This window comes from Pelagibacterium nitratireducens (assembly GCF_037044555.1).
GTDB lineage: Bacteria > Pseudomonadota > Alphaproteobacteria > Rhizobiales > Devosiaceae > Pelagibacterium > Pelagibacterium nitratireducens.
On sequence record NZ_CP146275.1, the window covers coordinates 2,068,063 to 2,125,504 of the forward strand.

At 61.2% G+C, this 57,442-nt stretch carries 52 protein-coding genes and 1 tRNA gene (1 of these 53 cut by a window edge); 19 read left to right on the plus strand and 34 right to left on the minus strand.

Annotated features, from left to right (window positions below; translation table 11 throughout):
* Window positions 1-320: the final stretch of a tyrosine-type recombinase/integrase gene (locus V6617_RS10300; protein WP_338606896.1), read on the plus strand. The gene continues 742 nt to the left of window position 1, outside the view; the window shows 320 of its 1,062 coding nt (coding positions 743-1,062); its start codon lies beyond the left edge, outside the window; its stop codon occupies window positions 318-320.
* A 65-nt stretch (window positions 321-385) separates the two neighbouring features.
* Here V6617_RS10300 and V6617_RS10305 read toward each other — a convergent pair.
* The 4 genes from V6617_RS10305 to V6617_RS10320 form a co-directional block, all read right to left on the minus strand.
* Window positions 386-475 (minus strand) — tRNA-Ser (locus V6617_RS10305).
* A gap of 76 nt (window positions 476-551) precedes the next feature.
* Complete coding sequence (locus V6617_RS10310) at window positions 552-1,445, minus strand: DMT family transporter (protein ID WP_338606897.1); 894 nt, start codon at window positions 1,443-1,445, stop codon at window positions 552-554.
* 69 nt (window positions 1,446-1,514) lie between these two features.
* Window positions 1,515-2,483: a quinone oxidoreductase gene (locus tag V6617_RS10315; protein ID WP_338606898.1), complete on the minus strand. Its 969-nt coding sequence runs from the start codon at window positions 2,481-2,483 to the stop codon at window positions 1,515-1,517.
* A gap of 8 nt (window positions 2,484-2,491) precedes the next feature.
* Window positions 2,492-3,562, minus strand: coding sequence for a TerC family protein (locus V6617_RS10320; RefSeq protein WP_338606899.1), 1,071 nt, complete (start codon window positions 3,560-3,562; stop codon window positions 2,492-2,494).
* Between the two features lie 182 nt (window positions 3,563-3,744).
* On the opposite strand from V6617_RS10320, the gene V6617_RS10325 reads away from it, so the two are divergent.
* Window positions 3,745-4,899 carry an FAD-dependent monooxygenase gene (locus V6617_RS10325; protein ID WP_338606900.1) on the plus strand — a complete coding sequence of 385 codons (1,155 nt, stop codon included), beginning with the start codon at window positions 3,745-3,747 and terminating at the stop codon, window positions 4,897-4,899.
* 51 nt (window positions 4,900-4,950) lie between these two features.
* Here V6617_RS10325 and V6617_RS10330 read toward each other — a convergent pair whose 3' ends face one another.
* The 3 genes from V6617_RS10330 to V6617_RS10340 form a co-directional block, all read right to left on the minus strand.
* The gene (locus V6617_RS10330) at window positions 4,951-5,637 is read right to left on the minus strand and encodes an invasion associated locus B family protein (protein ID WP_338606901.1); all 687 of its coding nucleotides are present in this window, start codon (window positions 5,635-5,637) and stop codon (window positions 4,951-4,953) included.
* Between the two features lie 139 nt (window positions 5,638-5,776).
* Entirely contained in the window at window positions 5,777-9,259 is a 3,483-nt protein-coding gene (gene mfd / locus V6617_RS10335) for a transcription-repair coupling factor (RefSeq protein WP_338606902.1), read from the minus strand.
* A 4-nt stretch (window positions 9,260-9,263) separates the two neighbouring features.
* The gene (locus tag V6617_RS10340) at window positions 9,264-9,536 is read right to left on the minus strand and encodes a succinate dehydrogenase assembly factor 2 (RefSeq protein WP_338606903.1); all 273 of its coding nucleotides are present in this window, start codon (window positions 9,534-9,536) and stop codon (window positions 9,264-9,266) included.
* Window positions 9,537-9,711: 175 nt separating this feature from the next.
* Between V6617_RS10340 and recG the strand changes: the two genes are divergently transcribed.
* Both recG and mazG read left to right on the plus strand, forming a co-directional pair.
* On the plus strand, window positions 9,712-11,769 hold the full coding sequence (gene recG / locus V6617_RS10345; protein ID WP_338610679.1) for an ATP-dependent DNA helicase RecG: 2,058 nt from the start codon (window positions 9,712-9,714) through the stop codon (window positions 11,767-11,769).
* A 73-nt stretch (window positions 11,770-11,842) separates the two neighbouring features.
* Window positions 11,843-12,658: a nucleoside triphosphate pyrophosphohydrolase gene (gene mazG / locus V6617_RS10350; RefSeq protein WP_338606904.1), complete on the plus strand. Its 816-nt coding sequence runs from the start codon at window positions 11,843-11,845 to the stop codon at window positions 12,656-12,658.
* On the opposite strand, the gene hflX is transcribed toward mazG, so the two are convergent.
* From hflX to dusB, 9 genes are all read right to left on the minus strand, one after another.
* Entirely contained in the window at window positions 12,650-14,005 is a 1,356-nt protein-coding gene (gene hflX, locus V6617_RS10355; RefSeq protein WP_338606905.1) for a GTPase HflX, read from the minus strand. The two genes, mazG and hflX, sit on opposite strands and share 9 nt — an antisense overlap.
* Entirely contained in the window at window positions 14,002-14,247 is a 246-nt protein-coding gene (gene hfq, locus V6617_RS10360; RefSeq protein ID WP_014130571.1) for an RNA chaperone Hfq, read from the minus strand. The genes hflX and hfq overlap by 4 nt, the downstream gene beginning before the upstream one ends.
* Window positions 14,248-14,404: 157 nt before the next feature.
* Window positions 14,405-15,838 carry a potassium transporter TrkG gene (locus V6617_RS10365; RefSeq protein WP_338606906.1) on the minus strand — a complete coding sequence of 478 codons (1,434 nt, stop codon included), beginning with the start codon at window positions 15,836-15,838 and terminating at the stop codon, window positions 14,405-14,407.
* A gap of 123 nt (window positions 15,839-15,961) precedes the next feature.
* A complete protein-coding gene (gene trkA / locus V6617_RS10370) occupies window positions 15,962-17,338 on the minus strand; it encodes a Trk system potassium transporter TrkA (RefSeq protein ID WP_338606907.1) in 1,377 nt (458 codons plus the stop codon).
* A 55-nt stretch (window positions 17,339-17,393) separates the two neighbouring features.
* The gene (locus V6617_RS10375) at window positions 17,394-18,770 is read right to left on the minus strand and encodes a sigma-54 dependent transcriptional regulator (RefSeq protein WP_338606908.1); all 1,377 of its coding nucleotides are present in this window, start codon (window positions 18,768-18,770) and stop codon (window positions 17,394-17,396) included.
* Window positions 18,771-21,086, minus strand: a complete 2,316-nt coding sequence (locus tag V6617_RS10380; protein WP_338606909.1) for a PAS domain-containing sensor histidine kinase — start codon at window positions 21,084-21,086, stop codon at window positions 18,771-18,773.
* Window positions 21,087-21,403: 317 nt separating this feature from the next.
* Window positions 21,404-22,852, minus strand: coding sequence for a nitrogen regulation protein NR(I) (gene ntrC, locus V6617_RS10385; protein ID WP_338606910.1), 1,449 nt, complete (start codon window positions 22,850-22,852; stop codon window positions 21,404-21,406).
* A 4-nt stretch (window positions 22,853-22,856) separates the two neighbouring features.
* Window positions 22,857-23,972 (minus strand): two-component system sensor histidine kinase NtrB, encoded by a 1,116-nt coding sequence (locus V6617_RS10390; RefSeq protein WP_338606911.1) that lies wholly within the window; start codon window positions 23,970-23,972, stop codon window positions 22,857-22,859.
* The gene (gene dusB / locus V6617_RS10395) at window positions 23,969-24,898 is read right to left on the minus strand and encodes a tRNA dihydrouridine synthase DusB (protein ID WP_338610681.1); all 930 of its coding nucleotides are present in this window, start codon (window positions 24,896-24,898) and stop codon (window positions 23,969-23,971) included. The genes V6617_RS10390 and dusB overlap by 4 nt, the downstream gene beginning before the upstream one ends.
* Before the next feature lie 255 nt (window positions 24,899-25,153).
* On the opposite strand from dusB, the gene V6617_RS10400 reads away from it, so the two are divergent.
* On the plus strand, window positions 25,154-26,338 hold the full coding sequence (locus V6617_RS10400) for a bifunctional 2-C-methyl-D-erythritol 4-phosphate cytidylyltransferase/2-C-methyl-D-erythritol 2,4-cyclodiphosphate synthase (RefSeq protein WP_338606912.1): 1,185 nt from the start codon (window positions 25,154-25,156) through the stop codon (window positions 26,336-26,338).
* Window positions 26,339-26,341: 3 nt separating this feature from the next.
* A complete protein-coding gene (locus V6617_RS10405) occupies window positions 26,342-26,833 on the plus strand; it encodes a CinA family protein (protein ID WP_338606913.1) in 492 nt (163 codons plus the stop codon).
* Here the strand turns inward: V6617_RS10405 and V6617_RS10410 are convergent.
* The 15 genes from V6617_RS10410 to tpiA form a co-directional block, all read right to left on the minus strand.
* Window positions 26,821-27,261, minus strand: a complete 441-nt coding sequence (locus V6617_RS10410) for a type II toxin-antitoxin system RatA family toxin (RefSeq protein ID WP_338606914.1) — start codon at window positions 27,259-27,261, stop codon at window positions 26,821-26,823. The genes V6617_RS10405 and V6617_RS10410 overlap by 13 nt on opposite strands.
* Entirely contained in the window at window positions 27,261-28,220 is a 960-nt protein-coding gene (lipA, locus tag V6617_RS10415; RefSeq protein ID WP_338606915.1) for a lipoyl synthase, read from the minus strand. Before lipA ends, V6617_RS10410 begins: the two co-directional genes overlap by 1 nt.
* A gap of 20 nt (window positions 28,221-28,240) precedes the next feature.
* Window positions 28,241-28,498 carry a hypothetical protein gene (locus tag V6617_RS10420; RefSeq protein WP_338606916.1) on the minus strand — a complete coding sequence of 86 codons (258 nt, stop codon included), beginning with the start codon at window positions 28,496-28,498 and terminating at the stop codon, window positions 28,241-28,243.
* Window positions 28,499-28,652: 154 nt separating this feature from the next.
* Window positions 28,653-30,092 (minus strand): dihydrolipoyl dehydrogenase, encoded by a 1,440-nt coding sequence (gene lpdA, locus V6617_RS10425; protein WP_338606917.1) that lies wholly within the window; start codon window positions 30,090-30,092, stop codon window positions 28,653-28,655.
* A 21-nt stretch (window positions 30,093-30,113) separates the two neighbouring features.
* Window positions 30,114-30,740: an SGNH/GDSL hydrolase family protein gene (locus tag V6617_RS10430; protein ID WP_338606918.1), complete on the minus strand. Its 627-nt coding sequence runs from the start codon at window positions 30,738-30,740 to the stop codon at window positions 30,114-30,116.
* Window positions 30,741-30,750: 10 nt separating this feature from the next.
* A complete protein-coding gene (locus V6617_RS10435) occupies window positions 30,751-32,121 on the minus strand; it encodes a pyruvate dehydrogenase complex dihydrolipoamide acetyltransferase (protein WP_338606919.1) in 1,371 nt (456 codons plus the stop codon).
* A gap of 14 nt (window positions 32,122-32,135) precedes the next feature.
* Complete coding sequence (locus tag V6617_RS10440; protein WP_338606920.1) at window positions 32,136-33,542, minus strand: pyruvate dehydrogenase complex E1 component subunit beta; 1,407 nt, start codon at window positions 33,540-33,542, stop codon at window positions 32,136-32,138.
* Between the two features lie 24 nt (window positions 33,543-33,566).
* Complete coding sequence (gene pdhA / locus V6617_RS10445; protein WP_338606921.1) at window positions 33,567-34,574, minus strand: pyruvate dehydrogenase (acetyl-transferring) E1 component subunit alpha; 1,008 nt, start codon at window positions 34,572-34,574, stop codon at window positions 33,567-33,569.
* 206 nt (window positions 34,575-34,780) lie between these two features.
* A complete protein-coding gene (locus V6617_RS10450; protein ID WP_338606922.1) occupies window positions 34,781-35,101 on the minus strand; it encodes an FtsB family cell division protein in 321 nt (106 codons plus the stop codon).
* Between the two features lie 134 nt (window positions 35,102-35,235).
* Window positions 35,236-36,513 carry a phosphopyruvate hydratase gene (gene eno, locus V6617_RS10455; RefSeq protein ID WP_338606923.1) on the minus strand — a complete coding sequence of 426 codons (1,278 nt, stop codon included), beginning with the start codon at window positions 36,511-36,513 and terminating at the stop codon, window positions 35,236-35,238.
* 144 nt (window positions 36,514-36,657) lie between these two features.
* Entirely contained in the window at window positions 36,658-37,023 is a 366-nt protein-coding gene (locus V6617_RS10460) for a PRC-barrel domain-containing protein (RefSeq protein ID WP_338606924.1), read from the minus strand.
* 65 nt (window positions 37,024-37,088) lie between these two features.
* Window positions 37,089-37,277, minus strand: coding sequence for a DUF4169 family protein (locus V6617_RS10465; RefSeq protein WP_338606925.1), 189 nt, complete (start codon window positions 37,275-37,277; stop codon window positions 37,089-37,091).
* A gap of 16 nt (window positions 37,278-37,293) precedes the next feature.
* The gene (locus V6617_RS10470; RefSeq protein WP_338606926.1) at window positions 37,294-38,919 is read right to left on the minus strand and encodes a CTP synthase; all 1,626 of its coding nucleotides are present in this window, start codon (window positions 38,917-38,919) and stop codon (window positions 37,294-37,296) included.
* A gap of 113 nt (window positions 38,920-39,032) precedes the next feature.
* The gene (gene secG / locus V6617_RS10475; RefSeq protein WP_338606927.1) at window positions 39,033-39,557 is read right to left on the minus strand and encodes a preprotein translocase subunit SecG; all 525 of its coding nucleotides are present in this window, start codon (window positions 39,555-39,557) and stop codon (window positions 39,033-39,035) included.
* 245 nt (window positions 39,558-39,802) lie between these two features.
* Complete coding sequence (gene tpiA, locus V6617_RS10480; protein WP_338606928.1) at window positions 39,803-40,558, minus strand: triose-phosphate isomerase; 756 nt, start codon at window positions 40,556-40,558, stop codon at window positions 39,803-39,805.
* 168 nt (window positions 40,559-40,726) lie between these two features.
* On the opposite strand from tpiA, the gene V6617_RS10485 reads away from it, so the two are divergent.
* The 7 genes from V6617_RS10485 (at window position 40,727) to glp (ending at window position 48,997) form a co-directional block, all read left to right on the plus strand.
* Entirely contained in the window at window positions 40,727-42,595 is a 1,869-nt protein-coding gene (locus V6617_RS10485) for a SurA N-terminal domain-containing protein (protein WP_338606929.1), read from the plus strand.
* A gap of 7 nt (window positions 42,596-42,602) precedes the next feature.
* Window positions 42,603-44,114 carry an anthranilate synthase component I gene (trpE, locus tag V6617_RS10490; protein WP_338606930.1) on the plus strand — a complete coding sequence of 504 codons (1,512 nt, stop codon included), beginning with the start codon at window positions 42,603-42,605 and terminating at the stop codon, window positions 44,112-44,114.
* Between the two features lie 10 nt (window positions 44,115-44,124).
* Window positions 44,125-44,721, plus strand: a complete 597-nt coding sequence (locus V6617_RS10495; protein ID WP_338606931.1) for an aminodeoxychorismate/anthranilate synthase component II — start codon at window positions 44,125-44,127, stop codon at window positions 44,719-44,721.
* A 794-nt stretch (window positions 44,722-45,515) separates the two neighbouring features.
* Entirely contained in the window at window positions 45,516-46,529 is a 1,014-nt protein-coding gene (gene trpD, locus V6617_RS10500) for an anthranilate phosphoribosyltransferase (RefSeq protein ID WP_338606932.1), read from the plus strand.
* The gene (gene trpC, locus V6617_RS10505; RefSeq protein ID WP_338606933.1) at window positions 46,526-47,323 is read left to right on the plus strand and encodes an indole-3-glycerol phosphate synthase TrpC; all 798 of its coding nucleotides are present in this window, start codon (window positions 46,526-46,528) and stop codon (window positions 47,321-47,323) included. Before trpD ends, trpC begins: the two co-directional genes overlap by 4 nt.
* A gap of 1 nt (window position 47,324) precedes the next feature.
* Window positions 47,325-47,810, plus strand: coding sequence for a cyclic pyranopterin monophosphate synthase MoaC (gene moaC / locus V6617_RS10510; protein WP_338606934.1), 486 nt, complete (start codon window positions 47,325-47,327; stop codon window positions 47,808-47,810).
* Entirely contained in the window at window positions 47,807-48,997 is a 1,191-nt protein-coding gene (glp, locus tag V6617_RS10515; protein WP_338606935.1) for a gephyrin-like molybdotransferase Glp, read from the plus strand. The genes moaC and glp overlap by 4 nt, the downstream gene beginning before the upstream one ends.
* Before the next feature lie 2 nt (window positions 48,998-48,999).
* Here glp and tcuB read toward each other — a convergent pair whose 3' ends face one another.
* From tcuB to V6617_RS10530, 3 genes are read right to left on the minus strand one after another with little or no spacing between them, the layout of a single operon-like run.
* Complete coding sequence (gene tcuB / locus V6617_RS10520; protein WP_338606936.1) at window positions 49,000-50,121, minus strand: tricarballylate utilization 4Fe-4S protein TcuB; 1,122 nt, start codon at window positions 50,119-50,121, stop codon at window positions 49,000-49,002.
* Window positions 50,111-51,523 carry an FAD-dependent tricarballylate dehydrogenase TcuA gene (gene tcuA / locus V6617_RS10525; protein ID WP_338606937.1) on the minus strand — a complete coding sequence of 471 codons (1,413 nt, stop codon included), beginning with the start codon at window positions 51,521-51,523 and terminating at the stop codon, window positions 50,111-50,113. The genes tcuB and tcuA overlap by 11 nt, the downstream gene beginning before the upstream one ends.
* A gap of 3 nt (window positions 51,524-51,526) precedes the next feature.
* Window positions 51,527-52,204: a GntR family transcriptional regulator gene (locus V6617_RS10530; RefSeq protein ID WP_338606938.1), complete on the minus strand. Its 678-nt coding sequence runs from the start codon at window positions 52,202-52,204 to the stop codon at window positions 51,527-51,529.
* A gap of 282 nt (window positions 52,205-52,486) precedes the next feature.
* Between V6617_RS10530 and V6617_RS10535 the strand changes: the two genes are divergently transcribed.
* The 6 genes from V6617_RS10535 to rraA all read left to right on the plus strand — a co-directional run bounded on the left by V6617_RS10535 (window position 52,487) and on the right by rraA (window position 57,422).
* Window positions 52,487-53,548 (plus strand): AbrB family transcriptional regulator, encoded by a 1,062-nt coding sequence (locus tag V6617_RS10535; RefSeq protein WP_338606939.1) that lies wholly within the window; start codon window positions 52,487-52,489, stop codon window positions 53,546-53,548.
* A 116-nt stretch (window positions 53,549-53,664) separates the two neighbouring features.
* Entirely contained in the window at window positions 53,665-53,811 is a 147-nt protein-coding gene (locus V6617_RS10540) for a hypothetical protein (protein ID WP_338606940.1), read from the plus strand.
* Window positions 53,812-53,863: 52 nt separating this feature from the next.
* Window positions 53,864-54,805, plus strand: a complete 942-nt coding sequence (locus tag V6617_RS10545; RefSeq protein ID WP_338606941.1) for a LysR family transcriptional regulator — start codon at window positions 53,864-53,866, stop codon at window positions 54,803-54,805.
* Between the two features lie 78 nt (window positions 54,806-54,883).
* On the plus strand, window positions 54,884-55,942 hold the full coding sequence (locus V6617_RS10550) for an Ldh family oxidoreductase (RefSeq protein ID WP_338606942.1): 1,059 nt from the start codon (window positions 54,884-54,886) through the stop codon (window positions 55,940-55,942).
* 10 nt (window positions 55,943-55,952) lie between these two features.
* Window positions 55,953-56,924: a D-2-hydroxyacid dehydrogenase family protein gene (locus tag V6617_RS10555; protein WP_338606943.1), complete on the plus strand. Its 972-nt coding sequence runs from the start codon at window positions 55,953-55,955 to the stop codon at window positions 56,922-56,924.
* Between the two features lie 15 nt (window positions 56,925-56,939).
* Window positions 56,940-57,422: a ribonuclease E activity regulator RraA gene (gene rraA, locus V6617_RS10560; RefSeq protein WP_338606944.1), complete on the plus strand. Its 483-nt coding sequence runs from the start codon at window positions 56,940-56,942 to the stop codon at window positions 57,420-57,422.
* Window positions 57,423-57,442 lie beyond the last annotated feature (20 nt).

The following is a 57,442-nucleotide window of genomic DNA, read 5'->3' on the forward strand; positions in this document are numbered from 1 at the left end:
TCGCTGGCCTGCCGAAGGAGAACATGACGTTTCTCATCACCGAGTACGGTAAGCCTCATTCGGTCAAAGGATTCGGCGCGTGGATGAAAAAGCGCGCCACCGAGGCCGGCCTTAAGGATTGTTCCGCCCACGGCCTGCGCAAGGCGGCGGCAAGACGCCTTGCCGAAGCGGGATGTTCGAACCAAGAAATCAAGGCGATCACCGGCCACAAGACCGACAAGGAAGTCGGCCGCTATACCGCTGCCGCCGACCAACTCCGCTTGTCCGACCGCGCCATTAAGGCGCTTGAAGGGTCAGACCGTGAACGCAAGAATGGCTAACCTCGAAAAAGGTTAGCCAAAAACACCAGCTAAGCGATTGATTTCATTCGTTCCAAAAGCGGAGGTGGCGGGTGGGGGGAGATTCGAACTCCCGAGACGCTCTCACGCCCGCCGGTTTTCAAGACCGGTGCAATCAACCACTCTGCCACCCACCCGTTGAGCCGCAAGCCCATGTGAGGGCTGGCCGATTGATTTGCGGTTTAGCTGTTCGGTGCGAAGCTGTCCAGAGGATCAGATGACCGTTACCGGCGGTTTGCGCCGCGGGCGGGCAATCATGTCCTTGGAGGCCAGCGCCGCACCGCCCGTGATGAGCAGGCAGGCGAGGGCGACGGGCATGGTGAGGGCGCTGATGCCGAAGACGATCAGCAGCAGGGTCGAGAGCAGCGGTGCAGCATAGCTGGCTGCGCCGAGGACCTGGATGTTGCCATGCTTGACACCGTAGTCCCAGACAAAGAACGCGCCCCCCACCGGCATCAGGCCCATGCCGAAGACGGCCAGCCATTGAACGGTATTGGCGGGCATCACCGTTTCCTCGAGCGTTATGTGGCAGACAAGCGAAAGAAGGGCAGCGGCGGCGCAGTACCAGGTGACCATGCGCGTGGGGACCTGGGCGAAGCGTCGCGAGATCAGTGAATAGCTGGCCCAGGTGAAGGCGGCGAGGACGCCGATACCGTAGCCGAACATATATTCGGGCTCGAAGGCAAAGCGGCCGCCATTCGACACGATCAGCACCGTTCCGGCCAGGCCCAGCAAGGCGCCGGCCACGTGATGCCAGCGCAGCCCTTCGCCGGGCATCAGGGCTGAGCCCAGAACAATCAGCAGTGGCCACAGGTAATTTATCAGATTGGCCTCGACCACCGGAGCGTTCCGGACGGCCGAAAAATAGAAGAAATGATAGCCGAACAGGCCCGCAACGCCGACGACCCAGGCCATGAGCGGGACTTTTGCAGCCGGCGTGCGGGGCTTGCCGCGTCGTCCGGTTGCTGCAAGGCCGACAAGCGTCGCCACGGCAAACGAGAAGGTGCACAAGAGAAATGGTGGCACCTGTCCCGACAGGCTCGAGAACAACGCCAGAAGCGACCACATAAGGATGGCCGAAAATCCAATCAGCGTTGCACGAACCACCGGTTATTTCCCTGCCTGCCGCCTTGGACGAAGGCCGTATCACAGCCTTCGTCCCCGCGACAGAGGCAATCAGGGCAGCAGGATGGTCGAGCCGACGGTTTTGCGGCCTTCGAGCGCCCGGTGGGCATCGGCAGCTTCGGAAAGCGCAAAGCGCTGGCCGATATGGGGTTTGACGGCGCCCGATTCGACAGCCGCGAAAAGCGCCTTGGCGCCGGCCAGCAGAGCCGGACGTTCGGCGAAGTAGTGGGCGCCTGTCGGGCGGGTGACAAACAGCGAACCCTTGCGGGCCAGAATGCCCAGATCGGGGACGGAAACCGGGCCGGTGGCGTTGCCGTAGCTGACCATGAGGCCCATCGGCCGCAGGCAATCGAGCGATTTCTCGAAGGTGTCCTGCCCTACCCCGTCGTAAACCACATCGACGCCCTTGCCGTTGGTCAATTCGCGGACGCGCACGGCGAAATCTTCTTGCGAATAGTTGATCACCTCGTCGCAGCCATTGGCCTTGGCCAGCGCGACCTTATCGGGATTGCCAGCGGTGCCGATGACGCGGGCACCGATCGATTTGGCCCATTGGCAGGCAATGAGCCCCATGCCACCGGCCGCGGCCTGAAACAGGATGGTTTCGCCCGAACGTACGGGCCATGTGAGAAACAGCAGGTAGTAGGCCGTGAGGCCCTTGAGCATGATGGCGGCCGCGGTTTCGTAATCAATCGATTCGGGCAGCAGAACGGCCTTTGCCGCCGGCATGATCCGCTCCTCGGTGTAGGCACCGATGGTGCCCTGATAGGCAATGCGATCGCCGGGCTTGAAGCCGGTGACCCCGGCGCCAACCGAAATCACCTCGCCGGCGCCTTCGGAGCCGGGAATCAGGGGCAGCGGATTGGGATAGAGACCGGTGCGGTGATAGGTATCGATGAAGTTGACGCCGATGGCGTGATGGCGGACCCGAATTTCGCCCGAACCGGGCTCTCCAACCTCCACATCGCGGAAATCGAGTGCTTCGGGGCCACCAAATTGGTCAACGACAATGGCTTTCATATTCCTGCCTATTCTCTTCTTCTGGCCGTGCGCAGCCTCGGAGGGCGGCGCCTGAGTACGGGTTTTTTCCGGCGCGACCTTTGCACAGCGGTATCGCGTTCGCCAAGGGGCGGTTCGTCGCTGTCGGGGATTTCGTCCGGCAACGGCCCCTCGGCGGGAGCAGGTTCGTTGATCTCATCCGGCGCGGGATCACTGAAATCTTCGGTTTCCAAAACGGTATCGGGTACGTCCTCGAAGATGGGGTCCACTGACCGCGGCGCGCTGGCGGACCCATCATCGGGAACCGGAATAGATGGCTCCAGGCTGGGTTCGGCGCGATCCTGGACGGGCATGGCGGCGGGCATCGAAATCGATGGCTGGCTGGCAGGCGTGCGATAGATGAGCTTGGAGAAGCCGAGCACGAGCAAGCCCGCGCCAATGGCGATGTAGAGATAGTCGCGGAGAACCGACATGCCGAGGCCCTCAGCCATCAGCACGGTGCCCACGACGAACAAGATACCCAGCGCCACCGCCTGGATCGCGGCGTGGCGGGCGATGAATGAGGCAATGGGACCGGAAGCGAAAAAGAGGATCACGATCGCGGCAATTATGGCGATGACCATGGCCGGAACGTAGGCCGTCATGCCGATGGCGAGGATGATCGAATCGACAGAAAAGATAACGCTGAGGGCCACGAGCTGGGCGATTGCCAGCGTGGGGCTTTCGGAAAATGCCGGGTCGGGGCCATCGTGAGGAACCAGGTGGGGTTCAACCATAAGGTGAAGTTCGGTGACGGCCCTATAGATCAGAAACAGGCCACCGGCCAACAGGACGACCCCGCCCCAGGTGGGGGACCAGCCGGCGATGCTGAAGGCCGTTCGCTGCAGGCCAAGAAGCCAGAGCAGAATCGCCAGCAATGCCAATCGGAAGAGAGTGCCTAAGACGGCTGTCAGGACCTTGGCGCGGCGACGCTGCTCATCGGCCAGGCCCGCTGCCCGGCTCAAACTCTGATTGGCGTTTTCGGCTCCCAACACCACTTCGATGCAGGTCAACAGAATGAGGCTGGCCCAGAAGGCCGGTTCGACGACGAAATCCAGCATTTTTGCCCTCAGCGGTTGGAACACGGGCATCCATCTGATGCCCGTGGCAAGAACGGCGACCGCCCCGGCGCGCGATGTGTGCACATTTGCGGGCAACAACGGCAATAAAGCGGCAGAGCCATTTGCGCGGCTTGCGAGGGCGATCCCGGCGGCTTACATCTTGATCAATCATCGAGGTGAAAATGGCCAATCACACACAGGTCGCCGTTATCGGCGGCGGGCTCGTTGGCAAGGCGACCGCGGTTGCGGCGGCCAATGCCGGGTTCTCAACCCTTCATGTGGCACCCGACGCGCCTGTGGACCGCAGGACTTCGGCGCTGATGGGGCCGTCGGTCGACTACATGATCGACGCAGGGTTGATCGATGACCCTGAAACGCTGGGCACACCTCTCACGCGCATCCGGATCATCGATGCGACCGGCAGGCCTTTACGCGCGCCGGAGACCGTATTCAGTGCGTCGGAAATCGGGCACCGGGCCTTTGGATGGAATTTTGCCAATGCCCGGCTCGGGGAGAGTTTTTCGCAGGCAGCAGCGGGGAATGAAAACCTCGACCGCCGAGCCGCGACGCTCAAATCGGCAAGTCGGGTCGATGGGGTGTGGCATCTCGAACTTGGCGATGGCGGCACATTGACTGCCGAGTTGCTGGTTGGGGCCGATGGCAAAGGCTCCAGCGTGCGCAAGGCCGCGGGGATTTCGATGCGGGAGCGCAAGTTCGACCAGGCCGCACTCGTTTGCGATCTGGAGCTTGAGCGCGGGCTCGATGGGGAATCGGTGGAATTTCACTATCCCAATGGGCCGTTCACGCTGGTTCCGGCGGGTGGAAATCGCGCCAATCTGGTGTGGATCGACAGGCTGGAAACACTTGAGGACGCGCGGCGAGAACCGGAGCACCTAATTTCCCTTCTCAACGCAAAGTCGGGGCACCTTTTCGGGACGATATCGGCGGCCAGCCCCAGTTTCGTGTTTCCGCTGTCACTTCTCTCGGTTGATGTGGCCGGGCGCGACGCTGCGGTGCTGGTGGGCGAATCGGCCCATGCGTTTCCGCCCATCGGCGCACAGGGCCTCAATCTGGGTCTGCGGGACGTGGCAAACCTTAACGCCTGCCTCAAGGCGGCCAATCCGGGATCATATGGCTGGGCCGATGCCGTGGCGCGCAGCTATGGCGGGGCCCGGCGGGGCGATCTGACGCGGACCGGGGCTTTTGTTGGCGGCTTGTTTACGTCCCTGCTCTCGCCTCATTTGCCGGCCCAGGCGTTGCGGAGCGTGGGGCTTTGGGGACTCAAGACAATCCCACTGCTGCGAAAACAGGCTATATCTTTTGGGATGGGACAATAAAAAAGGCGGACCGAATGGTCCGCCTTTTCCGTATGAAAATCCGGTTGCGCCTTATTGGGCCGGCGCTTCTTCGACGGGAGCACTTTCGGCCGGAGCGGCCTCGCCGCCTTCCATCTCCTCGCGGAGTTGGTTGGCACGGTCCTGAAGGACATTTTCAAGCACGTTCTCGGTCGAATTGGCCTGGTTGAGCTCTTCGATCGAGACGCCTTCGGGATTGTCATAGACTGCCGTGAAGCCCGCGAGCGTGATATCGATCGTGATATCTTCGTTCTGACGGTTCTTGGCGGTCAGGGTAAGGGTGCTGCCGCGCTTGAGGCTCTGGATGTAGGATTCGTTGATAACGAGCTGGGCAGAGCAGGCCTGCGGGTCGCACAACATGTAGGGGACGCGCACGGGCTTGCCGCTGTCGATCTGCCAGGTCAGGCCGAAGGGCAACAGCACGCCGATCGGGACGGAAGCGACAGCAAGAAGACGGCTTTCCTGGCTGGGATCGTCGCGCAGGAGGAACGAGCCCGTGAACACGCCGGTGTTGCTGACAACCTGGCGCATGATGCACGCTTGGCCGCCATCGTCGAGATCGCTACAGACCTTGAGCCAATTGTCTTCGGCCGAGCCCTCAGAGGTTTCGGCCTGGTCGATCATTCCCGCGTCTGCGGACTGCGCATGGACGGCGCCGGCCATTGAAACGGCCAGTCCCGTGGCAACAGCGCCGGCAAGTATCGCGTTTTTGAGTTTCATGGACATTCCTGTTGCTCTGGGCAGGTAGACCCTGCCGGAATCATAAGGTTCAGACACGTTCAAGAGCGGCGAAATCGGGCAATAGCATGACGTTGAGACACTGCCAATGCGCTTGGACCACTCGTGTTGCTTAAAGGTGTCACTGGCCAGCGGCGAGGCCGGCCAGTCGCGAAAGGATCGCAGCGCTGCCTTTGAGCCGCTGCTCGGCAGTCGGCCAGTTGCGCGCGAACATGATTTTCTGATCGGGACGCAGCCGGGCCGCCTGGCCAGGATCTGCAATATGGCGCACCAATCCGGCAGGATTTGGGAAAACGCCATTGCGCAGCGTGATAAGCGCGCCCTTGGGGCCGGCATCGACCTTTTCGACATTGGCGGCACGACACAGGGATTTGATGAGCACGACCTTGAGCAGCGCCTCGACCTCCTCGGGCAGTGGGCCGAACCGGTCGATCATTTCCGCGCCGACGCCGTCGATTTCGTTGGCATCGGTCAGATCGCCCAAGCGGCGGTAAAGCTGCATACGGACCTGAAGGTCGGGCACGTAGGCCTCCGGGATCATCACGGGCATGCCAAGAGAAATCTGCGGCGACCACTGTCCGGCCTCTTCCTCCTCGGCCGACTGCCCTGCCCTTAATGAGGCTACCGCCTCTTCGAGCATGGACTGGTAGAGCTCGAACCCCACTTCGCGGATGTGGCCGGACTGCTCTTCGCCCAGGAGATTGCCGGCGCCGCGAATATCGAGATCGTGGCTGGCAAGCTGGAAGCCGGCGCCAAGCGATTCGAGGGATTGGAGCACCTGGAGGCGGCGTTGGGCCTGATCATTGAGCTTGCGGTCTGCCGGCACCGTGAAAATGGCGTAGGCGCGGGTCTTGGAACGACCGATGCGCCCACGGATCTGATAGAGCTGGGCGAGGCCGAACTTGTCGGCGCGATGCACAATGAGCGTATTGGCTGTCGGCACATCCAAGCCCGATTCCACGATAGTGGTGGCGACAAGCACATCGAACTTGCCATCGTAAAAGGCGTTCATGGTGTCATCGAGCTGTTGTGGCGCCATTTGCCCGTTGGCGACCACGAAACTGACCTCGGGAACATGGTCGGTCAGAAATTGCGCGATGTCGGCCTGATCGGAAATGCGCGGGCAGACATAGAAGGCCTGCCCACCACGATATTTTTCGCGCAGCAGGGCTTCACGCACGACAAGCGGGTCGAAGGGCGACACGAAGGTGCGGATGGCGAGGCGATCGACGGGAGGCGTCGCAAGCAGCGACAGGTCGCGCACGCCGGTCAGGGCCAGTTGCAGGGTGCGCGGGATGGGCGTCGCCGATAGGGTGAGCACGTGGACGTTGGCGCGCATCTCCTTGAGGCGCTCCTTGTGTGCGACGCCGAAATGCTGCTCCTCATCGACGATCATCAGGCCAATGTCGCGGAACTGAATCGATTTCGACAGCAGGGCGTGGGTGCCCACGACGATATCGACGCTGCCGTCCTTGAGTCCTTCCTTGGTCGCCTTGAGTTCGGCGGCGGGCACCAGCCTGGAAGCCTGACGCACACGCACCGGCAGACCGGAGAAACGGTCCGAGAAGGTTTTGAAGTGCTGGCGGGACAGCAGGGTCGTGGGCACGACAATGGCGACCTGACGCCCGCTCATGGCCATGACGAAGGCGGCGCGCAACGCCACTTCGGTCTTGCCGAAGCCCACATCGCCGCAGACCAGCCGGTCCATGATGCGACCGGAAGTGAGGTCGTCGAACACGGCGTCGATAGTCGCGAGTTGATCCTCGGTTTCCTCGTAAGGGAACCGGGCGCAGAACTCGTCGTAAGCGCCCGTCTGGACTTCGATGGGATCGGTATGGGCCGTCTGGCGGGCGGCAGCGATCTTGATGAGCTGCTCGGCCATGTCGCGGATGCGTTTTTTAAGCTTGGACTTCTTGGCCTGCCAGGCGACGCCGCCCAGTTTGTCGAGTTCGGCGCCTTCAGCGCCATAGCGCGAGAGCAGTTCGATATTTTCGACCGGAAGGTAGAGCTTGTCGCCTTTGGCGTATTCGATCTCGACGCAATCATGGGGTGCGCCCTGCACCTCGATGGCTTTGAGGCCGATGAACCGCCCGATGCCGTGATCGACGTGGACGACAAGATCGCCAGCAGAAAGCGCACTCGCTTCGGTGAGCGCGTCGGACGCCTTTTTACGCCGGGTCTGGCGGATGATGCGTTCGCCGAGGATGTCCTGTTCGGACAGGACGGCGATATCATCTGTCAGATAGCCGGTTTCGAGTGGCAGGACGACGAGGCCGAGCTGGCCGATTTTGAGCAGATCGACCTGTTTCCAGTTCTCGAGCTTTTTGACTGCCTTAAGGCCGTGATCCTTGAGCACCTGGCCCATGCGATCGCGGGTGCCTTCGGTCCAGCATGAAATGACGGTCCTACGCCCTGCCCTCGCCTCGGTCTTGATGCGCGAAATGACCGCTTCAAACAGGTTGGTATCTGCCGCCTGGCGTTCGGCGGCAAAGCTGGGCGCCAGATGACCGGCGCAGTCGATGACGGGCAGGTTCTCATCGGCGGGCAGGAAGGGCGAAAGTTCGGAAATCTCGTGGCCACGGGCCAACTCGTATGGCCCCTGCTCCACGTTATAGAGCAGTTCGGGTTTAAGCGGCTTGTAAGGTGCGCCGGCGGTGCTGCCCTGCTCGCGGGCCTCCTTGCGGGCGCTGTAATAGTCGAGGATCTGGTCGCGGCGCTCGGCATAGGCCTCGCGCGACTGATCGTCGAAATAGACAGGGGCATCGCCGATATAGGCGGGCAGCGTTTCCATCTCATCGTAAAAGAAGGGCAACCAGTGCTCTATGCCCGCAAAACGCTGCCCGGCGCTGATGGCGCCATAGAGCGGGTCGTCGGCCGTGTTGCCACCGAAGGCTGTTGTGTAGTTGCGGCGGAAGCGGCGGATGGTGTCTTCGTTCAGCATGGCCTCGCTCATGGGAACGAGGGTGACCGATTTGACATTGCCGGTGGTGCGCTGGCTTTCGGGATCGAAAGCGCGAATGGTTTCAAGCTGCTGGCCGAAAAAGTCAAAGCGCAGTGGAGCATCGTGGCCGGCGGGGTAGAGATCAACCAGTCCGCCCCGCACCGCGTATTCGCCGGCTTCGCGCACCGTGGGCACGCGCAGATAGCCATTGTTGGTGGCCCATCCGATCAGCTTTTCACTATCGACCATGCGTCCGGCCGCTGCCGAAAATGTCATGGCGGCGACCACATCACGCGGCACGACGCGCTGAATGAGCGCATTGACGGCGGTGAGGACGATGGCGCCCTTGATCGCGGGATCGACCAGTTGGGCCAGGGCCGACATGCGGGCGGCGATGGTTACGGCGTTTGGCGAAACGCGATCATAGGGCAGACAGTCCCAGGCGGGAAAGATCAGCACGGGATGGCCGGGCAACATGGTTTGCAGGATATCGGCCATGCGCTGCAGGCGACGACCATCACGCGCAACAAAGACAATAGAAACAGGTGCTTGTGGCGTTTCTTTCAGACGGTTTTCTATTTCGCGCGACAGCACCGCCGGCTGCATGCCGTCGGGAAGGTTGGCCAGAATCCTTGAGGGTCTGTCGCGCAGCAAATCGTCCATGAAACTAGTTCTGTGAAATCTTGTGGTTGCGGATCGTGTCGATCAGGTCGCGATCGGCGGTGTCGGGAATGTCGCTCTGGCCCATGAGCCAGGCCTGAAGGTCGGTTTCCTCGTGGTCCATCAGGGCCTCGAGGCGATCGAGCATTTCGGCATCGAGCGATTCGAGATGATCGGCGACGAATCCGCCGATCAAAATATCCATTTCCTGGGTGCCGCGATGCTGGGCGCGGTAAAGCGCGCGCTTGCGGCGCATTTCGATGGCGTTTGTGTCGGTCATGGTCCAGACAGATATTGAGGCTCGGGACCGCAGTTATTAGAGACATTTGGTGGCGCTGTCAGCCTTTTGCCATGGCACACAAGCATATATCGTTCCGTTTCCGTTCATATTAGCCCAGTTTTGAGTCGTGCCCCGCCCCGATCTGCTGAACCCGCTGTTCAAATCGCTCAAATCGATGAAAGGCGTCGGGCCGCAACTGGGCGCGCTGTTCGCCAGGTTCTTTGGTGCGCCCGACGGGCAGGACGCCGTGGTTCTCGATGTGCTCATGCACATGCCGTCCGGGGTTATCGATAGGCGCGCGCAGAACGGGGTGGCCTATGCGCCTGTCGGATCGATCGCCACGCTGAAGCTTCATATCGACGAGCATATCGTGCCGCCACGCAACAGCCGGGCGCCGTTGCGAATCAAGGCGCATGACGAAACCGGAGAGATCACGCTGAGCTTTTTCGGGGCTAGAGGCGGCTGGGTGGAAAAGCAATTGCCGATCGGCGACATCCGGTACGTCTCCGGGGAAATCGGTTTTTTCGGTCGCGAAAAGCAGATGACGCATCCCGATTACATCGTGGAGCCCGACAATCTCGCGAGCCTGCCGATGGTCGAGCCGGTTTATCCGCTCACCCACGGGCTTTCGTCACGGGCTCTGCGCAAGGTGATCGCCTCGGCCCTCGATCTCGTGCCGATCATTCCCGAATGGACGGGCAGAGACCGGCGCACCATCATGAACTGGCCGGGATTTTCCGAGGCGCTGCGCCATATTCATGCGCCGCAGCGGCCGAGCGAGGGCGACATCGTTTCACCCTCGCGCATGCGGCTGGCTTATGACGAATACCTGGCCGGACAATTGGCGCTGTCTCTGATCCGGGAAACCATGGTCAAATCCTCGGGCATTGCGCGGCGCGTGACCGAAGAGATCACCGATAAGGTAGAGAGTGCCCTACCTTTCGCGCTGACCGATGGGCAACGACTGGCGATTTCGGATATTCGCGAGGATCTGGAAAAGCCGACCCGCATGTCACGGCTTTTGCAGGGCGATGTGGGGTCGGGCAAGACAGTGGTGGCTCTGATGGCCATGGCGATGGTGGCCGAGGATGGCGGGCAATCGGCCTTGATGGCGCCGACCGAACTTCTCGCGAGCCAGCATTTCCGGACACTCCAGCCGCTGGCCGAAAAGGCCGGGCTCAAGACCGTGCTGATGACCGGGAAAATGCCGGCGTCGGAAAGGCGGACGGCGTTGGCCGGGCTGGCCGATGGATCGATCACCATTGCCGTGGGTACCCATGCGCTGTTCCAGAGCGGGGTGGAGTTTGACAATCTCGGACTGACGGTTGTCGACGAACAGCACCGGTTCGGGGTGCATCAGCGGCTGGCGCTGTCCGAAAAGGGGCACAAGACGGACCTGCTGGTGATGACGGCGACGCCCATTCCGCGCACGCTGGTGCTGACTCATTTCGGGGACATGGACGTTTCGGTGCTGCGCGAAAAACCGGCGGGACGGCAGCCCATCGACACGGCGACGCTGCCGATTTCCGAATATGAGCGCGTTGTGGGCCGGCTGGCATCGCGGCTTGCGGAAGGCGCGCAGGCCTATTGGGTGTGCCCGCTGGTCGAGGAAAGCGACGTGCTCGACGTTGTAGCGGCAGAGGACCGGTTTGCGGAACTCAAGAAGAGCTTTGGCGACCGGGTGGAACTGATCCACGGACGGATGAGCGCGGCGGCCAAGCAGGAGGCGATGGCGCGGTTCTCTTCAGGCGATGCCCAGATTCTCGTCGCGACAACGGTGATCGAAGTGGGGGTCGATGTGCCCAACGCGACGATCATCATCATTGAGCATGCCGAACGGTTCGGACTGGCGCAGTTGCATCAGTTGCGCGGCCGCGTGGGGCGCGGATCGGCGCGCTCGGTGTGCCTGTTGCTCTATTCCGAGCCGCTGAGCGAAACGGCCAAACAACGCCTCGAAGCCATCCGCCAAACCGATGACGGATTCGAGATTGCCGAAAAGGACCTCGAATTGCGCGGCCAGGGCGATTTGCTGGGCACGCGGCAATCGGGCATGCCCGGCTATCGGATCGCCGTTCCGGACGTCCACAAGCATCTGCTGGAAATGGCGCATGACGATGCGCGGGCGGCGCTTGAGCGCAATCCCGGGCTCAAGGGGCCGGAGGGCGAAGCACTGCGGTCGCTGCTCTATATTTTCCGCAAGGATCTGGCCATTCCGCTGATCAAGGCGGGCTGACCGGGGTGGCGACCCGCCGAGGAGCCGGCTAGAACTGGTTCACCATCACCACTCTTTGTCCAAGGTTTTTTCCATGCAGCCCTCCCGCGACATTTCCCGCCTTATCGAGATCATGGCGCGCCTGCGCGACAGAGAAACAGGTTGCCCCTGGGATATAGAGCAGGATTTCAGATCGATCCGGCATTATACAATCGAGGAAGCCTATGAGGTGGCGGACGCGATCGAGCGCGAGGACTACGAGGATCTTCGCGATGAGTTGGGCGATCTTTTGCTACAGCCGATCTATCACGCGCAGATGGCCAAGGAAGAAGGCCTGTTCGAGATCGGCGACGTCATCTATGCGGTCACCGAAAAGCTGATCCGGCGCCATCCACACGTGTTCGGGGACGACGAGTCCGGGAATGCCGCATCGAGCGAGAAACGCTGGGAAGCGATCAAGGCTGGTGAGCGGGCGAAGAAAGCCGAACGGCGTGGCGGAGAAAAGCCACCGTCCCTGCTCGATGATGTTCCCGCTGGGCTACCGGCGCTGACGCGAGCGGGAAAACTGGCCAAGCGCGCCGCGCGGGTGGGTTTCGATTGGCCGGATACTGCATCGGTCATTGCCAAGATCGATGAGGAACTGGGCGAAGTCCAGGAGGCGCTTGCCGGGCCGAGCGAGGCGGCCAAGGCCGAGGAAATCGGCGACCTTTTGTTCGCAGTCGCCAACCTTGCCCGTCATGCGGGTATCGACCCGGAAGCCGCGCTGCGCGATGCCAATGCCAAATTCGTACGGCGGTTCGAACATGTGGAAGCCCGGTGCCGCGAGAACGAGATCGAGATTTCCGAGGCGGGCCTTGAACGGCTGGATCTTTACTGGAACGAGATCCGCAAGGCCGACAAATCAGCTTGATCCGTCGAGACCGGTAATCCGGCCGGCGAATTTTTCCGAAAACTCGGCACGGTGCCGGGGCAGAACCCGGACAGTGTAGCGCGTGCCTTCATCGTCGGGTTCGCCGCGCTCGACAACTTCAGCGTTGGCGTAAAGCCAGCCTGTTTCAGAACTCGATTCGTGCGGAATCAGGACACTGAACAGGCGCGAATCCTGGGCCAGCGTTTTTTCGACGGCAAGGAGAAGGTCGGGCAGCCCCTGGCCGGTCACGGCCGAAACCGGAATGGCGGCCGCGACTTTTCCCGCTGGCGTGATATTCGCCAGGCCGTCGATGGCTTCGGCAGGCAGGCTGTCGATCTTGTTCCAGACCTCGATGATCGGCGTGGTTTCGCCGGTGACACCGAGCGAAGCCAGAACCGAGAGCACGTCGTTTGCCTGTGCCGGATGGTCGGGGTTGGAAACGTCGCGGACGTGCAAGATGACCTGGGCCTGCGTTACTTCCTCGAGCGTACCGCGAAAGGCGGCCACAAGATCGGTCGGCAGATCGGAAATGAAGCCAACGGTATCGGACAGGATGACGTCGCGGCCATGGGGGAGCGAGGCGCGGCGCACGGTGGTGTCGAGCGTTGCGAACAACAGGTTCTCAGCCATGACCCCCGAGCCGGTGATGGCGTTGAACAGGCTCGACTTGCCGGCATTGGTGTAACCGACCAGCGCGACGACGGGGAACGGCACAGAATCGCGGGGGCCGCGCTGCAGCTGACGGGTGCGGCGCACCTTGTCGAGGCGGCGCTCGAGAACGAGAATGCGGTCCTGAATCTGGCGTCGGTCGGATTCGATCTGGGTTTCGCCCGGACCGCCAAGAAAGCCGCCGCCGCCGCGCTGACGCTCAAGGTGGGTCCAGGAGCGGACCAGACGGCCCTTCTGGTAATTGAGATGGGCGAGTTCGACCTGCAGCACACCCTCGCGGGTCGCGGCGCGCTCACCGAAGATTTCGAGAATCAGCGCCGTGCGGTCAAGGACCTTTACGCCGATCTCGCGTTCGAGATTGCGTTGCTGGATGGCCGAGAGCGGCGCATCGATGACCAGCAGTTCAATCTCTCGCTCCTTGGCCCACTCGGCAAGCTGCTGCACCTGCCCGCCACCGAGATAGGTCGACGGCTTGATTTCGCGCACGCGCAGGATTTCGGTGAACACCAGGTCGAGCGCTATGGCCGCGGCAAGCCCGATAAATTCGGCATGCCGCGCCTCGGCCGGGCGCGCATAACGGTTATGCCTGACGTCGGGGGTTACGAGACCAGTGCGTGTGGGGACTTCGCGAAGGTCCACGAAGCCCTTGCCATCGTCGTCGTCTTCTTTATCGATCAATCGGTGTTGCTCTCGGGGTCGAACAGTTGAATGGGTGCGCCCGGCATGATCGTCGAAATTGCGTGCTTATAGACCAGTTGGCTCTGGGCATCGCGACGCAGCAACAGACAGAAATTGTCGAACCAGGTGATGACGCCCTGCAATTTGACGCCGTTAACGAGAAAGATCGTCACCGGAACCTTGTTCTTGCGAACGTGATTGAGAAAGGCATCTTGAAGGTTCTGCACCTTTTCACTGGGCATTGTACGGCCTCTTGTTTGCGTCGGACATGGAGCACCGGTCAGACGCCCGACCGACTTTTTGTTTGACAACCAGCTTGGGTGCCGCCCTGCCCGTTTGACGCATTACATGTCAACTCGGTAACTATTGCATATCTCATGGAACGAGCCTAGAGCGGAATTACCAGCGATTTCCTGTAATTGCCGCCAGCACCACCAGGATTTCGATGCGGGCGATGGTGGCCAGTGCGGCGATCGTTAGCAGGGTGGCGTCGGACGCAACGCCCTGGGACAGCCCGGGAACAGCAGAGTCGACGAGATTGCCGACCTGTGAAAAGGCCCCCGCTGCAAGTGCCATGGCGGAAGGCAGGGAATGGCCCTGTGCGGCGAAGATCAGCAGCGCAATGGTGACGGCCAACACGCCGAGGAAAAAGGTGCTCCACACGGATTTGGCGATGATGCGCTGCTGGGTGTCGTATTGCACGTCGTCTCGCAGAATGGCGCTGGGATAAACGAGCCTGTCGAGTTCGTTGCCCACATGCTTGAGCATGGTGAGCAGGCGAAACGCCTTGATGCCTCCGGCCGTCGAATATGAACAGCCGCCAATGAAAACGATAATGAGAATGGCCTCAAACGGTATGGAAACCCCCAGTCGCAGATCGTGGGTGATGCCGGTCGTGGTGGCGATCGAGATCATGTCGAAGACGTAATTGAAGGCGCTTTCAAAGCCCGGCCGACCGAGCGGCGGCGCGAAAATGGCTGCAAGGATGGCCATAACCACCAACGCGCCGATGGCCGCGAGATAGCGCATGCCTTCGTGATGTTCACGCGAGCCTTCGCCGCCCCGGGCAACAAGCAGGCGGTGCCAGATTATGCTGGTTGCGCCGATAAGCATGAAAACCATCATGACAATTTCGGCGAGCCGGTTGTCGAGGACGGATGTCGTCGATCCCGGGGGCACGAATCCGTTGGTGGAAAGCATGCTCATCGCCACGACAATGGCGTCGTCCGCGGGGACCCGCACGATGATCAACAACATGGCGCAGGTAATCGTCAGGGCCAGATAGGGCGCGGCGATCGATTGCAGCGTGACGAAAATGCGCGGATCGTTTTCGGTGCGGGCGTGCTGGACCTGCCGCAGGTTTGCGTTGGGTATGCCGCCCACCCGGTATGGCCCCAACACATAGACGGCCAGCGTCAGGGTTGTCAGGCCGCCCACCCATGCCACCGTGGCCCGGTAAAAGGTCATGGACGGCGACAAATCGGCGGGCGGGCGCAGGGTTGCCCCAAGCGTAACGGCGGCCGAGCTGGCCTCGAAAATGGCCGGGACGAGCTGTTGGCCCTCGACCAGAATGAAAAGGGGCACGGCGGCGGCAATCAATGACAGCCATACGGTAATGGCCGCCATGAATACCCCTGCCCTGTTAAGCGTGCGCGCCCGCCGGCTGAGCGAAAGAATGGTGACAGCGGACAGAAACCCGTACCCGACGGCAACCAGAAAAATCGCCTCGAGGGCGCGCCAATTGCCTTCGACCAGCGCAACAAACAGCGGCAACACCAATGAGAGGGCGAAGACCCCGAACACACCGGCCGATAGAATTCCGATGGTGGGCAAACCCATCCCCTCTCAGGACATCTAGATCGTGTCAGTGATTCATTGAATCGCTGACACGATCTACCCCTCTTGTTTTGACGCAAGTCTTATCGGGAAACCGGTTCCCGATTTTCCGGACTCGCTCTAAAAAAAGTCGATGCTGACCCTGAACATCTGTTCGACCTGTCGCAGACTGGCGGCGAGTGCGAAAACGATCACGAAATCGCCCGCGCGCACGATGGTATCGCCGGTCGGCATGATCGACTGGCTGCCTCTTACGATGGCACCGATGCGTATGCCGGGAGGCAGCTTGAATTCGCGCAGCGGCTTTCCCACCAGCGTCGAGGTTTCAAGCGCTTCGGCTTCCAAAATTTCGGCTGCGCCATTGCCCAGCGTATAGACGCCCCGAATGCGGCCGCGCCTGACGTGGCGGAGGACTTTAGATACGGTAATGGCGCGTGGATTGATGAACGCGTCAACGCCGAGCCGCCGGGCGACGCGGGGATACTGGCTCTGGTTGACCAGCGCGATATTGGCGTGGCAGCCCATTTCACTGGCGATGACCGAGGACAAAATGTTGGTCTTGTCGTCATTGGTCAGCCCCAGGAACATATGGGCATCGCGAACGTCGACCTCGCGCATGATGTCTTCGGCCAGCGCATCGCCGAACACGACGATGGAGTGCTTCATGGCCTCGGCCGTCCGCTGGGCGTTTTCGCGGTTGCTCTCGATGATGCGGATCGACACCGAGGGATCGGTTTCCTCTATCCGGCGGGCAACATAGCGGCCGACATTGCCGGCGCCGGCAATGACCACGCGGCTGGGCGGAACTTCATCGCGCCCGAAGAGGCCCAGAACACGCTGGACCTGATCGCGCGCCACGGCCACCACGGCCTGATCGCCGGCGATCATCTGTTCGTGGGAGTGGACGACCCGCATTTCGCCGTCGCGCCGCACACCCATAACGGTCGCCTGAAGATTGGGAAACAGGTCGGTAAGGTGCCGCAGCGGGGTATCGATCACCGCGCAGTCCTCGGTCACGTTGACCTCGATGACCACGACCTGATCGTCCTCGAAGGTCACGATCTCGTTGGCGCCCGGATAGGCCATGCGCTGCAGGATGAGCTCGCCAACCTCCACCTCGGGCGAGATGATGACGTCGATGGGCAGGTGATCCCGGGAGAACATGTTGCTCCATTCGGGATCGAGATAGCTTTGCGAGCGGATGCGCGCGATGCGGGTGGGCACTTCGAAGATCGAATGGGCCACCTGGCAGGCGGTCATGTTGACCTCATCGACCTGGGTAACGGCGATCAGCATATCGGCATCACGCGCCCCGGCCTGGGCCAGAACGTCCGGATGGGACCCGTGCCCATGCAACCCGCGCGCATCAAGCGTGTCCCTGACGCGCTGCACCAGGGCCGGATTGTTGTCGATGACGGTGATTTCATTGCCTTCGGCCGAAAGGCGCTCGGCGATCCCGTAGCCGACCTGGCCGGCTCCGCAGATAATAACTCTCATTTCAGCGTCCCAGATGGAAGCAACGGCGCATGTGTTAGCACGCCATCACCTGTCACTAAAGCCCGAGCGATTTGATCTTGCGGTGCAATGCGCTTCGCTCCATACCCACAAATTCCGCTGTTTTCGAGATGTTGCCCCCGAACCGCTCGATCTGGGCGATCAGGTACTGGCGCTCGAAAACTTCGCGTGCATCCCGCAAGGGCAGGCTCATCAGGTGCGCCGATGAGTCGGTATCGCCGATGGTGGGCAGCACCTCGGAAATGTCAGAGGGTAGCATGGCGGCGGTGATGACGCCGTCGGCCGGCTTCTGGTCGCGCACCAGGATAAGCAGGCGCTCAATGGCGTTGCGCAATTGGCGCGCGTTTCCCGGCCAATCCTGGCCCTGAAGAACAGCGATGGCATCGTCGCCGAACAGGAAACGCGGCAGGTTGTGCATGCGCGAAAGCTGGGCCACGAACAGGCTGACCAGCGAGGGAATGTCCTCGCGGCGTTCACGCAGAGAGGTGAGCTGGAGCGGCACGACCGAAAGGCGGTGGAAAAGATCGGTGCGGAATTTCCCCTCCTCGATCAGGCCGGCAACGTTTTGCGAGCTTGACGAGACGATTCGCACGTCAACCGGCACCGGGCCGTGGCCATCGACGCGGGTGAACTTGTTTTCGACGAGTGCGCGCAGCAAGGAGGTCTGCGCCTCGAGAGGGAGCGAGGCGACTTCGGACAGATAGAGCGTTCCGCCATGGGCCCGTTCGAGAGCACCGACTTCGGTGCGCAGGCCGTTCTTGTCACGCACTTCGCGTCCGAACAGCACAACGGGAATTTCGTCCGGAGCATAGAGTGAAGCGTTGATTTCGATGAACGGGCCCATGGCACGCGGACTCTTGAAGTGAAGCAGGCGCGCGCACATGCCCTTGCCTGTCCCCGCTCCGCCCGAGATGAAAACCCGCGAACGTGTGCCCGCAGACTTGTCGATCAGGGAGCGCACCTGGGAAATGGCGCCCGATACTCCGACCAGTTCGGTCTCGTCGCCGGTCCGTTCCTTGAGATCGGCGACTTCTATCCTGAGCTTGCTGGCCTCAATGGCGCGCTGGGTGATGAGCAGCAGGCGGTCGATCTTGAAGGGCTTTTCGATGTAGTCGTAGGCGCCCCGCCGAATGGCCGAGACGGCGGTTTCGACATTGCCGTGGCCCGAGATCATCACCACCGGAAGATCGGGATGGTCGGTCTGGAGCACATCGAGCAGCTGGAGGCCATCGAGGCGTGACCCCTGCATCCAGATGTCGAGGTACACCAGATTGGGGCGCCGTTTGGCGATTTCGTTGAGTGCGCCGTCGGCATCGGACGCCTGTCGCGGCTCATAGCCTTCGTCTTCGAGAATTCCGGCGATCAGTTCGCGGATATCTTCCTCGTCATCAACAATCAGAATGTCACGAGCCATTTACTTTATTGCCATCGCGGATACGCGCGATGTCTCCTCTTGGGTCGTTTTTTCGGTGCTCTGGCCATGGCCCTGAGGTCCGACCGGCTGTTTTTCACTTTTCTGCAGCGGCAAGGTGAAGGCGAAGCAGGCACCGACGCGGCCATTGGCATCGGGTGCTGCATCGCGCAGGTCGACACGACCGCCATGCTGTTCGATGATCTTTGCGACAATAGCAAGACCAAGCCCCGTGCCCTTTTCCCGCGTCGTCATATAGGGTTCGAGGAGTTGGTGGCGGTTTTCCTCCGGCCAGCCCTTGCCGTTGTCGCTGACCTCGATAACCGCTTCGTCGCCGCTCACCGACGCCTCGACAATGACTTCGGGGTCCTCAACCGTATCAAGGCCCACGCTTTCAATGGCTTCGACGGCATTCTTGATAAGATTGGTCAGCGCCTGGGAGACCAGCCTCGTATCGAACTGGGCGTATATCGTCTCGTCGGGCAACACCGCCTTGATGTTGATTTCGGGCTGGCGAACGCTTTCAAGAAAAACGGCCTGCCGCACGGTATCGGAAAGGTCGGCCCTCACGATCGTTGCCGAGGGCATGCGGGCGAAGGAGGAAAACTCATCGACCATGCGCCCGATATCGCCGACCTGGCGCACGATGGTCGATATGCATTTGTCGAAAACATCGAAATCGTCGACCAGCTTGTTGGCGTAGCGGCGGCGCAACCGTTCGGCAGAAAGCTGGATCGGGGTCAGCGGGTTCTTGATCTCGTGGGCGATACGGCGGGCCACATCGGCCCAGGCGCTATTGCGCTGTGCCGCCACCAGTTCGGTGATGTCGTCGAGGGTGACCACAAAGCCCTTGGATTCGGTGATGGTGCCTTCACGGGTCAGCCGGACCTGATAGGTACGCCGATCGAACCCGGTGGAAAGCTGCACCTGGTCCTGCACCCTGCCCCGACGGGCCAATTGCGCCCGTTCCATGGTGGGGGCGAGTTCGGGGGCAATTTGGGAGAGTTCCTGATTCATCAGGTCCAGTTCGGTCTGGCCGAGGGCGGCGCAGGCCCGGGAATTGACGAGGGTAATGCGACCGAACGCATCGAGCCCGATAATGCCCGCGGAAACGCCCTCCACAACCGCTTCGGTGAACTGCCGGCGCTGATCGTTGGTCCGACTGGCGGCCACGAGAGCAGCACGCTGATTGCGCAGCTGGGCGGTCATCTTGTTAAAGCGCACAGCAAGGTCGTGCAGGTCGCCGCCTCGTTCGGGAACGGGCAATTGAACGTCGAGATCGCCGCTGGATACGCGGTTCGAGGCGATCATCAGATTTCGGATGGGGTCGATGAGACCGTTGGCCAGAGCAATGCCGATCCACAGTGCGGCGAGCAGGAAAACGAAAGCCACCCCAACATACATCAAGGCAAAAGTGATCTGGAATACCAGTCGGCTGGAATCGTAGAGCCGGTATTCGGTGATATTTTCGTCGGTCAGCCGCACATATTCGAGCACCTCTGGATCGACCGGACGCGCGACAAAGAGGAAAAGATCGTCGTAGCCACGAAGCTTGACGACCGCGCCGACCAGAGAGCTGGCGGCGCCCGGGGCGATGAGCGTGGGGGCGCCCTCGCCGGCTGCGGCAAGCACGGCGTCGGGAACGCGCGGCGTGGCTCCCGGTATATTGATCTGGGCCCGCATGACAGTTTCGCCCGCCTGATTGACGAGGCTTGTAAACGGTAACGAGCGGGTGTTGGCGAGCGCGGTCAGGATGCGCTGGAAGCGCGGGGCATCGTTTGTGAAACTGTCGCGGGCCGTCTCAAGCTCGCTTGCGACCCATATCGTATCGTCACGCAGGACCTGCGCATGCTCAAGCATATAGGATCTGGCAACAAGGCGGGAACTCTCCACCATGGAGCGCATGCGCTCGGAGAACCATTGGTCGAGGCCCTGATTGAGCGAGAGCGTGGCGACCACGGCGACGATAAAGGCAGGGCCGGCCGCGACGATGGCAAACATGACGACGATGCGAACTTGAAGCCGCGCACCCTCCTGCTTGCGGATGCGCGTCTGCACCAGCATGACCAGTTCGGTCAGGACCAGCGCGACGACGAGCGTAATCAGGATTGCGTTGGCAATCCATATCCAGGTCCAGACATCGGGCCCTGGCTCGATGTCGGTCGCCCCGCTCATGATGAGGAACGAGCCGGTGGCGACAATGACTGAAATCAGGACAACGACAAAGCCGACCTGTCGCAGCAGGCGGTTGTCGTTGAACAGCGGTGCAGATTTGTCCCCCGAGTGCGATATCTGCCGGTTGCCTGCGCTAACCGCCATGCACACCGCCTCTCCTGCCCCACTTGCCTGGCGGCGCAATGGCTCCGGGGCCGCTATGGAGTGCTGCGCTTGAAAGCATGCAATGGTCGCCCACGCTGACGGTTACAACCGAAGGAAACATTCCGGCCTGGCCGAGTCTGGCCCAACTCGGCCTTTGGTTCAAGATTATTGTTGCCAAAATGTGACAGTGTTTGCCCCGTGCCGGCAAAGGCGGCTTAAAAGGTCCAGTGGACCTTTTAAAGGGGCAAACGCCCGAAGAGCTATGCTCGCAGGGCCGAGCCGGTCTGTCGGCGGCGATTTGCCCTTTGGGACGGTGCTCACCCCAATTGCCGGGAGTGTTTGACGATTTCGATGCCGTGGCCCCGGATTTTCTTGCGCAGCGTATTGCGGTTGAGGCCGAGAAGTTCGGCTGCCTTGATCTGATTGCCTGCGCATAGATTGAGAACCGTCGAAATCAACGGCACCTCGACCTTGTCTATGATCCGCTGATACACGCCGGCGGGGGGCAGATTGGGCTCATATTCCCTGAAGAGTTCGGCCAGATCGCTTTCGATAACCGTCACGATGTCCGCAGGTCCGGGCTTTGACGAGAAATTGCCGCGGTCCGCGAGGTTGAGTTCGTTCTGGACAATCTCGAGCGAAATGACTTCGTCGACGTAGAGCGCGGCAAGGCGCCGGACGAGATTTTCGAGTTCGCGGACGTTTCCCGGCCAGTGATATTGCTGCATGAGCTTGAGCGCGTCGGAAGAAAGCACCTTGGGTGCCTCGTTTTCGCGCTGCGCGGCCTTCAAAAAGCTGGCGGCGAGATCGGGCACGTCGTCGATGCGTTCACGCAGCGGCGGCAGGCGGATGGGGACGACGTTGAGGCGGTAATAGAGATCCTCGCGGAACAGGCCCTGCCGGATCAACTGGCTGAGGTCCCTATGTGTCGCAGCGACGATACGCACGTCGGTCTTGATGGCCGTACGGCCACCGACCATGGTGTATTCACCCTCCTGGAGCACGCGCAGCAGGCGGGTCTGTGCGTCCATGGGCATATCGCCAATTTCATCGAGAAACAGCGTGCCGCCTTCGGCCTGCTCGAACCGGCCCGAGGAGCGCGACGTCGCCCCGGTAAAGGCTCCCTTTTCGTGGCCGAACAGTTCGGCTTCGATCAGGTCGCGTGGAATGGCGGCCATGTTGATGGCAACGAATGGCCCGTTCTTGCGCTTGCCGAAATTGTGCAGCGCCTTGGCGACCAGTTCCTTACCGGTACCGCTCTCCCCCGTAATCATCACGGTCAGATCGGTCTGCATAAGGCGGGCCAGTGCCCGATAGATATCCTGCATGGCGGCCGAGCGGCCCACCAGCGGCATGTTTTCGTTCTGGTCTTCCTGACGGCGATCGGGCGCGGGCCGTTTGGCATCGGCAAGGGCCCGGCCAACGACGGCCAGAACCTCGGTAATGTCAAAGGGCTTGGGCAGATACTCATAGGCGCCCATTTCCGAGGCCCTGATGGCCGTCATGAATGTGTTCTGGGCGCTCATGACGACGATGGGCAATTCGGGGCGGAGTTTCTTGATCTTGGGCATGACGTCGAACGCGTTGCCATCGGGCATCGAGACGTCGGTAATGAGGATGTCGCCCTCGCCGCGCGTCACCCAGTTCCACATGGTCGAAATGTTGCCGGTGGGCCGGACTTCGTAGCCGGCGCGAGAGAGCGCCTGATTGAGCACCATGCGGATCGCGGCGTCATCATCTGCGAGGAGAATTGTCTGTCCGGCCATGGTCTTAGTCCTGGTCTTCGGCTTGGCTGATGTCGGTATTCTGGGCAACGGGCAGGAGAATGCGGAAGCGCGTTCGTCCCGCCCTGCTGTCGCAATCGATGACGCCGCCATGGTCGCCCACGATTTTTGCGACGAGCGCCAGGCCAAGCCCCGAGCCCGAGAGCTTTGTCGTGACGAACGGATCGAACAGGAACGGCAGGATGTCGGATGGCACGCCGGGCCCGTTGTCTTCGATAACGATTTCGAGCGGCAGCGAGACCCGATTGCTGTTTCCCGAAACGCTGATACGGATGCCCGGTCGGAATGCTGTCAAAATCCGAATTTCCGGTTTGTTTGTTCTTTCAAGTGCTTCTGCGGCGTTCTTAATCAAATTCAAGAAAATCTGGATCAGCTGGTCGCGGTCACCGAGCACCGGCGGCAGGCTCGGGTCGTAATCCTCTGAAAACGTGATGCCCTTGGCGACGCCGTTGGCGGCGAGCAGCTTTACCCGTTCGAGAATGACGTGAATATTGATCGGTGTCCGTTCGACGGGCCGTTCGTCGCCAAACACCTCCATGCGGTCGACGAGATCGACAATCCTGTCGGTTTCGTCGCGAATGAGACGTGCCAGCGCCCGGTCGTCTCCCGTTGCCGATTGCTCGAGCAATTGGGAGGCGCCGCGGATGCCCGAGAGCGGGTTCTTGATTTCATGGGCCAGCATGGAGGCCAGGCCGGTCACCGAACGCGCTGCCCCGCGCGATACGAGTTGGCGGTCGATCTTGTCGGCCATTGTCCGCTCCTGGAAGATGAGCGTGACGTGACCGGGCATTTCGGGAATGGGGCTGGCATAGACGTCGGCGATCCTGTCTTCGATCACCCGGGCGGTGCCGACCTGAACGCGATATTCGATCATTGGTGCGAGCCGGGACGCGACGCTTTCGATCAGGCCCAGAATGGGTGAGCCGAACGCAATGAAATCGGACAGTTTCTGGCGCGTCAGGATGGATGCGGAGGCGTGGAAGAACGCCTCGGCCGCGTAATTGGCAAAAGTTATCGAGCCGTCCTGAGCACAGACGATGACCGGCTGGGGCAACGACTGGAGTATGGAGGTATGGAGATCGAGTTCCATAAGCGCGCTCATGCGGCCTGGCTCCATGTTTGTTCGAAAAGTTGAGGCAGCAGGCGCAGGACGGCGTGGGGGTCGTTTTCGGTCATGATCGGGCGGCGGGCCGCATTGGACACTTCGCCAGCAGCATCGAGGTACCAGCCAATATGCTTGCGCGCCACGCGAACGCCGAGTTCGATGCCGTATTCGGACAGCATGTCCTGGTAGTGGGCGGCGACAAGGTCGATCAGCTCGCTACCCTTGGGCGTGGCCGGGGCTTTGCGTCCATCGAGATGGGCGGCCACCTGACCGACGATCCATGGTTGGCCCTGGGCGCCACGGCCGATCATGACGGCATCGGCGCCCGATTGGTCCAGCGCGATATCGGCCTCGTCCGGTCCGAGAATATCGCCATTGACGACGACAGGAATATTGACGGCCTCCGTGACCGGCCTGACGAGGTGCCATCGGGCCGTGTCCTTGTAGAACTGCTGGCGGGTGCGGCCGTGCACCGTGATCATTTTGACCCCGGCGTTCTCGGCGCGGCGGGCGATATCGGCGGCGTTGAGGTTGTCGTCATCCCAGCCGAGGCGCATTTTGACGGTAACGGGCAGGCTGGTGGCGGCGACGACTGCCTCGACGAGCGAGAGGGCGATATCCGGCACCCGCATCAGTGCGGACCCGGCAAATCCGTTGGTGACGCGCTTTGAAGGGCAGCCGAAATTGATATCGATGACGTCGGCCCCCGCCTCCTCGGCTATCCGGGCACCGCGCACCAGCCAATCGGCCTCACATCCGGCAAGCTGCACGATATGGGGCAGGCCGTGGCTGGGCGCCAGCTTGCGGATCATCTCCTTGTGGCCGGTGACAAGGGCTGCACTGGCAATCATCTCGGATACCACCAGCCCCGCCCCGAACCGCGCGGCAAGATCGCGCATCGGGCGGTCGGTAATTCCGGCCATGGGCGCAAGGAAGGCGCGATTTGGCAGGCGGAGGTCGTCTATGCTTATTTCGCAGGCACGTTTGGCCAATTTATTGCCTTAAAACTATACAAGGGCTCAAATTTGGTGACAGATTAGTCAAAATTCGATCCCGTTCAATGGCTGATGTGAGATCAGTTTGCTAAAGACAGCGGTGCTGACCTTGTTTCGCAGGGCGTTGGGCTTTAATTGCGGACGAAGTTTGCGCAACGCGTTGCCGGGATCGAGCAGGGTTTTATGAGCGAAGACAAAACGATCGTTGCGCTGGTTGTCGCTGCGGGACGCGGAGAGCGGGCGGGCACCATCGGCCTTCCCAAACAGTACCGTTCGGTGGCCGGCAAACCGCTGCTGACCCGAACGCTCGACGCATTGCTGGCGGTGAAAACAATCGACCGTGTCATAGCAGTTATTGGTGCAGGACAGGAAGAGATGTTTGCCGATCTGGGTCTTTCTGACGCAAGGCTGGCAGCTCCGGTCATTGGCGGGGAGACACGGCAGGTTTCTGTGCTGAAGGGACTGGAATCGCTGGCCGGCCAGCCTCCCGATATCGTGCTCATCCACGACGGTGCCCGCCCGTTTGTCGATGCTGCCCTGATCGGCAACGTCATTGCGGCACTGGCCGACGCCGATGGTGCGCTACCGGTGACGTTGGTGACGGACACGATCAAGCGTTCGCTCGATGGCAAGACTGTGGGCGGTACCGAGGACCGCACCCAGCTTTTTGCCGCGCAGACGCCGCAGGGATTTCATTTCAACGCCATTTACAACGCGCACAGACGTGCCATCGAAATGAGCGACGGATTTACCGATGATGCAGCGATCGCCGAATGGGCCGGTTTGAGCGTTGCCCTTGCACAAGGCAATACACGCAACATCAAGATAACGCTGCCTGATGATTTCGAGCGGGCCGAGCGCATGCTGACTGAGGGACAGACGATGGAAACACGGGTCGGGTCGGGCTATGACGTTCATGCCTTTGCCGAGGGCGACGCCGTCGTTCTGGGCAATATCGCCATTCCGCACACCGCCCGGCTCAAGGGGCATTCGGATGCGGACGTGGTGCTGCATGCTCTTGCGGATGCCATTTACGGCGCGCTGGCCGATGGAGACATCGGCAAGCACTTCCCGCCCGGTGAAATGAAGTGGAAGGATGCCGACTCCTCGATCTTTCTCGAACACGCGTCGGAACTGGTTCGGCAGCGCGGCGGGCGACTCGTCCATATGGACGCAACGATCATCTGCGAGCATCCAAAAATCGGCCCTCATGTCGGAGCCATGCGGGCGCGGATTGCGGAAATTGCGAGAGTGAGTGTGGATCGGGTTGCGATCAAGGCAACCACTTCGGAGCGCCTCGGCTTTACCGGTCGTGAGGAAGGCATCGCAGCGCAGGCCGTTGCCACCATCGAACTGCCGCGGAGTTAGACGATGCTCGATAACGAAACGCTGGCACTGGCAAAGAAGGTCAATGACCGGCTGATCCTGGCCGGTCATATGATGGTGACGGCGGAAAGCTGCACGGGTGGGCTGATCGCCGGGGCGATCACTTCGGTCTCGGGGTCGTCCGGCATGCTCTATGGCGGGTTTGTCACGTACTCCAACGATGCCAAGACAGCAATGATCGGTGTGCCCGCGGCATTGATCGCCCAATACGGGGCGGTTTCAGAACCGGTAGCGCGCGCCATGGCCGAAGGCGCCTTACGCAAGGCCAGCGTGGACCTGGCAATTTCGGTAACCGGCATCGCCGGGCCGGGCGGCGGATCGGACGAAAAGCCGATCGGGCTGGTTCATTTCGGACTGGCCACACCCGATGGGACACATCATCGCGAAGAGCGGTTCGGCGATCTGGGCCGCGACATGGTCCGGCAGGCCACGGTGCGCGTGGCGCTGGAGATGGTGCTGGAGGTTTACGCCCCGTAGCGCTTGTGGGCCTCGGCCACAAACGCATCCATGATCTCTTCCTGCTTTGCCGCGAAAGCGGGTTCGGCCACTGAGCGGATCAGCGGATTGGCGATCTTGAAGTCGATATCGAAGACGATGGCGGTCCCCTGCCCGTCTTCGGTGAAGCGCCAGGTGCTGTCGAGATGGCTGAACAGGCCATCAACTGCTCTGGCCTTCAATGTCATCGCTTCAGGATCGACCGCGATCCGGCTGGTATAAGCCTGGCTGATCGGGCCGAAGCGGATGTGCATGCGGGCATCGAATTTTTCGTTCGGATTTGCCGCATCGCGGCGCACTTCCATGCGCTCGCAGTGGGGTATGAATTTGGGATAAGTATCGACGTCCGCCACCAGCGCAAGCATTTGCGCTGCCGAGTGCGGCACATGCCGCTCCAAATGCTTCTGCATCAAGCCAGTCCGAGTTTTTCCTGCCGCGCCTTGCGCAGGGCAGCGAAATCCTCGCCCGCATGATGCGAGGAGCGGGTGAGCGGGCTCGACGACACCAGAAGGAAGCCCTTGGTCTTGGCGACCGTTGCAAAGGATTTGAACTCCTCGGGAGTCACGAACCGCTCGACCTTGTGGTGCTTGCGGGTCGGCTGGAGGTACTGACCGATGGTGAGGAAATCGACGTCTGCAACGCGCAGATCGTCCATGAGCTGAAGCACTTCGTTGCGCTCTTCGCCCAGCCCGACCATGATGCCGGACTTGGTGAACATCTGCGGATCGAGTTCCTTGACCCGCTGCAGCAGCCGGATTGAATGGAAATAGCGCGCGCCCGGGCGGACCGTGAGGTATTTGGACGGTACGGTTTCAAGATTGTGGTTGAAAACGTCAGGCTTTGCCGCAACGACGCTTTCCAGAGCGCCCGGCTTGCGCAGGAAATCGGGCGTCAGAATCTCGATGGTGGTTCTGGGATTGCGGGCGCGGATGGCCCGGATAACGTCGGCGAAATGCTGCGCACCGCCGTCGGCGAGATCGTCGCGGTCGACCGAAGTGATGACGACATGTTCGAGGCCAAGTTTTTCGACGGCTTTTGCAACATTTTCGGGCTCATGGGGGTCGAGCGCGGTCGGCAGACCGGTGCGCACATTGCAGAAGGCGCAGGCGCGGGTGCAGATTTCGCCCATGATCATCATCGTGGCGTGCTTCTTGCTCCAGCACTCGCCGATGTTGGGGCAGCCGGCCTCTTCACATACCGTGACGAGATTGTTTTCGCGCACGATCTGTTGGGTTTCGCGGTAAACGGCCGAACCGGGGGCCTTGACCCGGATCCAGTCGGGCTTGCGCAGCATCTCGGTGTCGGGACGCTTTGCCTTTTCAGGGTGTCTTGGAGATTTGGTGCCTACGGTATCGAGAAGAGTGACCATTGTGTCCTTTTCCGAACCCGTCAGGCTGATGTGTCCAACACCCTGACAAAGGTTACGACGAATACGGCCCCAGCGGCTGCCACGCTGAGCTGGCGCATGAGCCAGTTTGCTATCGGTACGTCAATGCCAAAATAGGCAATGGCGAAACTTACCGCGAGCGATCCGGCCACGCCTGCGGCCAGATAACGCCAGATCAAGTTGGTTCCAAACAGAAATGCGCCGATCAGGCCAATAACCAGTCCGACCAGCACCCAGTACATCAAGAGCTCTTGAGCCATGACGAACCCCAATATGGACGGTTTCAGATATCTATCCGCTCCATATTTACCACGGGTGCCTTCCTTCCTGAGAGGACATTGGATGAATTGCTTACCGAATTATCAACCTTGAATTTACTTTACGAACGATCGGCCGGCAAAGCCCTGAGCCATTTCATATGTTGAGTGCCTGACCGTATGCGTCAAGTACACTCTCCTTCATCGTTTCCGACAGGGTCGGATGGGGGAAGATGGTGTGCATCAGGTCTTCCTCGGTGGTTTCGAGATTCATCGCCACCACAAAGCCCTGAATCAGTTCGGTCACTTCGGCGCCGACCATGTGTGCGCCCAAAAGCTCGCCGGTCTTTTTGTCGAAGATGGTCTTGACCAGACCATCGGGCTCGCCCAGCGCGATTGCCTTGCCGTTGCCCACGAAAGGGAAACGGCCGACGCGGATGTCGCGGCCGGCTTCCTTGGCCTTCGCTTCAGTCATGCCGACGCTGGCCACTTGCGGTTCGCAATAGGTGCAGCCGGGGATCTTTGACTTGTCGAGGCCATGAACCGTCTTGCCGGCGATGGTTTCGACGGCGAGCACGGCCTCGTGCTCGGCCTTGTGGGCCAGCATTGGGGGGCCGGCGACATCGCCGATGGCCCAGATGCCGTCAACATTGGTGCGGCCATGGCCATCCACGACAATGACGCCGCGGTCAATCTTGACGCCAGCCTTTTCCAGCCCGAGATTTTCCGAATTGGCCTGAACCCCAACGGCAGAAATCAGGACATCGGCCTTGATTTCCTTCTTGTCGCCGTTCTTGAGCTCGACATGGGCGGTAATCCCGTCCTTGGATTTGTCGACCTTGGACACCTTGGCATCGGTCAAAATCGAAATGCCGCGCTTTTCGAATCGCTTGCGGGCCAGACCGGCGATCTCGACATCCTCGACCGGCATGATCTGCGGCAGCAGTTCGATAACGGTCACTTCGGCGCCAAGCGAGCGATAGAAGGAGGCGAATTCAATGCCGATTGCGCCCGACCCCATCACGGCCACGGATTTCGGCATCTTCGCAGGCTTGAGGGCTTCGAAATAGGTCCAGATCTTATCGCCATCCGGTTCGATGCCGGGCAGCACGCGCGGGCGCGCGCCAGTCGCGACGATGATGTTCTTGGCTTTGTAGGTGCCTTCGCCCAGTGTCGTCTTGGGTTTGGGATGCTGAGGTTCGACGGCCTTCTTTTTGGTCGCCTCGACCTTGATCTCACCGGGCTTGGTGATGGTTGCCTCGCCCCAGATGATATCGACCTTGTTCTTTTTCATCAGGAACTGAACGCCATCATTCATCCGGCCGGCAATACCGCGCGAGCGCTTGACGATGGCCTCGATATCGAACCCGAACGTGTCGGCTGTCAGCCCGTAATCCTTGGCATGATCCATGTGGCCGTAGATTTCGGCCGAGCGCAGCAGAGCCTTGGTCGGGATGCAGCCCCAGTTCGAACAGATGCCCGCCATGTGCTCGCGCTCGACGATTGCGGCCTTGAGGCCCAACTGGGACGCGCGGATGGCCGCAATATAGCCGCCGGGACCGGCGCCGATCACGATGATATCGTATTGATCTGCCATGGCTTTCCTCTTGGTTCGGGGCTAGAGCCCCAGCATGTCCTTGACGAGCGGCGCCAGTGCGTCGCCGATTGCGCGTGTGTTGGCCGGGTCGAGATGCACGCCATCAGCCGGATCGGCTTTGGCGACCGTTGCCGCATCGAAGAAATGGCAGCCAAGTTCGTCGGCGACACGCTTGTAATGGTGCGCCAGCTGGCGGCTTTCCGCGATCGTCTCACTGAACCTGGGGTCCAGCGGGGGGCTGGCCGGTTCGATGCAATGGGGTGGTGATATCAGGAGAAGCTGAGCTTGAGGAGCCTCTGCCCTGACGATTTCACCGAGCCGCTTGATGCCGCGCGAAGCGCCCAGGGCGCTGCCGCAGACAAAGCTTTTCATGTCGTTGGTGCCGAGCATGATGGCGACGGCATCGAGCGGGGCGTGGCTGTGGATCAGCGTCGGCAGGATACGCGCGCCATTGCGGTCTGCCGTGGTGGTGAAGTCGTCAAAGGCGGTGCTACGACCGCCCAGACCTTCGGCAATAACCCGCGCCTTGCCGCCCAGCCCGACTTCGAGCCGGGTCGGCCAACGGTCCTCATAGGCGTGGCGCCGGCCCTGTACGACAGCGTCGGAGCCATAGGTGAGGCTGTCGCCATAGGCGAGGATGGTTTTCATCAGGGGCGCCTCAAGCCAGCATCATCACGGGCGTTTCGATCAGCTTCTTGAACGCGGCCAGAACTTCTGCCCCGAGGGCTCCATCGACCGAGCGGTGATCGCATGAAAGCGTCACGGTCATGAAGCTGCCGGTCTTGATCTGACCCTTTTCCGCATAGACCCGCTCTTCGCCCGCACCGACGGCGAGGATGGTGCCGTGCGGCGGATTGATGACGGCGCCGAAATGCTTGATGCCGTACATGCCCAGATTGGAGACCGCCGATGCGCCACCCTGATATTCATGGGGAGCGAGCTTTTTCGACCGCGCCCGTGTGGCCAGATCCTTGACCTCTTCGGAAATCTGGCGAAGGCTCTTGGTGTCGCAGGATTTGACGACCGGGGTGAACAGCCCGCCAGGCACGGCGACCGCCACGGCGACATCCGAGCGGTGATGATAGAGGATCGAATCTCCGGCCCATGTGGCGTTGGCTTTTGGCACCTGCTGAAGCGCAATGGCCCAGGCCTTCATGATGAAATCATTGACCGAAAGCTTGTAGCCGGGTTTGCCGTCCTTGTCTTTGGGAGCGGCCGCGTTGATTTCCTCGCGCGCTTTCATCAGCGCGTCGATATTGCAATCGAGCGTAAGATAGAAATGCGGCACGGTCTGCTTGGATTCGGTCAGGCGGGCGGCAACGGTCTTGCGCATGCCGTCATTGGGCACGATGTCGTAGGTGCCCTCCTCGTACATGGCCAGAACCTGGTTCTTGCCCAGACCGGCAGCCAGTGGCGCACCGGTGGCGGGGGCCGTGCCCGGCTTTGTCGAAACGCCGTCCTTTTTGGCCTTTTCGATATCGGCCTTGATCACGCGCCCTCTGGGGCCCGAGCCGGAAACGGCGGCAAGATCGATCCCGGCGTCCTTGGCGAGACGCCGCGCCAGTGGCGAGGCGAACACGCGCTTGCCGTCAGACTTGGGCGCGGGAAGCGGCTCGGGAGCTGGCTTGGCATCGGAGCTCGAAGACGGCGCCTTGGGCGTGTCTTTCGACTTTTCCTCTGCCTTGGGTTCCTCGGCATCAGCCTTGGGTTCGTCCTTAGGGGCTTCGGTCTTCGGCGCTTCGGTCGTGGGGGCGGGCGCGGCCTCGTCGATGTCGGAGGCGCTCTCGCCCTCTTCGAGCAGGACGGCAATCACGGCGTTGACCTTGACGTTCTCGCTGCCTTCGGAGACCAGAATCTTGCCGATGGTGCCTTCGTCGACGGCTTCCACTTCCATGGTCGCCTTGTCGGTTTCGATCTCGGCGATCACGTCGCCCGAAGAAACGCTATCGCCTTCCTTGACGTGCCACTTGGCCAGAGTGCCCTCTTCCATGGTGGGCGACAGGGCGGGCATCGTGATGTTGATAGGCATCGCAAGAGCCTCCCTTAGCTGCGGTAGGTGACGGCGTTGACCGCGGCGATGACCTCGTCGACGCTGGGCAGGGCCAGCTTTTCGAGGTTGGCGGCGTAGGGCATGGGCACGTCCTTGCCGGTCACCCGGGTGACCGGTGCGTCGAGGTAATCGAAGGCGCGTTCCATGAGGCGGGCCGAGATTTCCGAGCCGATACCGCCCTGCGGCCAACCTTCCTCGACGGTAACGATGCGACCGGTCTTTTTCACCGATTCAATCACCGTATCGATATCGAGCGGACGCAGGGTGCGCAGGTCGATCAGTTCGACATCGACGCCGGCGGCAACCAGCTTTTCGGTGGCCTGGGTGGCGTAGCGCATGCCCATGGAGAAGGACACGATGGTCACGTCCGTGCCTTCACGCGCGATGCGCGCCTTGCCGATCGGCAGAACGAAATCGTCCATCTTGGGCACTTCGCCGGTGGTGCCATAAAGAAGTTCGTTTTCGAGGAAGACGACCGGATTGGGCGACCGGATCGCGGCCTTGAGCAGCCCTTTGGCGTCGGCCGCGGTATAGGGCGCAATAACGGTCAGGCCGGGAACGTGGCTGTACCAGGCCGAATAATCCTGGCTGTGCTGGGCACCGACGCGCGAAGCAACACCGTTGGGGCCACGGAACACCATGGGCGCGGTCACCTGCCCCCCCGACATGTAGAGCTGCTTGGCGGCGGAATTGATGATCTGGTCGATGGCCTGCATGCCAAAGTTCCACGTCATGAACTCGACGATGGGCTTGAGGCCCGCAAACGCCGCGCCCACGCCCAGACCGGCAAAGCCATGCTCGGTGATCGGGGTATCGATAACCCGCTCGGCGCCGAATTCTTGCAGCAGGCCCTGGGTGACCTTATAGGCGCCCTGATATTCGGCCACTTCCTCGCCCATGACAAAGACGTCCTTGTCGGCGCGCATTTCCTCGGCCATGGCGTCGCGCAGAGCTTCACGAACCGTTATGGTCACCATCTCGACATCGTCGGGGATATCGGGATCGTCCTGCGGTTTGAACTGCGGCGCGGCGGGCGCGTCCTTGGCCTTTGTCGTGGGCTCGGATTTTTCGGCCGCTTCGGTACCGGGGCCGGGCTTTTCGGATTCCTTTGGCTCGTCGGAGCCAATTTCGGGCGTCGCGACATCGTCGGCGCTCTCACCCTCGCCCAACAACGCGGCGATCGGGGTGTTGACCTTGACGCCTTCGGTGCCCTCGGCGACGAAAATCTTGCCGATCACGCCTTCATCGACGGCCTCGACTTCCATGGTGGCCTTGTCGGTCTCGATCTCGGCCAGGACATCGCCGGGGCCGACCTTGTCACCTTCCTTGACGATCCACTTGGCAAGAGTGCCCTCTTCCATGGTGGGCGAGAGCGCGGGCATAAGAATATCGGTTGGCATATCGTGAGGTCTCCCTGCCGGCGCTTATACGGTGATGTCGGTATAGAGCTCGGACGTGTCGGGCTCGGGATCGTTGGTGGCAAAGTCCGCGGCTTCCGTGACGATGGCGCGAATATCCTTTTCGATATCCTTGAGTTCGTCCTCGCTGGCAAATTTCTGCTCGAGAATGCGCTTTCTGACCTGCTCGATCGGATCGCGCTCGGAGCGCATGGTGGTCACTTCGTCTTTGGAGCGGTACTTGGCCGGATCGGACATGGAATGGCCGCGATAGCGATAGGTCAGCATTTCGAGAATATAGGGCCCCTTGCCCGACCGGGCGTGTTCGATGGCCCGCTCGGCGGCTTCCCTGACCATGCGCACATCCATGCCGTCGACCTGTTCGCCCTCGATGCCGAAGGACACACCGCGCTGGGACAGATCGGTGGTCGAGGCGGACCGCTCGACGGAGGTGCCCATGGCGTATTTGTTGTTCTCGATCACATAGACGACCGGCAGCTTCCAGAGCTTGGCCATGTTGAAGCTCTCATAGACCTGGCCCTGATTGGCCGCACCGTCACCGAAATAGGTGATCGAAACCGATCCATCGCCGCGATATTTCGAAGCGAAGGCCAGCCCGGTACCAAGCGAAACCTGCGCCCCGACGATGCCGTTGCCGCCATAAAAACGATGTTCGTTGGAGAACATGTGCATCGAGCCGCCCTTGCCCTTGGACAGCCCGCCCTTGCGGCCGGTCAACTCGGCCATGACGCCTTTGGGGTCGAGCCCCATGACCAGCATGTGCCCGTGGTCACGATAGCCGGTAATCTGGGCGTCTTCGCCCTTCTTGGACGCCATGGTGATGCCGGTGACGACAGCTTCCTGGCCGATGTAAAGGTGACAGAACCCGCCAATCAGACCCATGCCGTACATCTGGCCGGCTTTTTCTTCAAAGCGCCGGACAAGCAGCATTTCGCGGAAAGCGTGGAGTTCCTCTTCCTTTGTGAATTCGGGGGCATTGGATTTGGCCTTGGCGGCCGTCGCTTTACGCGCCATGCGATATCTCCGGAAAGAACGTCATCGCTGCCGCCACCCTTTTGGAGGCTGGACGGGATGCTGAATGCATTGATGCACAATAGACCGAAGGACGCCAGACGCCAAGCGCCGCTGCGAAGCCGAAACAATACGCATATCATTGATTTCATAGCACAAAAGACGATAAACATAATTGCGGTTAATTTTAATTCTTAACCGCAATCCGATTAACTCGGATCGTCCGGAACGATTATGATGTCGTCGGGATGCACCAGGCCGAGAAGCGCGCGAGCCCGCTCCGTCAGGATGTCTGGATCGAGCCGCCGCGGGTCAAACAGGGCTATCCGATGCTCATAGGAATCGATCTCGGTTTCGAGAGCCGCCCTGCGGGCCTCCAGCACCTTGATTTCTTCCAACATTTCGCGCTGGCTGTCGATACCGAACGTTCCGGTGACGACATGGTAGCCCAGATAGCCCTGAAACGCGAGCAGGCCGGCGGTGATGCCGAGCTTGACCAGGATCGATGGGCGTTTGACGCGGGTGGGCATGAGATCGGACGATACGCAGGAACTGGAAGGCTCCTTATCGCACAGCTATGCTTAAGGACTGGTTTCCGGCGCTGCCAATGGCGCGTGATCGCATCGAAAAAGGGGCGCCCGAGGCGCCCCCTGCCCTGTTACTGCTACTGCCCCTTGAGGATAGAACGGCCGGCGTAACGCGCCGAGGTCCCAAGGAACTCTTCTATGCGGATCAGCTGGTTGTACTTGGCTAGCCGGTCCGAGCGGGCCAACGAGCCGGTCTTGATCTGCCCGCAATTGAGCGCGACGGCGAGATCGGCGATTGTCGAGTCCTCGGTCTCACCGGAACGGTGCGACATGACCGAGGTGTAGGACGCCTTGTGCGCCATCTCGACGGCCTGCAGGGTTTCCGAGAGCGAGCCGATCTGGTTGACCTTGACGAGGATCGAGTTGGCGACGCCCATCTTGATGCCCGAATTGAGGCGCTCGGTATTGGTGACGAACAGATCGTCGCCGACCAACTGAACCTTCGAGCCGATGGCTTCGGTCAGGGCCTTCCAGCCCTCCCAATCGTCTTCGGCCATGCCGTCTTCGATCGAGATGATCGGGAAGCGGGTGGTGAGGTCTTCAAGGTAACGGACCATGTCGTCCGAACCGAGGGTCTTGCCCTCGCCCTTGAGATTGTAGCTGCCATCCTTGAAGAATTCCGTCGAAGCGCAATCGAGCGCCAGATAGACGTCCTCGCCCGGTGCGTAGCCGGCCTTTTCAATCGACTTCATGATGAAGCCAAGGGCGTCCTCGGTGGAATTGAGATTGGGTGCAAAGCCACCTTCGTCACCCACATTCGTATTATGCCCCTCGGCAGCCAGCCCCTTTTTCAGGGTATGGAAGATTTCCGAACCGATCCGCACCGCGTCAGCGATCGAGTCCGCACCGACCGGCATGATCATGAATTCCTGGATGTCGATCGGGTTGTCGGCATGTTCGCCGCCATTGATGATGTTCATCATCGGCACTGGCAAAAGACGAGCATTCGGGCCGCCGACATAACGCCAAAGCGGAAGCGCGCTGGATTCGGCAGCGGCGCGGGCCACGGCCAGCGATACGCCGAGAATGGCGTTGGCGCCGAGCCTGGCCTTGTTCGGTGTGCCGTCAAGGTCGATCATCGCCTGATCGAGGGCGATCTGGTCGAGGGCGTCGAGGCCCTCGATCTCGCTGGCGATCAGGGTGTTGACGTTATCGACGGCGTTCAGCACGCCCTTGCCCAGATAGGCTTCGCCGCCATCGCGCAGCTCGACAGCTTCATGCGCGCCGGTGGAAGCGCCCGAGGGCACCGCGGCACGGCCAAAGCTGCCGTCATCGAGAACCACGTCGACTTCGACGGTCGGATTGCCGCGGCTGTCAAATATCTGACGGCCAATGACGTCAACAATTGCAGACATAGAAGCGCCCTTCGTTTCATGGGGAATGCCGGTTGCAGCCCTTCTAATAAAGGCGGCCCGGCTTAGGAAGGGCTTGGCGCAAAAATAATACGGCCCGATGACAGAGCATCGGGCCGCATGGGCCATTGCTTATATTACCTGTGGCTAATGCCAGTATGGATCGACCTTGTAATAGGAATAGGCTTCCTGGCGGGCATGAAGCCCGTCATCCTTGGTCAACTCGGTGATGGTGTCGGCTGGACCTGCTTCAAGCTCGTCGCGGGTGAAGGGCACGACATAGCCCTCCTGGTCCTGATCGTAATCGAGCGTTGCCCAGGGAAGAGCGTGAAACTTCTCGCCCATTCCAAGGAAACCGCCGAAACCGACAACGGCAAACATTATGGAATTGTCGGTCTTGTCGAGAACGATGTCTTCGACCGTGCCAATCTTCTTTCCATCGAGATTATAGACATCGGTGCCAACAGCGCGCGTGGCGCGGATGGCGGTTGTGTGTCCGGATGCAGTAGGCATGAGCAACCTCCGTTTTGGGGTCTTTTGTTATGAGCGTGCACAACGCCCCTGAACGGATCGGGTTCCTACTGGTCGTCTTGGGATTGACGTTTGTGAAGATCGAGATGTTTCGCGTCGCGGCCAGCCTGTTTCTCGGCCGCCTGGCGTTCGGCCTTGCCGCGGCCGAATTTGGCGCGATTGGCATCCGCTGCGCGCTCTTTTTCAGCGCGCAGCTTGTTCTTGCGGGCCTGACGGAGATTGACGATCTCGGCCATTACCCGGCTCCCTGCCCTAAACCAGACGGCTCTGTTCGACCGCGGCTGCAATGAACGAGCGGAACAAGGGGTGCGGCTCGAACGGGCGGGATTTGAGTTCGGGATGGTACTGGACCCCGATGAACCAAGGGTGATCCGTGCGCTCAACGATTTCGGGCAGCATCCCGTCCGGCGAAAGACCCGAAAACAAAAGCCCATTGGCCTCCAGCACCTTGCGGTAGGTCATGTTGACTTCGTAGCGGTGCCGATGGCGCTCGGAAATCCGGTTGGTGCCGTAGATGTCTGCCACCCGGCTGCCGCGCACGAGCTGGGCGGGATAGGCGCCAAGGCGCATGGTGCCACCCAGATCCTTGTCCGAACCGGCACGCTTTTCATTGTCCTTGACCCATTCGGTCATCAGCCCCACGACAGCTTCCCTGGTCGGACCGAATTCGGTCGAAGAGGCTTTGGGGATGTGGGCTGTGTTGCGGGCGGCTTCGATGCAGGCCATCTGCATGCCGAAACAGATTCCGAAATAGGGAACGTCGCGGATACGGGCGAACCGCGCCGCATTGATCTTGCCTTCCGAGCCGCGCTCGCCAAAACCGCCGGGCACGAGAATGCCGTGGATACCTTCAAGGTAAGGCGCTGGATCGTCGCGCTCGAACACCTCGGAATCGATCCATTCGAGGTTGACCTTGACGTTGTTGGCGATGCCGCCATGGGCCAGGGCCTCGGACAGCGACTTATAGGCATCCTTGAGCCCGGTATATTTGCCCACGATGGCGATATTGACCGTGCCTTCGGGCTCGTGGACGCGGCGCGAAATCTCGCGCCAGCCATCGAGTTCGGGCGCCGGTGCGTCCTTTATGCCGAAGGCGGCCAGCACTTCGTCGTCCAGTCCTTCCTCGTGGTAGGCAATCGGCACGTCGTAGATCGAGGCGACATCGAGCGCCTGAATGACTGCCGAGGGCCGCACGTTGCAGAACAGGGAAAGCTTGCGCTTTTCGCCTTCGGGAATCGGCCGGTCGCAGCGGATCAGCAGAATGTCGGGCTGAATGCCGATCGAGCGCAGTTCCTTGACCGAGTGCTGGGTCGGTTTGGTCTTGAGTTCGCCGGCGCTGGGGATGAATGGCATCAGGGTCAGATGCACGAACACCGCATCGCCGCGCGGCAGTTCATTGCCGAGCTGGCGAATGGCTTCGAGAAACGGCATCGCTTCGATATCGCCAACCGTGCCGCCGATCTCGCACAAAACGAAATCGAAATCGTCATTGTCGGAGGTGACAAAGGATTTAATCTCGTCGGTGACGTGGGGGATCACCTGTACGGTGGCACCGAGATAATCACCGCGGCGTTCCTTGGCCAGGATGTCGGAATAGATCCGGCCGGTGGTCACATTGTCTTTCTGGTTGGCAGAGCGGCCTGTAAAGCGCTCGTAATGGCCCAGATCGAGGTCGGTTTCCGCGCCGTCGTCGGTCACGAAAACTTCGCCGTGCTGATAGGGCGACATCGTGCCCGGATCGACATTGAGATAAGGATCGAGCTTGCGCAGCCGAACCTTGTATCCACGCGCCTGCAGCACGGCGCCAAGCGCCGCCGAAGCAAGACCTTTTCCGAGCGAGGAGACCACGCCACCGGTGATGAAAACGTACCGAGCCATGGAGTTTTACCTTACATAAGCCGCGTTCGATTCGAAGCGCGAAAATGATCGCGCCCACACAAAAAAGAAGGGGATGTTTCCATCCCCGTTCTTCGTACCATATTCCGGCGTCGCTAGTTTGGCGCCGTTTCCTGCGCCGGCGCCTCCTGGGCGGCGGGCTCCTCGGGCATTGTCGACATCATCGACGCGCCGGGATCGACCACTTCGGGTTGCTCGGCAGCAGGTTCTTCAGCCGCCGGGGCCGCTTCTTCGGGTGCCGCCGGCACGACCAGATCGTCATTGGTCGCGGCGGGCTGCGCGGGAACGGCAAGATCGTCGTTTTCGGTGCCCATGGCGTCCAGAGCATCCAGCACCGTCGCCGGCGTGCCGTCTGGATTCTGCGCGGCCTGATCGAGGATCGAGGTCGAGCTGCGATCGGTCTGGCTGATGATGGTGAGGCCAATGGCCGTGACCATGAACAGCGTACCCAGTATGGCAGTGGTCCGGGTAAGAAGATTTGCCGAACCGCGCGAGGACATGAAATTGCCGCCGCCTCCGCCGCCCATCCCAAGGCCACCGCCTTCGGAGCGCTGGAGCAGGATCACCACGATCATGGCGATCACGATCAACAGATAGGCGACAATAAGTACTGTGGCCATTTAACGGTTCGTCCTTCAAATGCTCTCGCGCTCAAGCCGGGACATATGGGAAGCGAATCCCGGCAACGCAATATCTCTTAGATGCACGTGGTTCGTGTTCGCCCGGGAAGGCTTAACGGCTCAAGCCCTGCCCCGACCGTCCGGCCGGCAAGCAAGGTTCTGCACAGGCATCGCGTTGGCGGGCGTTCTACACGCAAAGATCGGCATTGGCCAGCCCTCCGGAGCGACAGTTTCCCGTTCACATTTCAGGCCGCGACAATGATGGAAAAGAAGTCGTCGGCGAGAAGGCTCGCGCCGCCGACCAGTGCGCCGTTGACGTTGGGTGTGCGCAGGATTTCTTCGGCGTTGGAAGGCTTTACCGAGCCGCCATAGAGCAGCAGGGCCGCTTCGCCCGCCTTGCCGAACCGTGCGACCAGGAGCTGGCGCATATGGGCATGCATCTGGGCGATATCGTCAATCGTGGGTGTCCGCCCGGTGCCGATGGCCCAGACGGGCTCATAGGCCACGATGATCGGCGTTTCGCCGAAGGTTTCGGGCAGCGAAAACTTGACCTGCTCGCCAACCACCTGATTCGCGGTTCCTGCCAGGCGCTCGGCCTCTGTCTCACCGACACAAATGATCGGGACAAGTCCGGCGGCAAGTGCGGCCGCAGCCTTTGCCCTGACGGTTTCGCTGGTTTCGCCATGGTCGGCGCGGCGCTCGGAATGGCCCACGATAACGTGAGAGGCGCCGGCGTCGAGCAGCATGGAGGCGCTGACGTCGCCGGTATGGGCGCCACTCGGGTTTGCATGACAGTCCTGACCACCGATGCGGAGCGCACTGCCTTGGGCTCTCTGGGATGCACGTTCCAAAAGGGTGGCTGGCGGACAAACGAGAACGTCACTGTCGATATTTCCGGCTTCACCGAGAAGGGTCTTGAGCCGGGCGATCTGCTCGAGCGCTGCGCTTGTTCCGTTCATCTTCCAGTTCCCGGCAATCAGTGGCCGCAATCGCTCCTGCATCCGCTACCCCAACAACACCTTGCACGCACACGGAGAATGGCTTAACCGGGCGTCCTGCGTGCGGCTTGCAGGGCCCGATACACCCTGTCTATTATGCGCGCGCTTGGAATGCCATAGGGTGAACCTACGACAATAGGCTAGAGTCCGCCCTCAACCGATCGGTACTAAATGCTCGATAATCTTCGCAATTTCGGCCGCAGCTGGGTCGCCAAAGTCTTCCTGGGTGTTCTGATCATCGCGGTCGCCGGTTTCGGCATTCCGAGTGTCTTTCTCGACCTCAACGCCAATACGGTGGCCCGGGTCGGGGACCAGAACATTTCGGTACGCGATTTCGACCGGGTCTATCGCAGCCAGGTCAACCAGTTCGCCGCGCAGACCGGTATGGCTCCGAGCGCTCAGCAGGCGGTCAGTTTCGGCATTCCCAATTCCGCCATCGCGCGGCTGGCCAATGACGCATCGATCGAAATCCTGGCCAGCGATCTGGGGCTTGGCGCCTCGGATGCCAAGCTGGCGGAACTTGTGCGGCAGGATCCCAACTTTGCCGGCGCGCTGGGCCTGTTTGACGCGAGCGAATTTGTCTCCATGCTGCGCCAGTCCGGCTACACCGAAACCGAATATCTCAACCTCCAGCGGCGCGCGGCGGCGCGTGAGCAGATCGGAACGATTTTCGCCGGCGCCGACGTTCCCCAGGTCGCGCTCGATATTGCGCGATCCTATGACGGCGACCAGCGCACCATCGAATATGTCGAACTCAATCCCGTGCTTTTTTCGGTGACCGAAGAGCCTAGCGATGAGCAATTGCAGCAATTCTTTACGGAAAACCAGGCCCGGTTCCGCACCGTTGAAACCCGGTCGGTAAGCCTTTTGCCCCTGACAGTCGATGCATTGGCGCAAGGCATCGAAGTCACCGAGGAGGAAATTGCCGCCGAGTACGACCGGATTTCCGGGCAATTCATTGCGCCCGAACGCCGGACAATCAGCCAGTTGGTTCTGCCTGATGCCGAAGCCGCGCAGCCGTTTATCGACGGAGCCGAAAGCGGCGCGAGCTTTGCGAGCGTGGTGTCGGAAGCGGGTTTGCAGACGGAGGTCGCCTCGCTCGGCACGCTGGCGGAAAGCCAGATCACCGATGCCAATCTGGCGCAGGCCGCGTTCGGGCTCGAGCAGAACGGATATGTCGTCCTCGAAGGCAGCAATGGTTATCGCGTCATCTGGGTGAGTGCGATCGAGGACGGCGGACAGCAGCCGCTTGACGTCGTGCGCGATCAGGTCGAGCAGTCGGTTGCGGCGCGCAAGGCGCAGGATATGCTCTTTGACGTTTACGACGAAATCGAAGAAGCCCGGGCAGCTTTCCAACCGATCTCCGAGGTTGCCGAACAGTATGGGCTCGAGATCCACGATCTGGACCTGACAGCGGACGGGGCGCAATTGGCCGATATCGCCACGCTTCCGCAAGGTTCGACCCAGACGATCACGAATGCGGTGTTTGCCGCCTCGCCCGATGCGCGCGTGACCCCGGCCATCAGCCTCGGTTCGAACCGCACCGTTTTCTTCGAGCTTTCCGAGGTTCAGCCAGCGCGCGACCAGACGCTCGACGAGGTGCGGGATGAGGCGATCGCCGCCTGGCAGGATCTGCAGACCGATATGGAAATGACGCGCACTGCAGATGATATCGTGGCCGCAATCGATGGCGGCAGCGACATCTTCACGGTCGCCGCCGAACAGGGCCAGATTCCGCAGAGTTCCGCACCTTTTTCGCGCAACAGCGCCGGTGCTGCGGTCGACCCCGACGTGGCTCAGGCGGCGTTCCAGGGCGGTGAGGGGTATGCCGATTACGTCTCGACACAGGACGGCGATGTCGTTGTATTCCAGGTGACCGATGTGACGCCGGCCGCGGAGGATGCTCCGTCCCAGGTTGCCGAGGCCCTGGAAGTGGATTTCCCCGATCTGATCTTTGCCAATTTTGTCGAAGGACTGCGATCCGACGTTGGGATCAGGATCAATGAGGAAGCCCTCAATCGCGTGATCGGGCTCGAATAGGTTGGCCATGCCTGACGGCTATGACTCTGTTTCCTTTGCGGAAATCTATGATGCGGGCAAGGGACAGGTTCTCTACAAGCGCATCGTGGCCGACCTTGAAACGCCGATCGGTACCTATCTGAAATTGGCCGAAGGGCGGCGCTACAGCTTCCTTCTCGAATCGGTCGAAGGGGGTGCTGTGCGCGGGCGTTACTCGATCATCGGGCTCGATCCCGACCTGTTGTGGCGGGTTCGCGATGGCGTGGCTGAGATCAACCGCTCTGCACAAACGGCCCCCGATGGCTATCGTGCGCTCGGTGAACGTCCCCTCGACGCCCTAAGGGCACTGATCGCCGAGAGCCAGATCGATATGCCCAACGCGTTGCCCGCCAACTCGGCAGGCGTGTTCGGGTATTTAGGTTACGACATGGTGCGGTTCATGGAAGAGCTGCCCGACACCAATCCCGATTCGATCGGGGTGCCGGACGCGATCATGATGCGGCCCTCGTTGCTTGCCGTGTTCGACACGCTCAGGGATGAATTGTTTCTGACCGCACCGGTCTATCCCCGCGAGGGCGTCACGGCCCGCCAGGCGTTCGAAGCGGCCAATGAGCGGATCGAGGATGCGATCGTGCGGCTGGAAAAGCCCCTGCCCCGCGTGAGCGAAATTCCCGATCTGGCAAAGATCGAGATCAGCTCGAACACCTCGCGCGATGATTACTTTGCGATGGTTCGCACGGCGCAGGATTATATCGCGGCGGGCGATATCTTCCAGGTGGTGCTCAGCCAACGGTTTTCCGCCGATTTCACTTTGCCGCCCACGGCGCTTTATCGCGCGCTGCGGCGTACCAACCCCTCGCCCTATATGTATTTCCTCGATTTCGGCGACTTCGCCGTGGCGGGATCGAGCCCTGAAATCCTCGTCCGCGTCGATGAGGGCGAAGTCACGATCCGCCCGATTGCCGGAACGCGCAAACGCGGGGCGACACCCGAACAGGACAAGGAGATGGCCGAGGAGTTGCTGGCCGACCCCAAGGAGCTATCGGAACATCTGATGCTGCTCGATCTGGGCCGCAACGATGTGGGGCGCGTGTCGCAGATCGGGACGGTGAAGGTCACCGACAAATATTTCCTCGAATACTATTCCCACGTCATGCACATCGTTTCCAATGTGGTGGGCAAGCTCGATCCCAAATACGACAATATCGATGCGCTGGCCGCCGGGTTTCCCGCTGGCACCGTTTCGGGTGCGCCAAAAGTGCGCGCCATGGAAATCATCGACGAACTCGAAGTGGCCCGGCGTGGCGTTTACGCCGGGTGCGTGGGCTATTTCGGGGCTGACGGGCGCATGGATACGTGCATCGTCTTGCGCACAGCAATCCTCAAAGACAACAAGCTCTATGTGCAGGCCGGCGCCGGGATCGTCGCCGATTCCAAGCCCGAACTTGAGCAACTCGAGTGCGAGAACAAGGCAAAGGCTCTTTTCAGCGCCGCCGAGGAAGCGTTACGCTATGCCGGCCAGGCCAAAGTGGGTCAGTAGCGGGTAAAAAATGCGCGTCTTGATGATCGATAATTACGACAGCTTCACCTACAATCTCGTCCATTACATCGGCGAGCTGGGGGCCGAGGTCGATGTGGCGCGCAACGACAAGATCACGCTCGATGAGGTCGCCGAAAAGGCGCCCGACGCTATCGTCATTTCGCCCGGTCCATGCACGCCCAACGAAGCAGGAATCTGCCTGCCGCTGATCTCGCGTTTCGCAGGCGAAATCCCCCTGTTCGGGGTTTGTCTGGGGCTGCAATCGATGGGTCAGGCCTTTGGTGGCGACGTGGTGCGTGCGCCGCATCCGATGCACGGCAAGGTTTCCACCATCACCCATGACGGGCGTGGCGTGTTTCGCGGGCTTAACAAGCAGTTCGAGGCCACCCGCTATCACTCGCTGGTGGTGCGTGACGATACCCTGCCCGCCGAACTGACCGTGACGGCCCGATCCGATGACGGGCAGATCATGGGGCTCCAGCATCGCGACTTGCCGCTGCATGGAGTCCAGTTCCATCCCGAAAGCATTTCCTCGGAAAACGGGCACGCCATCCTGCAGAACTTCTTGAACATCGCCCGCGATTTCAACGCCGACCAGGCCGCTTGAACGGCTATTGTCGACTGCGAGCAGGCAAGCGCCGCCCGCAGTCTTTCGCCAGCACTTACCCCACTCATTGTCATCCTCGGGCTCGACCCGGGGAGTGAGTGCCGTCCGTAGGCAAATCGCTCCGGTGGAGCGATTTGAGGCGCGAACGCCCGGAGCGCTATGCGCGAGGGCAGCAACGCCCGAGGATGACGTGGGTGAAGGTGGAAACGCTGCGCAAAAAACTTTATCCCCGCCCCCTCACCCCCGTGCCATTGTTCCCGCACGGCCGCACCAGAGACGAGGATGCATACGAGCTTCCGGTGAGGGCGGGATTGGAGAAGGGGGAGCATGGGTCCGAGCCTTAGGACCGCATCGGCCTCCGGGCACTTCGATCCCATCCGACAGGCCGGTCCGGGTTCCATGCGGGTCGCTGCAGGGAAGGCCCAAAGCGGACGGATGGCCGGGCGAGGATGGGAGTCCACGTCGTACTCCCGAAAGGGAGAGGGGCACCGACGGGAGGTTGGCAGGGAAAGTGGGCACCGGATTCCCGGTTCGCCAACCGACCCACTAAAAATGCCAATATCCCGGACGACAAACCCCAGCCCGAGACGCCGCCATAAGCCCAAAACCCCGGATGCGTGGGGCGATGATCGCTTCATATAAAAACTAAATCATGCGGAGCGTTCATCGCCCCATGCCGTCTCTGAGTTTTGCGATAACCGCGGTCCGATGGACCGGCGGACGCTTTGGCACGACCACTTGCTCCTGTCCGTGCGGTGCGCTACTCCGAATGCGCACCAAAGGAAGGGACGAACATGGACATCAAGGGCGCACTGAACCGGATTGCCGATGGCAAGGATTTGACCGGCACGGAAATGCGCCAGGTGATGGACATCATCATGAGCGGGGAAGCGACGGCATCCCAGATCGGCGCGTTCCTGATGGGCATGCGGGTGAAGGGCGAAACGGTGGGCGAGATCGCGGCGGCCGTTTCGATCATGCGCAACAAGATGGTGCCCGTCGAAGCGCCGGCCGATGCCATCGATATCGTGGGGACCGGCGGGGACGGCGCGGGAACGCTCAACATTTCAACCGGCGCATCCATCGTGGTGGCCGCTGCCGGGGTTCCGGTGGCAAAGCATGGCAACAGGGCCCTGTCGTCGAAGTCGGGCTCAGCCGAAGCGCTGCAAAAGCTGGGCATCAGTCTCGAGCTGACGCCCGAACAGATTTCGGCCTGCATACGCGAAGCGGGCATCGGGTTCATGTTCGCGCCCAATCACCATCCGGCCATGCGCCATGTGGGCCCTACCCGCGCAGAAATGGGCGTGCGGACCATGTTCAACCTGCTCGGTCCACAGTCCAACCCGGCCGGGGTGAAGCGCTACCTGCTGGGCGTGTTCGACAATGAGTGGGTGGAACCGGTGGCTGCCGCGCTGCTGGCCAATCAGGCGCAAGCGGCCTGGGTCGTGCATGGGGACAGCGGGCTGGACGAGCTTTCGACCACCGGGCCGTCCTTCGTCTCCCAGATCAGGAACGGCAATCTGACCTCCTTTGAGGTGACGCCCGAGGATGCGGGGCTTGCGCGCGCCAGGCTCGAAGATCTCGTCGGGGGCGATCCCGAACACAATGCCGGCGAGCTGCGCAAGCTGCTCGATGGCGCCAGGGGAGCGTATCGCGACATTGTGCTGCTCAACGCGGCCGCGGCATTCATCATCGCTGACAAGGTGCAAACGCTGCCCGAGGGTGTGGCGATGGGGGCCGAGGCGATCGATAGCGGCAAGGCCAGGGGGACGCTCGATAGACTCGTTGCCGTTTCGGGGGCGCAATGACCGATATTCTGCGCAAGATCGAGGCCTACAAGCGCGAGGAAATCGCGGCGGCCAAATCGGCCGTGCCGCTGGCCGAATTGACCGCAATGGCGCGGGAGCAGGATGCGCCGCGCGGATTTACCGCCGCGTTGCAGGCCAAGCGGGCCGCCGGGACATACGGGCTGATCGCCGAGGTCAAAAAAGCCAGTCCATCCAAAGGATTGATCCGGCCCGATTTCGATCCGCCGGTTTTGGCCAGGGCCTATCAAGACGGTGGCGCGGCGTGTCTTTCGGTTTTGACCGACACGCCATCGTTTCAGGGGCGGCCGGATTTTCTGGGCGCGGCGCGGTCGGCGACGGGACTTCCGGCGCTGCGCAAGGATTTCCTGTTCGAGCCCTATCAGGTTATCGAAGCACGCGCCTGGGGCGCGGACTGCATTCTGATCATCATGGCGTCGGTCGACGATGTTGCCGCTCGGATTTTGCTCGAGAGCGCTGCCGAATGGGGAATGGATGCGCTGGTGGAAGTTCATGACGCAGAGGAAACCGAGCGTGCGCTGGCGTTGGGCGCCGAGTTCATCGGCATCAACAACCGCAATCTGCGGACCTTTGAGGTGACGCTGGAAACCACTGTCGCTCTGGCGAAACTGGTGCCGGGCGACAAACTTCTGGTGTCGGAAAGCGGCGTCTTCACCCACGCGGATATCCAATATCTCGAGACCGAGGCTGGCGTTGGGTGTTTCCTCGTCGGGGAGAGCCTGATGCGGCAGGCCGATGTGGCGGCGGCAACCCGCACGCTTTTGACGGGAGCCTGAGATGGTGCGCGATCTGACCCATCTCGACGAGACGGGCGCGGCGCGGATCGTCGATATTTCGGGCAAGGAGGAAACCGTGCGGCGCGCGGTTGCGGGTGCCGTGTTGCACGCGACGCCCGAGATCGTCGAGGCGATTTTCGGGGGCACGCTCAAGAAGGGCGATGCGATTGCCGTGGCCCGGGTGGCCGGGATCATGGCGGCCAAGAAGACCTCCGAACTGATCCCGCTCTGCCACCCAATTCCGATAACGAAGATCGGCGTGGAGATCGAGCGCGGCGAGGCGCCCGATACCATCGCGATCGCGGCGACTGTCGAGACCGTGGGGCGGACAGGGGTTGAGATGGAGGCGCTGACCGCAGCTTCGATCACCGCGCTGACGCTTTACGACATGGCCAAGGCGTTGGACAAATCCATGACCATTTCGGGCGTGCAACTGATGGAAAAAAGCGGCGGCAAGTCTGGGGACTTCAAGCGGGTGCAAAGTTGATTTCGGTCGATGAGGCGCTGGAGCGGATTCTGAAATCCGTGCGTCCGCTTGGCAGCGAGCGGGTTGCTCTGGCCGAGGCGGCAAGACGGGTCCTGGCCGAGGATGTGTGCGCCAAGCTGTTCAACCCCGCATTCGATGTCAGCGCCATGGATGGATACGCTGTACGGGCAGAGGACGTGCAGCCCGGCGTTACGCTGAGAATGATCGGCGCTTCGCAGGCCGGGGCCGGGTTTGACGGAACGGTCGGGCCGGGCCAATGCGCGCGGATCTTTACCGGTGCGCCTGTGCCCTCCGGGGCCGATGCCGTCATCATGCAAGAAGAGACACGGGCCGAGGGCGACGCCATCACCTTTGAATGCGATGTAGCGCCGGGGCGCAGCATACGGTTTCGCGGCGAGGATTTTGGCCAAGGCGATGTGCTGGTTGCGGCAGGAGCTGCGCTCGATCCACGCAAGATCGCGTTGGCGGCGGCGGGCAATGTCGCCGACGTGGCGGTTTCAGTGCGTCCGCGTGTAGCGCTCCTGGCGACCGGGGATGAACTGGTGGCGCCGGGGGGCGTGGTTGGACCCGATCAGATCGTCGCGTCCAACTCGGTCGGGCTGGGCGCGTTCTTTACAGGGCACGGTGCGCAGGTGCGCGATCTGGGAATCGTTGCCGACGACAGGGATGTGTTGGGCGACGCGCTCGGTCGGGCGCTGGCCGAGAAGCCCGATATTTTGCTCACGACCGGCGGGGCCAGTGTCGGCGAGCACGATTTCGTGCAGGACATGCTCAAGGCGAACGGGGTCGATATCGATTTCTGGCGCATCGCCATGCGGCCAGGCAAGCCGCTGATGTTGGGCCGCACGGGCAAGACGGTGGTGTTCGGGCTGCCGGGCAATCCCGTTTCCGCACTGGTGACGGCGCGGATTTTCGTTTTGCCGGCAGTGCTGAAAATGATGGGCGGCACCCTGCCCGCTGCACTATATCTCCCGCTGGCCGAAGACTTGCCACCCAATGGACCGCGCCGGCATTTCATGCGCGGGCGGTTGGTGAGCGATGCAGAGCGCGGAACCCAGGTCGAGCCGATCCGGCAGACCGACAGCGGGCATTTATCCTCGCTGGCCTCAGCTGACGTATTGATTGTTCAGGACGAAAATTGTTCCGGCAAGGCGCGCGGCGAGATCATCGCCGCGCACTTGCTCTAGGGTCAGGAGCCCTTGGTCTGGGCGTCGCGGACGAGCGCGGCCAGACGGAAGGGGACGTGGACCATCTTGGTGTAGGGCAGCGTCAGATACAGCGCAAAGACGGCTCCCAGATGGGCTATGAGTAGCGGACGTACGCCGGGGGTGCCGGTGGCCCAATAAAGCGCCAGGCCGGTGGCGGCGGTTGCGGTGAGCAGCACCACGAAGGCCATTTCCCCGCCCCAGACCGCGGGAGCGCCGAGGTTCTTTTCGGCGCGCAGTTTGAGGGCGATGAGCCCGATGCCACCGAGTGTCATCAGGATGCCGCCCGGGACGCCGAACAGTTTGGGCAGAGAGAATAACCCATAGGGCGCTTCCATACCGAAGCCATAGTGCAGGACCGTGCCGGACGACGTGGCCGCAAAGCAGAGCACGAAGCCCCACATGACGGCCTGATGCGCCCAGCGGCGGGCCATTGTGTAGCGATCTTCATTCTCGTAATTGCAGCCCTCGGCGGCTCCGCCTGAGAGGTTCTTGAGTTTGCCGGCATCGACCAGCGCATCATGGAGATGCCTGATGGTGACGCGCTCACCGCCGACATGGCGCCAATAGCGCCAGACACCGACGGCCACGAGGGCCAGCGGCAGGAACGAAGTAACGGTGAAGAGCGTCGCCATGACGGTGTGGGAGATGACCGCATAAAAGCCCTCGCCGCTTTCGGGGCGGATGGCGTAGGCGATTATCAGGATAAACGCGATGCCAGCGGCCAGGGCACCGGCCAGCGCCATGCCGCTTTTCTGGAACAGCGCGGCCAGGCCGTTGGGCCAGATGAATTTTTCCCAGCTTTCAACGCGGACCTCGGCAAGGGCGCAGGGGAGGTTGAGGTTGAATTCGTGGGGTTCGGTGTATTGGCAGGCGTAATAGCAGCCACGGCAGTTATGGCAGAGATTGGCCAGCTGGGTTACCTCGCCGTCCGAAAAGGCGCGGTGCAGGGTCATGGCGGGAAAGACCGAGCAGTAGCCTTCGCAATAGCGGCAGGCGTTGCAGATCTCGAGCTGGCGACGGGCCTCGTTGATGGCGGCGTCCTCGCCGGTGTCGAAATCGACGGCGGTGCGGTTGGACAGGGTTCCGAGGGCATCAATTGACATGAGCGGCGGCCTCCTTGCCGGCTGTGCGTCCGAAGACGGTTCCGATGGTCATGCCGAAACCGGCGAGATAGCCCTGTCCGAGGATCGAACCGGCCATGATTTCACCGGCGGCCCAGACATTGACGTAGCGGCCATTGGCGCCGCTGACGCGGGCGGTGTCATCGACCTTGAGGCCGAGATAAGTGAAGGTGACGCCGGGGCGGAGCGAATAGCCGTAATAGGGCGGTGTATCGAGCGGGCGGGCCCAATTGGTCTTGGCGGGCTCAAGGCCCTCCGTGGCCAGGCCATCGAGTTCGGTGGGGTGGAATTTGCCCGGACGGCAGGCGGCGTTGAATTCGGCGACCGTTTTTTCGACAGCCTCGACCGGCAGCTCCATTTTCTGGGCGAGTTCGGCGATGGAACCGGCCTTGATGGCCGGGAAAACCGAGGGCATGAACAGCTTCGAGCTCTTGGCATCGATCAGGGCGTAGGCGACCTGTTCGGGCTGGGCGGCGACCAAACGGCCCCAGATGGCATAGCGTTTGGGCCAGACGTCCTCGCCTTCGTTATAAAAACGCTGGCCGTCCTTGTTGACGACGACAGAAAACGGCACGCAATCGAGTCGGGTGACAATGCCGCCATCGTATTTGGGGGCGCGGCCATCGATGGCGACGGCGTGACACTGGGTGGGATCACCAACGCTTTGGGCGCCGGCGTCGAGCATATCCTTTAGCACTTCGCCGCGATTGTAGGGTGTGCCGCGAATGAGGAAGTTCCTGGCTGCAGGGCCCCAGGCACGGGCGAGCCATTCGAGATCGGCCTGAAAGCCGCCCGAGGCGAGGACCACCGCCCTGCCCGCGATTTCGAGGTCCTTGCCGTCGACGGTGACGCGCAGTGATTCGAAAATGTCGTTTTCGATGGTGATATGGGAAACCTTGGCCTCATAGAGGATGGTGACACCCAGATCGGCGGCCGTGTTGTAATAGGCGTTGACGAGGGCTTTGCCGCCGCCAAGGAAAAAGGCGTTGGTGCGAGAAAGCGAGAGCGTGCCCGAGAGCGAGGGCTGGAAGCGCACGCCGTGCTTTTCCATCCAGGGCAGGCAGGTCTCGGAAGTGCGGATGGCCATGCGCGCCAGATGCTCGTCGGTCTTACCCTTGGTGACGAGCATTAGATCGTTGAAATATTCGTCTTCCTCATAGGCGTCGGTCAGAACGGACAGTGGGCCCTGATGCATACAGCGGAAGTTGCGGGTGTGGCGCGAATTGCCGCCGCGATAGGGTTTGGGGGCGCCTTCGAGCAGCAGAACGCGGGCGCCGGTTTCGGCTGCCTCAATCGAAGCGCAAAGCGCAGCATTGCCACCCCCGACCACGATCACGTCCCATAGTGTCTCGGTCAGCGTGGCCTGTGAGGTAGCCTCGCCCATCGTCTATTCCTCCTCGTTCTGGATCGGTCGTTCACGAAACTGGCGCAGGCGCGAGCGATGCGCGGCAAGCATGTGCTCGCGCATTGCCGCTTCGGCTCCCGCTTCGTCGCGGTTGCGCATGGCGACGAGCAGATTGGTGTGCTCATCGATGGCCTGGGCGGCACGACCTGTTTCCTCCATCGTGGAGGGGCCGAGAATGAGCATGGTCTTTTGCAGCGCGCGCATGGAATGGCCAAGATAGCGGTTGCGGGCTGCATCGAAGATCACGCGATGAAACTGGCGATTGAGCTCGTAAAGGCGCGCTCCGTCGGTCTGGGCTTCACCCATCTCGAGGTTGATCACTTCCATTTCGGAAAGCTCAACGTCCGAGGCCGTGCGGGCTGCCAGGCGAGCGGCGGTTGTTTCGAGCACGACGCGCATTTCGTAGAGTTCAGTGACTTCTGAATAATCGAGCTTGCGGATGGCAGCCCCCGAACGCGGCACGTGATTGACGAGTCCGTCCGCCTCGAGGCGCCTGATAGCCTCGCGGACGGGCGTGCGCGAAATTCCCAACCGGCTGGCGAGTTCGGTTTCCAGCAAACGGTCGCCTGGCATGAGCGTGCCCGCGCGAATTTCCGCGACCAGGCGCTGATAGGCGTCCTGCCCCTGTGGAATCTCGATACGACGTTCGGATCTTGTCATTTCCGCTCCCTTGTATCCAATTGCATACAATGGGCTTGCGGCGGAATGCAAGCCCTAGACCTTTTCCGTACCATTGAAGCGGCACGGCGTTCCAAGCCTCACCTCGTCCCGCCAATAAATCGAAAAGAGCCTCCAACTTTCTCTGACGGCATTCCACCCTGCTCGTTGCCGGCTCGCGATGGCCCAATCGCAGCTGGGCAATTGTCAGTGATGGCCTGATTGGTAGGCAGTGGATGTCCGCTCATATTGCCGAACGCTCCCCAGGCCCGGACCGACGCTATCATGCATCAGATTTACTTCTACGCCCGCACATTGATTATCGGCGCCCTTGGCGGCCTTATCGGATACCTGCTGAACTTTCCGCTTGGCTGGCTGGTGGGGGCGATGCTCTCGACGATTCCCTGCGCCATGATGGGCATTCGGGTGCCGACCCATTGGGGGCTCCGCTCGGTAATGATCGGCACCATCGGGTTGATGGCGGGGGCGGCCTTTACACCTTCCATCGTCAACCGCGCGGGTGAATGGGCGTTTTCGCTGGCAGGCGTCGCCGTGTACTGCGTGATCATTACGGCGATGGGACTGTTTATCTGCCTGAAGTTGGGCAAACTCGACCGCCCGACTGCCGCCTTTTCCGCGGCACCCGGTGGGCTTTCGGAAATTCTTGTGCTCGGGCCGGCTTACGGCGCCGACGTTCGGGCGCTCTCGCTGGTTCATGGAATGCGGCTTGCTGTGATTCTGATCATCGTTCCACTGGTCATCGTCTGGGTCGGGACCGGCAGTGGTCCCACAACAATGAACCGCACGATTGATTTCACATTGTCCATACCATTCCGGGATTACGCGATCTTGGGAGCGTGTCTGGTGATCGGAATCATCGGAGGGCGCAAGATCAGACTGCCCGGCGCGCATCTCACGGGTCCACTGATTCTATCGGGTATAGTCCATTATTTCGGGTTCACGGCGAGCAGCCCGCCGCAATTGTTCGTCATTGTGGCGCAGGTCGTAATCGGCACGTCGGTGGCGCAGTTCTTTTCCAACACCACGATCCGCCAGGTTTTGGCGGGATTGATGGTCGGCGGCGGCCTGACCGTCGTCAATCTTTGCATAGCTTCTATTTTCGCGCTCGCCTTCCAGACCTGGCTGGACATTCCATTTGCCGCCGGGCTGTTGGCGCTGGTGCCAGGCGGATTGCCGGAAATGAGCCTGATTTCAATTGCGCTGGGGCTCGATGCAGCCTTTGTCAGCCTGCACCACCTGTTCCGCGTGGTGATGGTTTTGATGTTTCTGCCCATTCTGGTTCCGCTGTGGATTCCCAAACCCGAGCGGGCGGCTCAACCCCACTAGGCGAAACACGCATTTCGCCTTGCCGTGGTGCGATAGCCCCTGTCACCAAAGGGCGATGGCGGTAGACAGTTGCGCGGCCTATCTCTTGACAGCAAGTCTCACCAGGGAGAGATGCCATGAAGATGCCAACCAAGGTCAGGGCCGCGATGTGGGCCATCGGAGAACAGATGGATCGCATCAGGCTCTACCAGAGCTTCGTGCTCCACAACGACATTCACACGCTGTCGCCCTCCGCCCGCCGTCGTCTGGGGCTGAGCGAATAGATTTTTTGCACCAGACCAAAGGCTTGGTCGAAAGTGAGGGGAAATTGCTATAGTGAGCCAAACCGAAAACCGGGACTGGTTCATGCAGCATTTCGACCCCATTACGGCTCGCCTCGTCCTCGCGCTCGCGCGGGACGGATCCATCGCCAAAACGGCCGAACGCGAGAACATCGCGCCTTCGGCCGTCAGCCGTCGTATCGCCGATCTCGAGGCCCGTATGGGAATTGTTCTGTTTGACCGGTCTGCCAGCGGGGTGTCTCTAACCTCAGCAGGCACGCGATATGCTGAAGGTTGCCGGCGGATTTTCCGCGAGATCAGCGACCTACACACGGCCATGAGCGGCTTTGCCTCGGGAGATGCCGGACAGTTGCGCATTGCTTCGTCGAGCTCAGCCCTGTCGGGGCGCTTGCCCGAACTGCTGGCGAGCTACGCAAAGAAGCACCCGGGCGTGCGGCTCGATATCCGTGAAATGGCGGGGCGGGCCACCTTGACGGCACTGGAGGATGCGCAGGTCGATCTGGCGATCTTTGCCGACAATTACGACTATTCGGCGTTCGACGCCGAGGTGTTCGAGGATGACGATGTGGGTGTTATCGCCTCGCCCGATCATCCTCTTGCAAATCAAATTCTTGCAGGTGGCCCCATAAGTTTCGATATGGCGATGAGCCATGAGGTCGTCGGGGTGCACCATATGGGCGCGCTCGATCGGCTTATCAACGAGGCGGCGCGCAAGGCTGGTCACACGTTGGGAGCCAGAGTCAGCGTGGAGAGCTTCCCATCGCTTGTACGCATGGTCGAGGCGGGATTCGGGATCGGGTTTTTGCGCAACACGTCCATTCATCTTCTGGCTGGCACCGACCTGGTGCACGCCCCGCTGGCCGAGAATTGGGCGGTGCGCAAGCTGATGATCGCCCGGCGCCCGCGTATGGCGATCGCCGCATCGGTGACCAGTTTTCTCGAGCTGGCACGCGCCGGATACCGGCACGAGAGCTGAAACAAACGGGCGGCAATCCTGCCTGCCTGTATTACAAATAGCGTGTCCGGAAGTCGGACCACATAGAGGAGGCGCAAAATGAATTCAGCGGCCCCTGCCCGCACCGTCGATGCGCAAAAGCTTCAGACGCTCGTTACGGACATTTTCAACGCTGAGGGCGTGCCAACCCCAAACGCGGCGCGTATTGCAGAATGTCTGGTGCTTGCCGACCTGCGGGGTGTCGCTTCGCACGGCGTGTCTCGGCTTTCCATCTATCTTGAGCGCATCCGACGCGGCATGGTGGAGCGCGTTCCCGAATTTGCGATGAGTGAGCCCAGCCCCGTCGCGGCGTTGCTCGATGGCGGCAATGGGTTCGGATTTCTCGCTGCGACCAAAGCCATGACCATGGCAACCGAGCGGGCCGAGCAATTCGGGATCGGCATGGTGGGGGTCAAGAACTCCAACCATTTCGGCATGGCGGCCTGCTATCTGCTGCAGGCGGTCGATGCCGGATTTGCGGCACTGGTTTTCACCAACGCCTCGCCGGCCATGCCGGTATGGGGCGGGCGCGAGCCGCTCTTGGGAACGAGCCCGTTCGCGTTCGGAGCGCCAGGCAATCCACCGATCATTCTGGACATGGCCACATCGGTGGTGGCGCGGGGCAAGATACGCCGCGCTGCGGCAGCTGGGGAACCGATCCCCGAAGGCTGGGCGCTGGACAAGGACGGCAACCCAACAACCGACGCGCAGGCGGGCTATGAAGGGCTGATCCTGCCGTTGGGCGGGCCGAAGGGTTCGGGGTTGTCGCTGATGATGGAAGTCATGGCCGGCGTGATGACCGGGGCTGCATTCGGGGGCGAAGTGCGCAACCAGTATGAGAGATTCGATGCGCCGCAGAATGTCGGGCACATGATGGTAGCGTTCAAGCCGGGGATTTTCATGGGAGAGGATTATCGCGAGCGAATGGGCGAACTGGTTTCGCGAGCCAAGGGCTCGACGCCGGTTTATTCCGATCAGCCCGTGCTGATGCCCGGTGAACCCGAAGCCTTACGGGCCGAAGAGCGGCGGCGGAACGGGATTTTGCTTGGAGGAGCCGATCTTGAGATGATCGCAAGCGAAGCGCGCTCTGTTGGCGTCGACGCGTCGGCTTACATTTAGGGGATATTCGATGACACTGAGAGTTGCCGTCCTCGACGATTATCAGAACGTGGCGCTCGGCCTGGCGGACTGGAGCAAGCTGGGACCGGATGTCGCCATTGAGGTATTCGACAGAAATCTCGGCAGCGAAGACGAAGCTGCAAAAGTGCTTTCCGGGTTCGATGTGGTCTGCCTGATGCGCGAGCGCATGGCTCTGCCAGCCTCGCTGATCGAAAGATTGCCCGATTTAAAATTGGTCAACGTGACGGGTGCTCGGGTGCGGGTGATTGATTTCGATGCAGCAGTCGCCAAGGGCATCACTGTCTGCCACACCTATGCAGGGGATTCAAAAAATGCCACGCCGGAAATGGCGTGGGGTCTCATTCTGGCAAGCGCCCGACATCTGGCTGAGGAGCATCAGCGTGTACGTGACGGCGGATGGCAGGCGAGCATCGGCACCAAGCTGGGCGGCAAGACGCTAGGGCTGGTTGGGCTGGGCAAGCTGGGCGGCCGGATGGCGCAGATCGCCAAAGCATTCGAAATGGATGTGATTGCCTGGAGCCAGAACCTGACTGAAGAGCGCGCTGCGGAGTGCGGTGCAAGGAAGGTGGATAAAGAAACGCTGTTTCGTAACGCCGATGTGGTCAGCCTGCATCTGATTCTTTCGGACCGATCCCGCCAGATCGTAGGGCGGAACGAGATCGGGCTGATGAAGAAGGACGCTATTCTCGTGAACACGTCTCGCGGCCCACTGATCGATGAGGCCGCCCTTCTCGATGCCCTGAACGCCGGAAGCATCAGGGCCGGGCTGGACGTCTATGATATCGAACCCCTGCCGGCAAACCATCCGCTGCGCAACGCTCCCAATGTGACGCTGAGCCCGCACCTGGGCTATGTAACGCAAGAGACCTATGAATTTTTCCACCGCGACATCGTGGACAACATCATTGCCTGGCGGGAGGGCGCGCCGGTGCGGGTTCTTGCAGCGCCGGAAAATCCATAAGAGGAGACTTATACAATGAACATGAAGAAGACCGCCGATCTGGTTGACGGATATGATGAAAAGCTGACTTTTTGTGATTATCCGCTGACCAAGTTCGGGCGGGCCGACGGTTTCGAGGGTGAGATCGTGACGCTCAAGACTTTTGAAGACAATGCGCTGCTGCGTGAAATTCTCGAACAGCCGGGCAAAGGACGGGTGCTGGTAGTCGATGGTGGCGGGTCGACCCGGGTGGCGATCGTGGGAGACCAGATCGCAGCGCTAGGATTGAACAATGGCTGGGCCGGGCTGGTACTCAACGGATCGATCCGCGACAGCGTCGATATCGACGCCATGGATTACGCCGTGTTCGCCGTTGGAACTTCGCCGAAAAAATCGACAAAGACGCGGGCCGGGTTTAGGGACGTGCCGGTGACGTTCGGGGACATGACTTTTACGCCCGGGCATTATCTTTATGCCGATGCGGATGGAATACTGGTTTCTGAAAAGCCAGTGGAATGAGGTGAAAATGGCTGCCGAGG

Bases quoted from the DNA above. Each gene is read 5' to 3' on its own strand.
- V6617_RS10315 (WP_338606898.1), bottom strand. From the start codon at position 2,483: ATGAAAGCCATTGTCGTTGACCAATTTGGTGGCCCCGAAGCACTCGAT.
- V6617_RS10320 (WP_338606899.1), bottom strand. From the start codon at position 3,562: ATGCTGGATTTCGTCGTCGAACCGGCCTTCTGGGCCAGCCTCATTCTG.
- V6617_RS10325 (WP_338606900.1), top strand. From the start codon at position 3,745: ATGGCCAATCACACACAGGTCGCCGTTATCGGCGGCGGGCTCGTTGGC.
- V6617_RS10330 (WP_338606901.1), bottom strand. From the start codon at position 5,637: ATGAAACTCAAAAACGCGATACTTGCCGGCGCTGTTGCCACGGGACTG.
- mfd (WP_338606902.1), bottom strand. From the start codon at position 9,259: ATGGACGATTTGCTGCGCGACAGACCCTCAAGGATTCTGGCCAACCTT.
- V6617_RS10340 (WP_338606903.1), bottom strand. From the start codon at position 9,536: ATGACCGACACAAACGCCATCGAAATGCGCCGCAAGCGCGCGCTTTAC.
- recG (WP_338610679.1), top strand. From the start codon at position 9,712: ATGAAAGGCGTCGGGCCGCAACTGGGCGCGCTGTTCGCCAGGTTCTTT.
- mazG (WP_338606904.1), top strand. From the start codon at position 11,843: ATGCAGCCCTCCCGCGACATTTCCCGCCTTATCGAGATCATGGCGCGC.
- hfq (WP_014130571.1), bottom strand. From the start codon at position 14,247: ATGCCCAGTGAAAAGGTGCAGAACCTTCAAGATGCCTTTCTCAATCAC.
- trkA (WP_338606907.1), bottom strand. From the start codon at position 17,338: ATGAGAGTTATTATCTGCGGAGCCGGCCAGGTCGGCTACGGGATCGCC.
- V6617_RS10375 (WP_338606908.1), bottom strand. From the start codon at position 18,770: ATGGCTCGTGACATTCTGATTGTTGATGACGAGGAAGATATCCGCGAA.
- V6617_RS10380 (WP_338606909.1), bottom strand. From the start codon at position 21,086: ATGGCGGTTAGCGCAGGCAACCGGCAGATATCGCACTCGGGGGACAAA.
- ntrC (WP_338606910.1), bottom strand. From the start codon at position 22,852: ATGGCCGGACAGACAATTCTCCTCGCAGATGATGACGCCGCGATCCGC.
- V6617_RS10390 (WP_338606911.1), bottom strand. From the start codon at position 23,972: ATGAGCGCGCTTATGGAACTCGATCTCCATACCTCCATACTCCAGTCG.
- dusB (WP_338610681.1), bottom strand. From the start codon at position 24,898: ATGGCCGGAATTACCGACCGCCCGATGCGCGATCTTGCCGCGCGGTTC.
- V6617_RS10400 (WP_338606912.1), top strand. From the start codon at position 25,154: ATGAGCGAAGACAAAACGATCGTTGCGCTGGTTGTCGCTGCGGGACGC.
- V6617_RS10405 (WP_338606913.1), top strand. From the start codon at position 26,342: ATGCTCGATAACGAAACGCTGGCACTGGCAAAGAAGGTCAATGACCGG.
- V6617_RS10410 (WP_338606914.1), bottom strand. From the start codon at position 27,261: ATGCAGAAGCATTTGGAGCGGCATGTGCCGCACTCGGCAGCGCAAATG.
- lipA (WP_338606915.1), bottom strand. From the start codon at position 28,220: ATGGTCACTCTTCTCGATACCGTAGGCACCAAATCTCCAAGACACCCT.
- V6617_RS10420 (WP_338606916.1), bottom strand. From the start codon at position 28,498: ATGGCTCAAGAGCTCTTGATGTACTGGGTGCTGGTCGGACTGGTTATT.
- lpdA (WP_338606917.1), bottom strand. From the start codon at position 30,092: ATGGCAGATCAATACGATATCATCGTGATCGGCGCCGGTCCCGGCGGC.
- V6617_RS10430 (WP_338606918.1), bottom strand. From the start codon at position 30,740: ATGAAAACCATCCTCGCCTATGGCGACAGCCTCACCTATGGCTCCGAC.
- V6617_RS10435 (WP_338606919.1), bottom strand. From the start codon at position 32,121: ATGCCTATCAACATCACGATGCCCGCCCTGTCGCCCACCATGGAAGAG.
- V6617_RS10440 (WP_338606920.1), bottom strand. From the start codon at position 33,542: ATGCCAACCGATATTCTTATGCCCGCGCTCTCGCCCACCATGGAAGAG.
- pdhA (WP_338606921.1), bottom strand. From the start codon at position 34,574: ATGGCGCGTAAAGCGACGGCCGCCAAGGCCAAATCCAATGCCCCCGAA.
- V6617_RS10450 (WP_338606922.1), bottom strand. From the start codon at position 35,101: ATGCCCACCCGCGTCAAACGCCCATCGATCCTGGTCAAGCTCGGCATC.
- eno (WP_338606923.1), bottom strand. From the start codon at position 36,513: ATGTCTGCAATTGTTGACGTCATTGGCCGTCAGATATTTGACAGCCGC.
- V6617_RS10460 (WP_338606924.1), bottom strand. From the start codon at position 37,023: ATGCCTACTGCATCCGGACACACAACCGCCATCCGCGCCACGCGCGCT.
- V6617_RS10465 (WP_338606925.1), bottom strand. From the start codon at position 37,277: ATGGCCGAGATCGTCAATCTCCGTCAGGCCCGCAAGAACAAGCTGCGC.
- V6617_RS10470 (WP_338606926.1), bottom strand. From the start codon at position 38,919: ATGGCTCGGTACGTTTTCATCACCGGTGGCGTGGTCTCCTCGCTCGGA.
- secG (WP_338606927.1), bottom strand. From the start codon at position 39,557: ATGGCCACAGTACTTATTGTCGCCTATCTGTTGATCGTGATCGCCATG.
- tpiA (WP_338606928.1), bottom strand. From the start codon at position 40,558: ATGCAGGAGCGATTGCGGCCACTGATTGCCGGGAACTGGAAGATGAAC.
- V6617_RS10485 (WP_338606929.1), top strand. From the start codon at position 40,727: ATGCTCGATAATCTTCGCAATTTCGGCCGCAGCTGGGTCGCCAAAGTC.
- trpE (WP_338606930.1), top strand. From the start codon at position 42,603: ATGCCTGACGGCTATGACTCTGTTTCCTTTGCGGAAATCTATGATGCG.
- V6617_RS10495 (WP_338606931.1), top strand. From the start codon at position 44,125: ATGCGCGTCTTGATGATCGATAATTACGACAGCTTCACCTACAATCTC.
- trpD (WP_338606932.1), top strand. From the start codon at position 45,516: ATGGACATCAAGGGCGCACTGAACCGGATTGCCGATGGCAAGGATTTG.
- trpC (WP_338606933.1), top strand. From the start codon at position 46,526: ATGACCGATATTCTGCGCAAGATCGAGGCCTACAAGCGCGAGGAAATC.
- moaC (WP_338606934.1), top strand. From the start codon at position 47,325: ATGGTGCGCGATCTGACCCATCTCGACGAGACGGGCGCGGCGCGGATC.
- tcuB (WP_338606936.1), bottom strand. From the start codon at position 50,121: ATGTCAATTGATGCCCTCGGAACCCTGTCCAACCGCACCGCCGTCGAT.
- tcuA (WP_338606937.1), bottom strand. From the start codon at position 51,523: ATGGGCGAGGCTACCTCACAGGCCACGCTGACCGAGACACTATGGGAC.
- V6617_RS10530 (WP_338606938.1), bottom strand. From the start codon at position 52,204: ATGACAAGATCCGAACGTCGTATCGAGATTCCACAGGGGCAGGACGCC.
- V6617_RS10535 (WP_338606939.1), top strand. From the start codon at position 52,487: ATGCATCAGATTTACTTCTACGCCCGCACATTGATTATCGGCGCCCTT.
- V6617_RS10540 (WP_338606940.1), top strand. From the start codon at position 53,665: ATGAAGATGCCAACCAAGGTCAGGGCCGCGATGTGGGCCATCGGAGAA.
- V6617_RS10550 (WP_338606942.1), top strand. From the start codon at position 54,884: ATGAATTCAGCGGCCCCTGCCCGCACCGTCGATGCGCAAAAGCTTCAG.
- V6617_RS10555 (WP_338606943.1), top strand. From the start codon at position 55,953: ATGACACTGAGAGTTGCCGTCCTCGACGATTATCAGAACGTGGCGCTC.
- rraA (WP_338606944.1), top strand. From the start codon at position 56,940: ATGAACATGAAGAAGACCGCCGATCTGGTTGACGGATATGATGAAAAG.